Here is a 56,268-nt window from a genome sequence, read left to right as displayed (position 1 = left end):
GCCAGTAGTGCCGGTCGCCGTTGGCGAGCTTTCTGTAGTGGGAGAGGTTGTTGTCGCGCGGGGTGGCGACGTCTCCCGCGATCCGGGTGCGGACGAGGTGCTCGACGAGGGCGGGGCGGCTGAGTATCGGCATGGGGCTCATTCTGTCCGAGCCCCGGGCACGACGGGGACCGGATTCCGCCTCTCGGACGACCGGGGCGCCCCGGCCGCCGGGCGGCGCCGTGTCGTCCTCGCGCCCCGCGCGCGTGCGGTCGCACCCTGCGCGTGCGGTCATGCCCCGGGAGCGGCAGGGAGGAACCGTCCCGCCCGCCGGGCCCGGCGGGGTCGGCGTCCTAACCGGCCGCCAGCGCCCCGAAGGCCCCGTGGGCCAGGCGGCGGAGGAGTTCCTCCATGGGGCGGCGGCCGAGGGCGGCCAGGTGGGGGGTGGAGTTGAGCAGGCCGAAGACCGCGTGGACGGCGGTGCGGGCCTCGCTCTCGGGGGCGTCCGGGTACAGCTCGCGGACCGTCGTCACCCACAGCTCCACGTACTGCCGCTGGAGCTTGCGGACCCGCTTGCGGTCCTCGTCCCTGAGCCGGTCCAGCTCCCGGTCGTGGAGGATGATCAGCGGCCGGTCGTCGAGGGCGAAGTCGATGTGCCCGTCGATGAGGGCGCCGAGCAGGGCCCGGGGATCGCCGCCCGCCTCCCCCGCCCGCAGCCGGCCGCCGTCGAGCAGCCGCTCGCTGATGCCGACGAGCAGCTCGGCGAGCATCGCGTCCTTGCCGGGGAAGTGCCGGTAGAGGCCGGGGCCGCTGATGCCGACGGCGGCCCCTATCTCGTCCACGCCCACGCCGTGGAAACCGCGCTCGGCGAAGAGGCGGGCGGCCTCCTTGAGGATCTGCTCGCGGCGCGTGGGGGCGTCGATCCTGCCGCCGGCGGTGGTAGTCGTGGCCATGCACTTCATCCTAGACAACCCCGTTAGCGCTCGTTAACCTGTCCGCCATACGTTAACGCTCATTAACCGGACAAGGGAGATCGGTCGATGCAGCAGGCACCCGTGCTGTCGAGTGCGGCGGATCCCGCCTCGCCGGCCTGGCAGGCGAACGAGGCCGCGCACCACGAGCTGGCCGCGACCCTGCGCGCCAAGCTGGCGGCGGCCGCGCTGGGCGGGGGCGAGAAGTCCCGGGCGCGGCACACCGCACGCGGCAAGCTGCTCCCCCGGGACCGGGTGGACACCCTCCTCGACCCGGGCTCGCCGTTCCTGGAGCTGGCCCCGCTCGCGGCCGACGGCATGTACGGCGGCCAGGCCCCGGCCGCCGGGGTCGTCGCGGGCATCGGGCGGGTCTCGGGCCGCGAGTGCGTGATCGTCGCGAACGACGCGACCGTCAAGGGCGGCACGTACTACCCGATGACGGTGAAGAAGCACCTGCGGGCCCAGGAGGTGGCCCTGGAGAACCGTCTCCCCTGCCTCTACCTGGTCGACTCCGGCGGCGCCTTCCTGCCGATGCAGGACGAGGTCTTCCCCGACCGGGAGCACTTCGGCCGCATCTTCTACAACCAGGCCCGGATGTCCGGCGCGGGCATCCCGCAGATCGCGGCCGTCCTCGGCTCCTGCACGGCCGGCGGCGCGTACGTCCCCGCGATGAGCGACGAGGCCGTGATCGTGCGGAACCAGGGCACGATCTTCCTCGGCGGCCCGCCGCTGGTGAAGGCCGCGACCGGCGAGGTCGTCACGGCCGAGGAGCTGGGCGGCGGCGAGGTCCACTCCCGGATCTCCGGCGTCACCGACCACCTCGCCGAGGACGACGCCCACGCCCTGCGGATCGTCCGGAACATCGTCGCCACCCTCCCCGGGCGCGGCCCGCTCCCCTGGTCGGTCGAGCCCGCCGAGGAGCCGAAGGCCGACCCGTACGGGCTGTACGGGGCCGTGCCCGTCGACTCCCGCACCCCGTACGACGTGCGCGAGGTCATCGCCCGGGTCGTGGACGGCTCCCGCTTCCAGGAGTTCAAGGCCGAGTACGGGCAGACGCTCGTCACCGGCTTCGCCCGGATCCACGGGCACCCGGTCGGGATCGTCGCCAACAACGGCATCCTGTTCGCCGAGTCCGCGCAGAAGGGCGCGCACTTCATCGAGCTGTGCGACCAGCGCGGCATCCCGCTGGTGTTCCTCCAGAACATCACCGGCTTCATGGTCGGCAAGGCGTACGAGCACGGCGGCATCGCCAAGCACGGCGCGAAGATGGTCACGGCCGTCGCCACCACCCGGGTCCCGAAGCTGACCGTGGTCGTCGGCGGCTCGTACGGCGCGGGCAACTACTCGATGTGCGGCCGGGCCTACTCCCCCCGCTTCCTGTGGATGTGGCCCAACGCCAAGATCTCGGTCATGGGCGGCGAGCAGGCCGCCTCCGTCCTCGCGACCGTCAAGCGCGACCAGCTCGGCGACGGCTGGAGCGCGGAGGAAGAGGAGGCCTTCAAGGCCCCGATCCGCGAGCAGTACGAGACCCAGGGCAGCGCCTACTACGCGACCGCGCGGCTGTGGGACGACGGGGTCATCGACCCGCTGGAGACCCGGCAGGTCCTCGGACTGGCCCTGACCGCCTGTGCCAACGCGCCCCTGGGTGACCCCCAGTTCGGCGTCTTCCGGATGTGAGGGGTTCTCGGAGCATGTTCGACACCGTTCTTGTGGCCAACCGGGGCGAGATCGCGGTCCGGGTCATCCGCACCTTGCGCGAGCTGGGCGTGCGCTCGGTGGCCGTGTACAGCGACGCGGACGCCGACGCCCGGCACGTGCGGGAGGCGGACACGGCGGTGCGGATCGGCCCGCCGCCGGCCGCCGAGTCGTACCTGTCCGTGCCCGCGCTGCTGGACGCGGCCCGCCGCACCGGCGCGCGGGCCGTCCACCCCGGCTACGGCTTCCTCGCCGAGAACGCCGCCTTCGCGCGGGCCTGCGCCGAGGCGGGGCTCGTCTTCATCGGGCCGTCCGCCGAGGCGATCTCCCTCATGGGCGACAAGATCCGGGCGAAGGAGACCGTGAAGGCGGCGGGCGTGCCCGTCGTCCCCGGCGCCGCCGACCCCGAACTGGCCGAGGCGGCCCGCGAGCTGGGTGCCCCCGTGCTGCTCAAGCCCAGCGCGGGCGGCGGCGGCAAGGGCATGAGGCTCGTGCGGGACCTGGCGGTCCTGGACGAGGAGATCGCGGCGGCCCGGCGCGAGGCCCGCGCCTCCTTCGGCGACGACACGCTGCTCGTGGAGCGGTGGATCGACGGGCCCCGGCACATCGAGATCCAGGTCCTCGCCGACACCCACGGGAACGTGGTGCACCTCGGGGAGCGCGAGTGCTCGCTCCAGCGGCGCCACCAGAAGATCGTGGAGGAGGCGCCGAGCGTCCTGCTCACCCCGGAACTCCGGGCGGCGATGGGCGCGGCGGCGGTGGAGGCGGCCCGGTCCTGCGGCTACGTGGGCGCGGGCACGGTCGAGTTCATCGTCCCGGGCGGCGACCCCGCCTCGTACTGCTTCATGGAGATGAACACCCGGCTCCAGGTCGAGCACCCCGTGACCGAGCTGATCACCGGCATCGACCTGGTGGAGTGGCAGCTGCGGGTCGCCGCGGGCGAGCCGCTGCCCTTCGCCCAAGAGGACGTACGGCTGGACGGCTGGGCGGTCGAGGCCCGGATCTGCGCCGAGGACCCGTCCCGGGGCTTCCTGCCCTCGGGCGGCACGGTCCTGGCGCTGAACGAGCCGCAGGGCAACGGCGCGCGTACGGACTCGGGCCTGAGCGAGGGCACGGAGGTCTCGTCCCTCTACGACCCGATGCTGTCGAAGGTCATCGTGCACGCCCCGGACCGCCCCACGGCCCTGCGCCGTCTGCGCGCGGCCCTCGCGGACACGGTCACCCTCGGCGTCCCGACGAACGCGGGCTTCCTGCGCCGTCTCCTCGCCCACCCGGACGTCGTGAAGGGAGACCTGGACACCGGCCTGGTGGAGCGCGAGGCGGAGGGCCTCGTCCCCAAGGACGTACCGGCCGAGGTGTACGCGGCGGCGGCGGCCGTACGGCTCGCGGAGCTGGCCCCGGCGCCCCGGGACGGCTGGACGGACCCCTTCTCGGTGCCGAACGGCTGGCGCCTGGGCGGCGCTCCGGCCCCGCTCGCCTTCCCCGTACGCGTACCGGGACTCGAACCCGTGGCGGTGGAGGCGCCGCCGGGCGCCCGGGTCACCGACACGTCGGTGACGGTCGTCGTGGACGGGGTCACCCACGCCTTCCACCGCGCCGGCGCCTGGCTGGGCCGGGAGGGCGACTCCTGGCACGTGCTCGACCACGACCCGGTCGAGGCCGCGCTCAACGGGGCCGGGCACGGCGGCGCCGACACGCTGGCCGCGCCGATGCCCGGCACCGTGACCGTGGTGAAGGTGGCCGTCGGGGACGAGGTCGAGGCCGGGCAGAGCCTGCTCGTCGTGGAGGCGATGAAGATGGAGCACGTCATCTCCGCCCCGCACGCCGGCACCGTCACCGAGCTGGACGTCACGCCCGGCACCACCGTCGCGATGGACCAGGTCCTGGCCGTCGTCACCCCGCACGAGGCCCCCGGGGAGGAAGCGTGACCACCGGACTGCCCATGACCGTGCCCGGCGCCGGGCTCCCCGCCCGGGTCCGGATCCACGAGGTCGGGGCCCGCGACGGCCTCCAGAACGAGAAGGGGGCCGTCCCGACGGAGGTGAAGGCGGAGTTCATCCGCCGCCTCGCCGCCGCCGGGCTGTCCACCGTCGAGGCGACCAGCTTCGTGCACCCCAAGTGGGTGCCCCAGCTGGCCGACGCCGAGGACCTCTTCCCGCTGGTCCGCGACCTGCCGGTCCGCCTCCCGGTCCTGGTGCCGAACGAGCGGGGCCTCGACCGGGCCCTCGCGCTCGGCGCCCGGGAGGTCGCCGTCTTCGCCTCGGCCACCGAGTCCTTCGCCAAGGCCAACCTCAACCGGACCGTGGACGAGGCCCTCGCCCTCTTCGCGCCGACCGTCATCCGGGCCATAGAGGCCGGGCTGAAGGTCCGCGGCTACCTGTCGATGTGCTTCGGCGACCCCTGGGAGGGCCCGGTCCCGATCGAGCGGGTCGTCCGGGTCACCAAGGCCCTCGCCGACATGGGCTGCGACGAGCTGAGCCTCGGCGACACCATCGGCGTGGCGACCCCGGGGCACGTCGAGGCCCTGCTCACCGCGCTGAACGAGGCCGGCGTCCCCACCTCCCGTATCGCCGTGCACTTCCACGACACCTACGGACAGGCCCTGTCCAACACCCTGGCCGCGCTGCGGCACGGGGTGACCACGGTCGACGCCTCCGCGGGCGGCCTCGGCGGCTGCCCGTACGCGAAGAGCGCGACCGGCAACCTCGCCACCGAGGACCTCGTGTGGATGCTCGACGGCCTCGGCATCGAGACCGGGGTCGATCTGGCCGCCCTCACCGCCACGAGCGTGTGGATGGCCGAACAGCTGGGCCGGCCCAGCCCGTCCCGTACCGTCCGCGCCCTCTCCCACAAGGAGTGAACAGCCCCATGTCCCTCGACCACCGGCTCTCCGCCGAGCACCAGGAACTCCGCCGCACCGTCGAGGCGTTCGCCCACGACGTGATCGCCCCGAAGATCGGGGACTACTACGAGCGGCACGAGTTCCCGTACGAGATCGTCCGCGAGATGGGCCGCATGGGCCTGTTCGGACTGCCGTTCCCCGAGGAGTACGGCGGCATGGGCGGCGACTACCTGGCCCTCGGGATCGCCCTGGAGGAGCTGGCCCGGGTCGACTCCTCGGTGGCCATCACCCTGGAGGCGGGCGTCTCGCTCGGCGCGATGCCGCTGCACCTCTTCGGCACCGAGGAGCAGAAGCGGGAGTGGCTGCCGAGGCTGTGCGCGGGCGAGGTCCTGGGCGCGTTCGGCCTGACCGAGCCCGGCGCGGGCTCGGACGCGGGCGGCACCCGCACGACGGCCGTCCGCGACGGCGACGAGTGGGTGATCAACGGCTCGAAGTGCTTCATCACCAACTCCGGTACGGACATCACGGGCCTGGTGACGGTCACGGCGGTCACCGGCCGCAAGCCCGACGGCCGCCCGCTGATCTCCTCGATCATCGTCCCCTCCGGCACCCCGGGCTTCACGGTCGCGGCCCCGTACTCGAAGGTCGGCTGGAACGCCTCGGACACCCGGGAACTCTCCTTCGACGACGTCCGGGTCCCGGTCGGCAACCTCCTCGGCGAGGAGGGCCGCGGCTACGCGCAGTTCCTCCGCATCCTGGACGAGGGCCGGGTCGCCATCGCGGCGCTCGCGACGGGCCTGGCGCAGGGCTGTGTGGACGAGTCCGTGAAGTACGCGAAGGAACGTCACGCCTTCGGCCGCCCGATCGGCGACAACCAGGCCATCCAGTTCAAGATCGCGGACATGGAGACCCGGGCGCACATGGCCCGCATCGGCTGGCGCGACGCCGCCTCCCGCCTGGTCCTGGGCGAGCCCTTCAAGAAGGAGGCGGCCATCGCGAAGCTGTACTCCTCCACGGTGGCCGTGGACAACGCCCGCGAGGCCACCCAGATCCACGGCGGCTACGGCTTCATGAACGAGTACCCGGTGGCCCGCATGTGGCGCGACTCGAAGATCCTGGAAATCGGCGAGGGCACGAGCGAGGTGCAGCGGATGCTGATCGCGCGGGAGTTGGGCCTGACGGGCTGACCGCCCGCACGCGTACGGGCCGGGGCCCGGAGGACACTCGTCCTCCGGGCCCCGGGCCTTTCCCCTCCCCGTATCAGGCGGTCCCGTAGGGGCAGGAGTCGCCCTCCGCGCGGGGGCAGACGATGAGCGCGCGTGACACGTACTGCTGCGCCTTCGAGTAGTAGCCGAGCACCACGTCGTTCCCGGCCGTCAGCCGCAGCGTCTCCCGGACGCGCTGGAGCCGGTCCCAGACCGGGAAGTGTTCCTGGTCCACGGGAGGGTTCCGGGTCAGCTCCCCCTCGACCCAGGAGGCAGCCCCCTCCACGTCGGCGTACGTGGCCACCACCTGGGCGGCGGGCCGCCGCAGCCAGTCCTTGATCTCGATCGGCGGGTGGTCGGCCGGTACTTCACCGCGCCTGATCGCCGAATCCGGATAGGACCGGCCGGTGTACGCGTACGCGTGCCAGTGCTGTCGTAGGCCCTCCCTATCCCCCGGCACGGGCGGCGGCCTTCCGCGCGACCTCGGCCACGTGCCCGGGCTCCAGGAGCAGGAGCGCGCCGATCAGGTACTCGCGGGTCCACCGGACGGCCGCGTCCGGCGCGGACAGCAGGGAGGCGGGCGGGATCTCCGCTCGCAGCGCGGGATCCACCAAGGCCTGGGAGAGGACCTCGCGCGCCATCTCGGACGCCAGCCAGTGGAACGTGCGCTCCTTGAGCGCGAACGTCAGGTGCAGCGAGGGATCCCCGCCCACGGTGTACGGGGAGTGGACGTAGCCGCGCGGCAGCCAGAAGACGTCACCGGGCTCCAGGGCGAACGACTGGACGGGAGCCGTACGGGCGAGATGGAGCCGTTCCTCGGGAGTGAAGCCCCGTTCCAGGAAGTTCCCGTGTTCCGTGGTTGGGTTCTCCACGAACGGCGGGTGCAGCGGCCACGCCTTCCGCCCGGAGAGCTGGACGATCAGGGTGACGTAGGGGTCGTAGTGGTACTTGAGTCCCTGCGCGCCCGGCGGGGTGAGGTACGCGTTCACGTGCACCAGGCAACCGGTCTCGTCCTGGATCTCGCGGCGCAGGACGCTCAGGGACGGTTTGACGGTCTGGAGTTGTCGGACGGAGACCGTGCCGCCGTCGTCCAGGTGTGCGCGGACGGCACCCGGCCGGGGCATGTCGCCGTCGATGTAGGCGTGCCGTTCCAGGATCTTCCCGTCCTTGAGCAGGACGACGTTGCGGGCGGGGAGGCATTCGGCGTCCACGAGGGCGTCGCATTCGGCGAGGGACCACAGGTGGGCCAGGTCGGTGGGGCTGCGGCGAAAGAGCGTCGGCAGGGTGGGCCACTTCGTCAGGATTCCCGGGACGTCGTCCACGAGATCGGCCAGCGGCATGGCTGACTCCTTACGGGATGTACGGAAGAGGGAGAAGACGGGCGGGGCCCTCGCACGCGGCGCGGGCCCCGCTCCGGGTCAGGCGTTCGCGTCGGCCCTGGCGATCCAGCCCCGGGCGAACGCGGTGATCTCCTCCGCGCTCATCCGCAGTTCCCGGCCGGCTCCCCCGGGCTTGCTGTCACCGAGCGCGTATCCGCCGCCGTGCAGCTCGGCGAGCGTGATGCAGCTCTCCATGTTCCCGTCGTTGTCCGTTCCGCCGCCGCAGAGCGCGGCGAAGTCGCCGGACACTTCCCGCTCGTACAGATCACTCATTACCGTGGGTCTCCTGTCTCTGTCTTCGATGTCTTCGATGGGGACTGGGTCCCGCCCCCGGACGGTCTTGCCGGACATCACCGGGGGCGGGACGCGACCGCCGCCTCTGGAACGAGGGAGCGGAGTCATGGGGGTTCACCCGGGAGGGCGGAGAACCTCGACCGGGGCCGTTTACGCAGGTCAGCGCCGCTCTTCCGGTGGGGCGTCCCTCTTCAGGGTCATCTTCGGCGGGTCGTGCGGGTGGTTGCGGATCTCCACCGCGCAGTCCACGGCGGCGGACTCGTCGTGCTGCGGGCCCCGGCGCATGTAGTGGTCGAACCACCGGGCCAGGTGCGCGCACGGCGTGCAGTCGGCGACCGGTTCGGGCCGGGGCCGGAGCCCGTGGTCGGCGGAGAGGACGAGCACGGGGGTGGTGAGGACGCGGATGCGCGTCCACTCCTCCTCGGTCGGCGCCCGCAGGTCCCCGGGCGAGACGACCCACTCGGCGCCGCCGCCCGGAGGCCGTACGTACACGCTCCCGCTCTGCGTACGGGAGACCTGACCGAGCCGGACCGTCTCCCCACCGGTGTCGGCGACGAAGACGCCGGCGGCGGGGAGGGACGAGGGGTTGTTGCACACGGGCACAGCCGCTCCTCTCTGTAGCGAATCCACTACCAGGGGTGCCCAGCGTGAACTACAGTCGGCTTCCCTTCAACTAATCCGGCACGAAGGACAAGTCATGGTCAACCGCAAAGAGTTACGTCCGGAATCCAGCCCTCAGGCGGCTTACGGGGCGCATCTGCGCAGGATGCGAGAGGAGCGGAGCTGGACCCAGGAGGACCTGGCCGACCCCATGGGCTGCTCCAGTCAGCACATCTCAGCGCTCGAAACCGGTCGCAAATCTCCAACCCTGCCGTTCTCGCGCAGAGCCGATCAGGTCTTCGGCCTCACCGGATCCAAGGAGTCGTTCGAGCGCGAGTGGCGGGACATGCGGCACGGCGTCCTACTGGAAGGTTTCCCGGAGTACGTGGGATACGAGGGCCGGGCAGTGGAGATCCGCCTCTTCGAGATCGGGATCGTCCCGGGCCTGCTGCAGACCCCGGAGTACGCGCGCGTACTGGCGAACAGCGCCGTGAAGCGCGGAACCATCACCCCGGAGCAGGCCGACGAGCGGGTGGCATTCCTGGCGGCGCGCCAGGCGACGGTGGAGCGGGAGCAGCCACCCATGATCTTCGTGGTGATGGACGAGAGCTGTATTCGCCGCCCCATCGGTGGCACCCAGGTGATGAACGCCCAGTTGGAACGGCTCGTCGAGTTCACGGACCGCCCCAACGTCCTGCTTCAGATCGCCCCGTACGCCATAGGAGAGCGCCGCACGTTCGATCTGCCAGTCAACCTGCTCACTCTCGCCGACCGGTCCGTGGTGGGCTACGCCGAGTCGCAGACGCAGGGACACTTCGACCGGCAAATGACCTCTGTGCTGCCAATTTTGACGGCCTACCATCAGCTTCAGGCCGCGTCGCTCTCCCAGGCGGAATCCGTGGCCGCGATCCAAGAAGCGCGAAAGGGCACCTCGTGACGACCGAAACCCCCCGCTGGTTCACGTCCTCCTACAGCAACAACGGCGGCAACTGCGTCGAGGTCGCCACCAACCTCGCCCCCTCCCACGGCACCGTCCCCGTCCGTGACTCCAAGCGTCCCACCGGCCCCGTGCTCGACCTCCCCGTCCCCGCCTTCGCCGCCTTCGTGGCAGGTCTCAAGGGTGGTGGGTTCGAGGGCGTCTGACGCGCGCCCCGTACGTAAGGAACGCCCGGCCAGGGGCTCCCGGCCGGGCGTTCCGTCCCAGTGGGCGGCTACTCCGCCGGCCAGGGCACCTCCGGCGAGCGGTACCAGTCGATGCCGAGGGCCTCGAAGCGCGGGGCCTGTTCGGCGAGGCGGACCTTGTAGGTGTCCCAGTCGTGGGTGGCGGCCGGGGACCAGCCCAGTTCGGCCACGCCCGGCAGGCGGGGGAAGGCCATGACGTCGAGGTCGTCGGTGGTGGCGAGGGTCTCGGTCCAGAGGGGGGACTCGACGCCCCGGACGGCGCTCTCGGGGACGCCGGGGAGGTAGGCCGCCGGGTCCCAGTCGTAGGACCGCCGCACCTCGACGTATCCGGCCCAGGAGAGGCCGAGCGGGGTGTCCTTCGTGTACTTCATGTCGAGGTAGGTGCGGTCGGCGGGCGAGAGGATCAGGCCGGTGCCGGCGCGCGCGGCGGCGGCGACCCGTTCCTTCTCGGCGGCGGGGGTGCGGTCCAGGCCCCAGTACTGGACGAGGGCGCCGGGGGCGGGGGTGGTGCCGGTCAGTTGGTGCCAGCCGACGACGGTCTTGCCGTACTTGGCGACGACCGGCTGCACCTTGTCCATGAAGGCCACGTAGTCGGCGTGGCTGGTGGAGTGGGCCTCGTCGCCGCCGATGTGGAGGTAGCGGCCGGGGGTGAGGGCGGCGATCTCCCGGATGACGTCGTCCACGAAGTCGTACGTGACCGGCTTGGGCACGCACAGGGAGCTGAAGCCGACCTTGGTGCCGGTGTAGAGCGGCGGGGCGACGCCGTCGCAGTTGAGCTCGGGGTAGGAGGCGAGGGCCGCGTTGGTGTGGCCCGGCACGTCGATCTCCGGGATCACCTCCTGGTAGCGGGAGGCGGCGTACCGGACGATCTCCTTGTACTCCTCCTTGGTGTAGAAGCCGCCGGGGCCGCCGCCGACCTCGGTGGAGCCGCCGTACGTGGTGAGGCGTGGCCAGGAGTCGACGGCGATGCGCCAGCCCTGGTCGTCGGAGAGGTGCAGGTGGAGGGTGTTCACCTTGTAGAGGGCGAGCTGGTCGATGTACCGCTTCACCTCGTCGACGGTGAAGAAGTGGCGGGCGACGTCGAGCATGGCGCCCCGGTAGGCGTAGCGCGGGGTGTCGGTGATCGTGCCGCCCGCGACCTTCCAGGGGCCCGGCTGGACGGTTCCGCGCTCGACGGCGGCGGGGAGTTGCTGGCGGAGGGTCTGGACCCCGCGGAAGAGTCCGGCGGGGCGGTGGGCCGTCAGGGTGATGCCGTCCGGTCCGGAGCGGAGCCGGTAGCCCTCGTCGCCGAGGGCGGTGTCGCGGGGGCTGATCCTGAGCCGGATGCCGCCTCGGGCCGCCTGCTCGTCGACGACGGGCAGCGGGAAGCCGGTGGCGGGCCGGAGCAGTCCGGCGAGGTAGGCGCCGAGGGCCTTGGTCTCGGCGGAGCGGGTGTCCACTCCGATGCGGGTGGCGGTGGTGAGGGCGTAGGGCTCGCCCCCGGGGGCGACGGCGGCGGGTACGGGGACGATCCGGCCGAGCGGGCGGACCTCGGGCTCGGCGGCGGCCCGGTGGCCGGCGGCGGTGTCGGCGGCGGCCTCGCCGCAGCCGACACCGGCGGCCGCGACCAGGAGCAGGGATCCGATCAGGCGCGGAATCCTTCGGCGCTGTCTCACAGGCGGGCTCCCCTTCGGGTGATCGACGCGTCTGTCGATGTCTATATCCGAAGGATGCCCCTGTGTACCGCTCTCCTCACCGACGGTCAAGGTCTAGTCCAATCGCCCGAATCAGGGGCCGAGTCGCCGTTCCCTGCCCGATTTCGGGCAGGATTCTTGCGTGGGGGCGGGAGTACCCCTCAGTATTCACGGGTGCTCGAACGCCGTCCGTCGCACGACGACCTCATCGACCACCTGGTCCGCAGCACCGCGCTCCAGCGCGGTGAGGCCGCCCGGGTGGTGCTCGACGTGCTGGCGTACTTCGACGAGACGACCGAGGAGTTCGTCCGCCGCCGCCACCGCGAACTGCAGTCCGGCGGGGCCGTGAACGCCGAGATCTTCGAACGGATCGCGGCGGAACTGCCGCACCGGGCCGTGGCACCGCCGGAGCTCTCGCTCCGGCAGCTGCGCCGGATCGTGTACGGCTGAGCCTCCCCGGCTCCCGAAGAACGGCTCGAACGGCCCGAACGGCCCGAACGGCCGAGTACATCCACTGACCTGGAGGGGTTTCACCTTTATGTGCGGAATTGTCGGTTACATCGGTAAGCGCGACGTGGCACCGCTGCTGCTCGAAGGCCTGCAGCGCCTGGAGTACCGCGGATACGACTCCGCCGGCATGGTCGTCACCAGCCCGAAGGCCTCCGGCCTGAAGATGGTGAAGGCCAAGGGTCGCGTCCGCGACCTGGAGGCCCGCGTCCCCAAGCGCTTCACCGGCACCACCGGCATCGCCCACACCCGCTGGGCCACCCACGGCGCGCCGAGCGACGTCAACTCGCACCCGCACCTGGACCCCGAGAACAAGGTCGCCGTCGTCCACAACGGCATCGTGGACAACGCCCAGGAGCTCCGCGCCAAGCTGGAGGCCGACGGCGTCGTCTTCGCCTCCGAGACGGACACCGAGGTCATCACCCACCTCATCGCCCGCTCCCGGGCGGAGACCCTGGAGGAGAAGGTCCGCGAGGCCCTGAAGGTCATCGAGGGCACCTACGGCATCGCCGTGATGCACGCCGACTTCAACGACCGCATCGTGGTCGCCCGCAACGGCTCCCCGGTCATCCTCGGCATCGGCGAGAAGGAGATGCTCGTCGCCTCCGACGTCGCCGCCCTGATCGCCCACACCCGCCAGGTCGTCACCCTCGACGACGGCGAGATGGCCACCCTCAAGGCCGACGACTTCCGCACCTACACGACCTCCGGCGCGACCACCACCGCCACCCCGGAGACCGTCGAGTGGGAGGCCGCCTCCTACGACATGGGCGGCCACGACACCTTCATGCACAAGGAGATCTCCGAGCAGCCCGACGCGGTCGACCGCGTCCTGCGCGGCCGGATCGACGACCGCTTCTCCACCGTGCACCTGGGCGGCCTGAACCTGGACCCGCGCGAGGCCCGCACCATCCGCCGCATCAAGATCCTCGGCTGCGGCACCTCGTACCACGCCGGTCTCATCGGCGCCGGGCTCATCGAGTCCATGGCCCGCATCCCCGCCGACGCCGAGCCGGCCTCGGAGTTCCGCTACCGCAACCCGGTCGTGGACCCCGACACCCTCTACATCGCCGTCTCCCAGTCCGGCGAGACCTACGACGTGCTCGCCGCCGTCCAGGAGCTCAAGCGGAAGGGCGCCCGCGTCCTCGGCGTCGTCAACGTGGTCGGCTCCGCCATCGCCCGCGAGGCCGACGGCGGCGTGTACGTCCACGCGGGCCCCGAGGTCTGCGTCGTCTCGACCAAGTGCTTCACCAACACGGTGACCGCCTTCGCGCTGCTCGCCCTGCACCTCGGCCGCATCCGCGACCTGTCCGTCACCGACGGCAAGCGGATCATCGAGGGCCTGCGCAAGCTGCCTGCCCAGATCGAGGAGATCCTCAAGGGCGAGGACGAGATCAAGCGCCTCGCCGAGGAGTACGCGGGCGCCCAGTCGATGATGTTCATCGGGCGCGTGCGCGGCTACCCGGTCGCCCTGGAGGCCTCCCTCAAGCTCAAGGAGATCTCCTACATCCACGCCGAGGCCTACCCGGCCTCCGAGCTGAAGCACGGCCCGCTGGCCCTCATCGAGCCGGCCCTGCCGACGGTCGCGATCGTCCCCGACGACGACCTCCTGGAGAAGAACCGCGCTGCCCTGGAGGAGATCAAGGCCCGCAGCGGCCGCATCCTCGCGGTCGCGCACCAGCCGCAGGAGAAGGCCGACCACACCCTCGTGGTCCCGAAGAACGAGGACGAGCTGGACCCGATCCTCATGGGCATCCCGCTCCAGCTCTTCGCGTACCACACCGCCCTCGCCATGGGCCGCGACATCGACAAGCCGCGCAACCTGGCCAAGTCCGTCACGGTCGAGTAGCAGCGGGGTCCGGGCCTGTCCCCCGGACCCGCCGCCGGGCCTGTCCCCCGGCGCCGCCCGACCTGACACGCGACGGTCCCCGTGCACACACCTCCCGCGCACGGGGACCGTCGCACTTTCCGGACTAGCCCGCGGCCGGGGCGCTCTCCGCCGTCCGGCGCCGGAGCGCCGTCGGCCAGCCCGCGACGGCGGCCGTGGCGCCGTACCAGGCGAGCAGTCCGGCGACGGCGGCGACCCAGCCGCCCGCCTTCCCGAGGCCGTCGTTGCCGGCCAGGGCGCCGATGCCGAGCAGCAGCAGCGCGACGAACAGCAGCCCGTACACGCCCTGTCCGAAGAGTCCGCCGCCCGAGGCCGCCAGGGTCAGCGTGAGCGCGAGGAGCGCCCACAGGAGCAGGAAGACGCCCACGGCGTCGGCCGAGGCGCCGCCGCCGACGGCGGTCCCCCAGGTGAACCAGAAGGCGCCGAGCGCCGTGTACGCCGTGCCCTCCCGGGTGTCGCCCGCGCGCAGCGCGAGCAGGCCGACGAGGAAGAGCGTCACCCCGCCGACCCAGGTGGCGAGGCCCGCGGCGTCCGTCGCCGCGACGTTGTCGATGACACCGGTGCCGCCCAGGCCGAAGGCCAGGAGGGTCAGTCCGAGTGCGAGGTGGCCGAGCGTGGAGCTGGTGTTTCCCGCGGCGACGTCGTTGTCCACGGCGGGCTCCCTTCAGATGCGCAGTCGTGCTGCGTGAGCTGCTGTGTTCCGTGGCCTTTATCTACCCTTCACAAGTACACAATTCACCTGAGGAAGGCCGAAATTATGGCCGGATGACGGCAGTTGAGGGAGGTGAAGGAGGAGCGAGCGGTACGGGGTTACGGGATGACGACGACGGGCCGCTGGGCGCGGCGCGCGAGGCGGCCGGCCACCGAGCCGAAGATCCGCCCGACGATCCCGTGCGTGGAGCCGACCACGATCGCGTCGGCCGAGTACTCCCGGCCGACCTCCTCCAGCTCGTGGCAGATGTCGCCGCCGCGCTCGACCAGGATCCAGGGGACCTCGGAGAGGTGCTCGGCGCAGGCCAGCTCCAGGCCGAGGACCTCGGTGCGGTGGTCGGGGACGTCCACGAAGACGGGGGGCTCGCAGCCGGCCCACACCGTGGTGGGCAGCCGGTTGGCCACGTGCACGATGATCAGGCCGGAGCCGGAGCGGCGGGCCATGCCGATGGCGTACGCGAGGGCGCGCTCACTGGACATGGAGCCGTCGAAGCCGACGACCACCCCGTGCCGGAAGGCCGGGTCGCAGGCATGACGTGGCTGTTCGACCGCGAGGGGGTCGACCGTGGAGTCGGCGACGCGCTTGCGGTCCGCGGGTTCGGAGAATTCGTGACCGGCCATCGGTGTCTCGGCGAAGAGGGTCCTCGTGGGAAGGGACGGGAGAAGGAGGAGAGGAACGACGGGAGGCGGCGGAGCTGTGTCCGGGAATCATCTTCCCAAGCCCATACCCCCAAGGGTACGGCGGCACTCCTCTCCTGCCCAGGCCCCACCGCTCCGGACCCGGCGGGCACACCGCTCGTGCGCGGCGTTCCAGGGAGGATGCACGAGCGGTTCGCGATCTGGCAATGCCGGTTGTGCCCTACAGGCGTCTGGTCCGGGGCGGAATCGGCGCTCCGCGCGGGGGCGGGACGGGCACCCGGGGAGGCGGTCCGCCCGGAGCCGGGCCAGGGGACGCACGGGGCCGGACCAGGGGTCCGGGCGGGGTCGGGCCTGGTGCCCGGCGCGGGGCGGGGCGGGGCACGCCGAGCCGGGGTCCGGGTGCGCGCGGGGCCGAACGGGCGGTGGCGGGAGTGACCGGAGCGTTCCGTACCTCGTTGCCACAGGTCCGTACCACCGTCGCAGGGAGAGCGCCCGTGCCCGTACCGCCAACCGTCGCCGTCCGGTCCTCCGTCACCCCCACCCCGACGCTCACCCCCACCCCGACGCTCGCCGCGCCCCGCGCCGAGCCCGCCCCGGCGGAACCGGGGGGCGGGAGGGGCGAGCAGGCCGCCGGTGACGTCGTCCGCTGGGCGGTCTTCTGCTGCGTCCTGGTCCCGGTGGTGCTCGTCGTCTACGGCACCTCGCTCGGCGGGGCTGCCGGGGCCGCCCTCGGGCTCCTCTCGGTGACGGCGGCCTGCCGGCTGCTGCTGCGGCGCTCGGAGCGGGGTCTCCGCGCGGAGACCGCCCGCGGCGGACGCCGGCGCTAGTTCCGGAGGGCCCCCGAACCCCCTTCGAGTTGACAGGCTCGCACACCCGAGCCCATACGTTTTCAGCCAACTTCCCATGACCGGCGAGTCCTTGGCGTAACGATTGGCCAACCCCGGCGCCGACACCCCCGAAAGCCCTGTCCCAGGGGGTCACACCCCCCGTGTACCGGGGCGTTCACCACCCCGGCGCGCCCCTCGGGGGCCTCCGGACGCGCCTCCCCGTCATCGATCGCTTCACGCCAAGTTGCCTTGTCGACAATCCACCGGTTGGAGAACTTGTCACCCCGGCGCCACGGGACGCAGTAGATTCGATCATGGGTACCGAAGACTGGGGTCTCGTGCAAAACCGAGGGGAAACGTGCAGCAGCGACACGACCAGGGAGACGCGAACACCGAGGGGGGCTTAGCGTCATGAGCCAGGACTCCACCGCACCGGAGGCCGGACGGAAACTGTCCGGGCGCCGCCGTCGCGAAGTCGTCGCGGTGCTGCTGTTCAGCGGCGGCCCCATCTTCGAGAGCTCCATCCCGCTCTCCGTGTTCGGCATCGACCGGCAGGACGCCGGAGTGCCACGTTACCGGCTGCTCGTCTGCGCCGGCGAGGAAGGACCGCTGCGGACCACCGGCGGGCTCGAACTCACCGCGCCGTACGGCCTGGAGGCCATCGGCCGGGCGGGCACCGTCGTCGTCCCGGCCTGGCGGTCGATCACCTCGCCGCCGCCGCCGGAGGCGCTCGACGCGCTGCGCCGCGCACACGAGGAGGGGGCCAGGATCGTCGGGCTGTGCACCGGGGCGTTCGTCCTGGCCGCGGCCGGACTGCTCGACGGCCGCCCGGCGACCACGCACTGGATGTACGCGCCGACGCTCGCCAAGCGCTATCCGTCGGTCCACGTGGACCCGCGGGAGCTCTTCGTCGACGACGGGGACGTGCTGACCTCCGCCGGCACCGCGGCCGGAATCGATCTGTGTCTGCACATCGTGCGGACCGACCACGGCACGGAGGCCGCGGGCGCCCTGGCGCGCCGGCTGGTCGTCCCGCCGCGGCGCAGCGGCGGTCAGGAGCGCTACCTCGACAGGTCTTTACCAGAGGAGATCGGCGCCGACCCGCTGGCCGAGGTCGTCGCCTGGGCGCTCGAACACCTCCACGAGCAGTTCGACGTGGAGACGCTCGCGGCGCGCGCGTACATGTCACGGCGGACCTTCGACCGCCGGTTCCGCTCCCTCACGGGCTCGGCACCGCTCCAGTGGCTGATCACCCAGCGGGTGCTCCAGGCACAGCGGCTGCTCGAAACCTCCGACTACTCGGTCGACGAGGTGGCGGGCCGGTGCGGCTTCCGCTCCCCCGTGGCGCTGCGCGGCCACTTCCGGCGCCAGCTCGGCTCCTCGCCGGCGGCCTACCGGGCGGCGTACCGCGCCCGGCGTCCGCAGGGCGAGACCGGTACGGCGGTGCTCGACCCGGTCGTGCCCGCCCAGGTCACGGCCGGCGTACGGCGGCCGGGCCCCCCGCTGGAGCCGGGGAAGCCGCAGTCCGACGCCTACGCTCCCGGGCGCCCCTCCCTCCCGGGCCAGCGCAGCGCGCCGTAGGCGCTCACAGAGACCCGCGGCCACAAGCCGCGCACCGCAGGAACGACGGGCGTCCGGGGACACCTCCCCCGGGCGCCCGTCGGGCTGCCGGGCCAGATCCCGCACACCCGGAAGGCCCTAAGGTGGACGCATGAACGATCGCATGGTGTGGATCGACTGCGAGATGACCGGGCTCTCGCTGACGGACGACGCACTCATCGAGGTGGCCGCGCTGGTCACCGACTCGGAACTGAACGTGCTCGGCGACGGGGTGGACATCGTGATCCGCCCGCCGGACGCGGCCCTGGAGACCATGCCGGAGATCGTGCGCCAGATGCACACGGCCTCGGGACTGCTCGACGAGCTGGCGGGCGGCACCACGCTCGCCGACGCCGAGGCCCAGGTCCTCGCCTACATCCGCGAGCACGTCAAGGAGCCCGGCAAGGCGCCGCTGTGCGGGAACTCGGTCTCCACCGACCGCGGCTTCCTCGCGCGCGACATGCCCGCCCTGGAGGGCCACCTGCACTACCGGATCGTCGATGTCTCCTCGGTCAAGGAGCTGGCCCGCCGCTGGTACCCGAGGGCGTACTTCAACAGTCCGGAGAAGAACGGCAACCACCGGGCGCTCGCCGACATCCGCGAGTCCATCGCCGAGCTGCGCTACTACCGCGAGGCGGTCTTCGTCCCGCAGCCCGGCCCCGACTCGGAGACCGCGAAGCGGATCGCGGCGCGCCACGTCCTCCCCGCGGAGTGATCCCGGAGTGACCCCCGGCTGACCGCTCGCTCGCGCCCTCGAACGCCCCTCCGGGAAACGCGGGCGCGAGCACCCTCCCGGACCCTGTAGACTTCTTCTCGGCCGGTCGGGGAAACCTTCGGGAAACCGCCGGTCATGGTGGGTATAGCTCAGATGGTAGAGCACCTGGTTGTGGTCCAGGATGTCGCGGGTTCGAGTCCCGTTACTCACCCTTTGCGCTGAGGCCCCGGTTCATGAGAACCGGGGCCTCGGTCGTTTCCGTGCGTCCGCGCTCGACGCCTCCCACCCGCTCATCCGTTCGGATCAAGCGGCGTCCCTTGCGTCCGGCCCCCCTGTTAGCTTCCCTTTATGTCCTCTATCGTCAGGTTTTCTCCGGCCGCCGGGGGCGGGGTGAGAGCGGATGGGAATCCTGCGTGACCATCCCGAACTCGTCCTCTTCCTCTCCCTCGCGGCCGGCTACCTCGTCGGCAAGGTGCGCGTCGGCCCCATCACCCTCGGCGGCATCTGCGGCACCCTGATCGTCTCGCTGCTCCTCGGTGCCTGGACGAAGGCCACCGTCTCCGACGACGTGAAGACGATCTTCTTCGCGCTCTTCATCTTCTCGCTCGGCTACATGGCGGGGCCGCAGTTCTTCGCCAACCTCAACCGGAAGAGCCTGCGCTTCTTCACCCTCTGCCTCATCGAGGTCGTCTGCGTCGTCGGGATCGCCCTCGGCCTCGCGGAGGCCTTCGACCTGGACGTCGGCACCGCCGCGGGCATCCTCGCCGGCGCGGCCACCGAGTCGGCGGTCGTCGGCACGGCCACCGAGTCCATCGCCAAGCTGAGCGACCTGACCCAGGAGCAGATCACCCAGTACCAGGGCCACGTGGCCACCGCGTACACCGTCTGCTACCTGTTCGGCCTCGTCACCGTCGTCATCTACACCAGCCAGATCATGCCGATGCTGATGCGGATCAACCTCCGCGACGCCTCGCGCGAGCTCTGGGAGCGGATGCGCGGCGAGGGCGGCGGCCTGGAGTCCGACGAGCGCGAGGCGCTCCCGGGCCTGGTCGGCCGGACGTTCCTGGTGACGCACGCGGACGGGACCGGGGTCGGCGACCTGGAGCGCTCGCTCGGCGGCCGGGTCACCGTCGAGGCGGTGAAACGCGGCAGCAAGGTGCTCACCCCTCCCCCGCCCGGCTTCGTGCTCACCCTCTCCGACCTGGTGCTCGCCGTCGGCCGGCGGGCCAACATCATCGAGGCGGGCCGGATCATCGGCCCCGAGACCCCGGCCGTCCCCGGCCTGGACACCCCGCTCGCCACCACCCAGGTCTCCCTGACCGACAAGGGCGTCTCCGGCAAGTCCCTGGACACCCTCTCCAAGGAGCACCCGGAGTTCTCCTCCGGCGGGGTGTACGTGACGGACGTGCTGCGCAACGACCAGCACCTGCCCGCCACCCCCGAGACCGTCGTCGACCGCGGTGACGTGCTCACCCTGGTCGGCGCCCGCTCGGGCCTGGGCAAGCTGGCGTCCAGGATCGGCGCGACCGTGAAGAACGACGCCACGGACTTCATCTACCTGGGCCTCGGCATCGTCTGCGGCTCGCTGCTCGGCCAGGTCGTGATCGAGTTCGGCGACGTCCCCATGTCGCTCGGCACCGGCGGCGGCTGTCTGATCTCCGGCCTGCTCTTCGGCTGGTTCCGGTCCCGCACCCAGACCTTCGGCGCCTTCCCGCCGCAGGCCGCCTCCACCCTCAAGGACATGGGCCTGGCGATCTTCATCGCCTGCACGGGCCTGGTGTCGGGCCCGCAGGCCTGGCCGCTGCTCAAGGAGTACGGGGCGCTGCTGCCGTTCGCGGGGATCGCGATGGTCCTGGTGCCCGCGACGATCTCGCTGATCGTCGGCCGCAAGCTGCTGAAGATCGAGAAACCGCTGCTCATCGGCGCCATCGCGGGCCAGCAGTGCTCGACTCCGGCCATCACCTCGATCACCCAGGTGGCCCAGAGCTCGGTCCCGATGCTCGGCTACACGATCACGTACACCCTCTCCAACTTCCTGCTCCCCCTGACCGGCCCGCTGCTCGTCGGCATCCTCGGGGCGTGAGGCGGCGCGATGATCGACTTCCTGAACCGGAACGTCTTCCAGCCCCACCCCGAACTCCTCGTCTTCGTCACCGTCGCCCTCGGCTTCCTCTTCGGGAAGCTCCGCTACCGGACCCTCGCGCTCGGCGCCGTCACCGGCTGCCTGGTGGCCGGACTGCTGCTCGGCGCGCAGTTCGAGGTGACGATCGACGCCACGGTGAAGAACCTCTTCTTCACCATGTTCCTCTTCGCCCTCGGCTACAAGGTCGGCCCGCAGTTCTTCCGGGGCCTGCGCAAGGACGGCCTGCCGCAGGTCGTCAACGCCGTCGTCGTCTGCGTGACGGGCCTCCTCGTCTCCTGGGGCTTCGCCGCGATGCTCGGCTACGGCCCCGGCCTCTCCGCGGGGCTCCTCGGCGGCGCGCTCACCCAGTCCGCCGTCATCGGCGTCGCCCAGGACGCCATCGGCAACCTGCCGGGGCTCTCCGCCGCGCAGACGAAGACCGAGGAGAACCTGGTCGCGATCGGCTACGCCGTCACGTACCCGCTCGGCACGATCCTCTGCGCGCTGCTCCTCGCCAACGTCCTGCCCAAGCTGTACAAGCGGGACCTGGCCGCCGAGTCGGCGCGGCTCGCCGAGGAGCTGGACGCCCCCGGCGACGACCCCGACCTGGCCGAGGGCTACTACGAGGTCGTGCTCCGCGCGTACCGCGTCGAGCGTCCCGACCTCGTCGGCCGCACCATCGACGACTTCGAGCAGCAGCAGAAGGCGCTCGGCCGCCGCGTCTACCTCACCCGGGTGCGACGGGACGGGAAGGTCCTGGACCACGACCAGCGGACGGTGCTCCACGAGGGCGACACGGTGGCGATCAGCGCGCTGCGCGGCTCGCTCGTGGAGTTCGACCCGCTGACCCACGTCGGGCCCGAGGCGGACGACGTGGAACTGCTCGGGTACCGGACGGAGACCCTGCACGTGGTCGCCTCGGAGAAGGCCCAGCTCGGCAAGAGCGTCGCCGACCTGCGCCGGGAGCCCTTCATGGTGGGCGTGTACGTCGACAAGGTCTACCGGGCGGGCGCCGAGTACCCGTACCGCCTCTCGACCGTCCTGGAACGCGGCGACACGCTGGTCCTGACCGGGCCGAAGCGGCTCGTGGACCCGGCGGGGAAGGCGATCGGCAAGCCCGTGCCGACCTCCTTCGCCACCGACATGCTCTGGGTGGGCCTCGGCATCTTCCTCGGCGGCTGCGTCGGCATCCCGGCCCTGACCGTGTCCGGCGTGCCGATCTCGCTCTCCACCTCCGGCGGCGCGCTGATCATGGGCCTGGTCTTCGGCTGGATCCGCGGCAAGTACCCGACGTACGGCAACGTCCCGCCCGGCGCCCAGTGGTTCATGGACACCCTGGGCCTGTGCCTGTTCGTCGCGGTCGTCGGCATCAACGCCGGGCCGGGCTTCACCGGCGGCCTGGCCTCGGCCGGCTGGGGGCTGCTGCTCTGGGGCGCGGTGGCGACCGTGATCCCGCTGCTCGTCGGCTTCCTCGTCGGCCACTACGTCCAGAAGATCCGCTTCCCGATCCTGATGGGCGTCCTGGCCGGCGGCCAGACCACGACCGCGGCGATCGGCGCGATCAACGAACAGTCCCGGTCGCAGATCCCGACCCTCGGCTACACGATCCCCTACGCGGTGGGCAACGTCCTGCTGACCATCTGGGGCGCCGTGATCGTCATCCTCCACCACTGACGCGAACCCTCCCGTACGGAAGGACATGCCGTGCCCAAGCCCACGTTCACCCGCGAGGAGATCAGGTCCTACGCGCAGCTCTCGCCGTTCGAACTCAAGGACACCTTCATCTCGCTCGCCGAGAAGGCGCAGGAGGACCAGCCCGGACAGAAGGACAAGTCGCAGGTGCAGATGCTCAACGCGGGCCGCGGCAACCCGAACTGGGTGGCCACCGGACCCCGCGAGGCCTTCTACGCCCTCGGCTACTTCTCCCTGGCGGAGTCCCGCCGCGTGTGGACCGCCGACGACCTGGGCGGTATGCCCGAGGCGAAGGGGGTCGGCGGGCGCTTCGACGCCTTCGTCCGGCAGCACCCCGACCTGCCGGGGATCGAGCTCCTGGAGAAGAGCGTGGCGTACGCGGTGGAGCGCTTCGGCTTCGACCGGGACTCGTTCCTGCACGAGCTGACGGACAGTTCGGTCGGCGACAACTACCCGGTGCCGGACCGGATGCTGCCGCACGCCGAGCGGATCGTACGCGGCTACCTCGACGACGAGATGTTCGACGGGAAGCCGCCGGCCGGGAACACCTCGCTGTTCGCGACCGAGGGCGGCACGGCCGCCATGTGCTACATCTTCGACTCCCTGATGAAGAACGGGCTGTTGAGGAAGGGCGACCGCATCGCGCTGATGGTCCCGGTCTTCACGCCGTACATCGAGATCCCCGAGCTGGACACCTACGACTTCGACGTGGTGACGGTCGAGGCGAGCCTCTTCACCGAGACCGGGGTGCGGCAGTGGCGCTACCCGACCGAGGAGGTCGCCAAGCTGGAGGACCCCTCCGTCAAGCTGGTCTGCCTGGTGAACCCGTCCAACCCGCCGTCCCTCGCGCTGAGCCGCCGGGTCGCCGACCAGATCAAGGAGATCGTGGCCTCGAAGAACCCGAACCTGCTGATCGTCACGGACGACGTGTACGGGACGTTCGTGCCGGGCTTCCGCTCGATCGCCGCCGACCTGCCGCGCAACACGCTGCTCGTGTACTCGTACTCCAAGCACTACGGCGCCACGGGCTGGCGGCTCGGCGTCATCGGCCTGAACGACGACAACGTGATCGACGCGATGCTGGCCGGGCTGCCGGAGGAGGAGAAGGAGCGGCTCGCCAAGCGGTACGGGACGCTGACCCTCGAACCGGGGAAGATGCGGTTCATCGACCGGATGGTGGCGGACTCGCGCCAGGTGGCGCTCAACCACACGGCCGGGCTCTCGCTGCCGCAGCAGGTGATGATGGTGCTCTTCTCCCTCTTCGACATGCTGGAGGAGGGGCGGGCGTACAAGGAGCGGATCCGCGGGATCGTCGGCCGGCGGCTCGACCTGCTCCTGGAGGGCGCCCGCATGAAGGTCTCGGAGGATCCGCAGCGGGCCGCCTACTACATCGAGCTGGACCTGCTCGCGGAGGCCGAGCGGGTGCACGGCAAGCCGTTCGCGGACTTCCTGGAGAAGAACTACGAGCCGGTGGACCCGCTGTTCCGGCTGGCCCAGCAGACGGGCGTGGTCCTGCTCAACGGCGGCGGCTTCGACGGCCCCGAGTGGTCGGTCCGGGTGTCCCTGGCGAACCTGGACGACCTGGACTACCTGAAGATCGGCCATCAGCTGCGGGCGATCTTCGACGCGTACGCGGAGGAGTGGCGGGCCTCGGGGTCCTGACGCGGGGAGAGGGAGGGAAGGGGGGCGCGCCCCGGCCGGGGGTAGGGGACGGCCGGGGCGCGCGGTGTGGGGGGCACAGTGGTTCTTCGGGGGCCTACCGGTAGGCGGCGAAGGCCTTCGTGAAGGCCAGCGGCTGCTGGAGGATCGAGGAGCAGGTGGCGTCGGCGCGGTTCACGGCGCCGTCCGGGCACTGCTTGTCACGGGTCGAGGACCACATCGACAGCCAGCCGAGCCCCTTGGACTTCGCGAAGTCGACCAGCTGGGTGGCGTCGTCGACCTTGAAGATCTCGCTCAGGACGTCGTTGACGCCGATCATCGGGGTGACGGCGACGGCCTTCCAGGCGGCCGCGTCGGAGAGCCCGAGGACGCCCTTGATCTGGGCCTGGGTCGCGGTCGCGGCCTGGATCGCGTACGTGCCCATGTCGGCGCTGTACGCCGGGCCGTAGTCCATCGCCATGATGTTGACGGCGTCGACCCGGACCCCGTTGCGCTTGGCGTCGGCGAGCAGGTCCACGCCCGGCTGGGTCAGGCCCTCGGGCATGACCGGCAGGGTGAAGGAGACGTTCAGGTCCGGGTGGGACTTCTGGAGCTGGGCGATGGCCTGCGAGCGGCGGGTGTTGGCGGCGGTGTCCGGCAGGGCCGCGCCCTCGACGTCGAAGTCGACCTTGGTCAGCTTGTACTGGTCGACGACCTTGCCGTACGCGGCGGCCAGCGCCGGGGCGGAGGAGCAGTTCAGGGCCAGCTCGTGCCCTGCGGCGCCGCCGAAGGAGACGCGGACGTCACCGCCCTTGGCGCGCAGGGCGCCGATCTGGGCGGCGACCTTGTCGTTCGCCAGGTCGGTGACCCCGCCCCACAGCGGGGCGCAGGCGCCGCCGGAGGTGATGAAGGCGAGGTTGAACTCCTTCACTCCGGTGGCGTCGGCGGTCGCGAGCAGGTCGTACGCCGGGTAGAGCGAGGTGTCGACGTACGGGGCGAACTTCGCGCCGGTGACGGGGGCCGGCGCGGAGGTCGTCGGGGTGGGCGTCCGCGTGGGGGTCGGCGTGGGGGCCGTGGTGGCGGGCGCGGTCGGGGTCGAAGTCGGGGTCGGGGTCGGGGTCGGCTTGGCCGTCGCCGTGGGGGAGGCGGTGGCCGTGGGCTGCTCGGTGGGGCGGCCGCTGGGGGTGGGGGCGGGGCCACCGGCCGAGCAGGACACCTTGTTGATCAGGCAGTCGGCGGGGTCGCCGGCCTCGCCCGCGGCGGAGGTCACGAAGCCGACGGTGACGGACTGCCCGGGTGCCAGCTGCCGGTTCCAGCTCGCGGGCTTCACGGTGACGTGCCGGCCGGAGACGGTGTGCTCGCCGTTCCAGAGGGAGCCGATGGCGGTGCCGGCCGGCAGGTCGAACTCCAGGGTCCAGTCGGACTGGGCGGCGGACGTCTCGTTGGTGACGACGTACTGGCCGGTGTAGCCGCCGGTCCAGGAGCTGGTCCGGGTGTAGGCGGCGCCGACGGAGGCGGCCTGGGCGGTGCCGGTGAGCGCGAAGGCCGCGCCGCCGACGACGGCCGCCGCGACGACCGCTCCGACGACCTTGGTCCTCGTACTCGCCCTGCGCCGGTGCGAACGGGTGCCCATGGCGTGCCTGCCTCTGTGTACGGGGGTGGGGGGTGGTGCGGCAGCACGCTAGCGACCGGGAAACGGACAAACGGGCTTCCGTGGACAGGGCCGGGGATCCTTAGGGTCCGCTTAAGGAACCCATCGGGGCCAGCAAAGGTACGACCCGGATTCCGGACCGGGGGGCGGGGGCCGCGCCGGATTCCGGACCGGGGGCGCCCCCATGGGCCGGACCTGGCCCCGGAGGGGCGGGAGACCCCGTGGCCGGGTCCGGGGGCGGGGCAGAGGCTGCCCGGCAACCGGACCCGGTGGGTCGGGCGCCCCGGATCGCCTGCCCGCCGGCGACCGGGGGCCGCTCCGGAAACCGTCCCTGGCGCCGGAGTTGGCCGGGCATCGGCCCGACTCCGGGCCCGGCGGCCGGGGTCGCCCCGGGCGCCTGCCTGGGGAGGGCGGGGGTCAGCCCGGGTGCCTGCTCCGGGAGGACGGGGCCAGCCCGGGTACCTGCTCCGGAAGGGCGGGGGTCAGCCCGGGTGTCTGGTCGGTGGGCCCGGTGGAGGCGTCACGTTTCGCGGGCCCGGCGCGTCCCCGTCCCCCCGTGTCTGCGGCGGGGCGGGCGGTGGCCGCGGTGGCCGGGGGCGGCGGCCGCGCCGGCGCGGCCGCCGAGGCCGATCCAGACGCGGACCTCCGTACCGCCGAGGACCGAGCGGCCGATGCGGACGTCGCCGCCGGTGCCCTCCGCGACGCGCCGCACGATGTCGAGGCCGAGGCCCGTGGAGCCGTCCCGGCCGCCGCTGTTGCCCCGGGCCAGGGCGGCGGCCGGGTCGGCGATGCCGGAGCCCGCGTCGGAGACCAGGACGATGACGGCGTCCTCCCCGTTGTGGACGTCGATGGAGAAGGCCGTGCCCTCGGGGGTGTGCCGGAAGACGTTGCCGAGGAGCGCGTCGAGCGCGGCGACGAGTTCGGGCCGGGCGACCGGGATGCGGACCGGGCGCTCGACGCCCGCGACCCGCACCCGGCGCCCCTCGTCCTCGGCGAGCGCCGACCAGAAGTCCATGCGCTCGCGCACCACTTCGGCGGCGTCGCAGCCCGCGCCGGGTCCGGTCGCCTGGGTCTGCGGCTTCGCCTCCCGGGCCGTACGGATGATGATGTCGACCTCGCGCTCCAGCTGTTCGACGGCCGCGCGGGTCTGCTCGGCGGCCGGACCGGAGCCGAGCGAGGCCGCGTTGAGCCGCAGGACGGTCAGCGGGGTGCGCAGCCGGTGGGAGAGGTCGGCGGCCAGTTCCCGCTCGTTGGCGAGGAGTTGGATCACCTGGTCGGCCATCGAGTTGAAGGCGACGGCGGCGGACTTGAGCTCCGGCGGCCCCTCCTCGGGGACCCGGGCGCCGAGCCGCCCCTCGCCCAGGTCGTGGGCGGCGCCCGCGAGCCGCTGGGCGGGCTGGACCATGCGGACGCCGAGGCGGTCGGCGACGGCGACGGAGCCGACGATCAGGGCGGCGCCGACCCCGGCGAGGACCAGCCAGGCGGTGCCGACGCCGTTGGACACGTCCCCCTCGGGGACGAAGAGTTCGACGACCGCGACCTGGCCGCTGCTGAGCGCGGTGGGCTGGAGCAGCGCGAAGCCGCCGGGCACCTCCGTGATGGAGGCCCGGCCGAGTTCGCGGGTGGCCGTGAGCTGCTCCTCCCCGGCCCGGCGGGTGCCGATCTCCAGCGGCGGGCCGCCCGGCGTCGCGGCGGGGACGTGGACGGCGAGCCGGCCGGCGGCCCCGTCCTCGGTGGTGGCGACGGCCTTGTCGAGCTCGTCGCGGTCGGTGGTGATGGCGAGGACGGGGGCGAGCCCGGCGGCCCGCCGTTCGGCGTTGGAGAAGGCCCGGTCGCGGGCCATCTCCTTGACGACGAGGCCGAGGGGGACGGCGAAGGCGACCACGACCATGGCGGTGACGGCCAGGCACACCTTGACGAGCGCCCATCTCACGGCCGCGGCTCCCCGGGCGGCTCCAGCTTCACGCCCACCCCGCGCAGGGTGTGCAGGTAGCGGGGCCGGGCGGCCGTCTCGCCGAGCTTGCGCCGCAGCCACGACAGGTGGACGTCGATGGTCTGGTCGTCGCCGTAGGACTGCTGCCACACCTCGGCGAGCAGCTCCTTGCGGGGGACGACCACGCCGGGCCGCCCGGCGAGGAAGGCCAGCAGGTCGAACTCGCGCCGGGTCAGGTCCAGGGGCGTGCCGTCCAGCTCCGCCTGGCGGCGCAGCGGGTCGACGGTGAGCCCGCCGACCCGGATGACCCGGGAGGGCGGGGCCTCTCCGGCGCCGGACCGGGCGCGGCGCAGGACGGCGGCCATCCGGGCCGAGAGGTGGTCGACCGAGAAGGGCTTCACGAGGTAGTCGTCGGCCCCCGCGTGGAGGAGCCGTACGATCTCGGCCTCGTCGTCCCGGGCGGTCGCGATGATCACCGGCACGTCGGTGATGCCGCGCAGCATCTTGAGCGCCTCGGACCCGTCCAGATCGGGCAGTCCGAGGTCGAGGATGACCACGTCGAAACGGAAATGGGCGACCTCGCGCAACGCCTCAAGTGCCGTGCCGACGCTCCGTACGGTGTGGGACGCCTCGGAGAGCTGCCGGATGAGGGCGGAGCGCACGAACTGGTCGTCCTCGACCACGAGCACACTTGCCATGGGCGGCACCGTACGCCATCCGGGTGGATCATCGGACCATGTGCACCCCCTGATCCGGAACGACCGGGGGTGGTGCAGTATGGGCCGGTGCGAAGAGGACTGGTTCACGCCCTGGCCTGGTCGCTCGCCACCGGCGCGGCGGTCACCCTGTCCTGGTGGGGAGTGCACACGGTGCTGTCCGGAACCGTGTACGACCCGCCGCGCGCGCTGCCCCTGCCGGCCGGGTCCTTCGACGGTTCGTACGGCTCCGGCGGCGGGCCGCTGACCTCCTCGACCCGGTATCCCGGGACCGACGGGCCGTCCGCGTCCACCGCGCCGGGCACCGGGCCGAGCGACGGCCCGACCCCCTCGGCCACCCCGTCCACCACTCCGCCGCGGCCGGATCCGACGACGGAGGCCCCGGCGAAGTCCCCTCCGGCCACGACGCCGCCGAAGTCGGGACCGGGATCCGGTTCCGGCGACGGCCCGGGCTCCGGCACCGGTTCCGGCGCGAACGTGAAGAGCTACGCCGTGGACGGCGGCCGGGTCGCCTTCGACCTCGGCGAGACCTCGGCCGAACTGGTCTCCGCGACGCCCGCCCCCGGCTGGCAGATGCAGGTGTGGAAGCAGACGACCTGGATCCGGGTGACCTTCACCCGGGACGGCCGCGAGCTGTCGGTCTTCTGCGTGTGGCACGACACCGCGCCCCGCGTGGAGATCGAGGACCGGGCGATCTGAGCCCTCCCCGTCCGGTTCCCTAGCGGAAGACGGACGCGGGCGGGGCCGGTGACGGTTTGGCGTTCGCGTCGGTGACCGGGGCCGCTCCCCCGGCGAAGTCGGCGAGGGCCCGCCCGTGTTCGACCCGGCCCGGGTGCGGGTCGGTGGCGACCCTGCGGGTCAGTTCGGCCACCGGGAGTTCACGGTCGGAGGCGAGCAGGACGGCGTTGCCGAAGCGGCGGCCGCGCAGGACGGTCGGGTCGGCGGTCAGGGCCAGTTCGGGGAAGACGGCGGCGGCCGTGGCGATCTGGCCGCGCAGATGGGCCAGCGGCGGGCCGTCGGCCAGGTTCGCCGCGTAGAGGCCGCCGGGCCGCAGCGCCCGCCGCACTTCGGCGAGGAACTCGGTGCTGGTCAGATGGGCGGGGGTACGGGCTCCGCCGAAGACGTCCGCGATGATCAGGTCCGCCCAGCCGTCCTGGACCTTGGCGAGGCCGGCGCGGGCGTCGGTGGACCGGACCCGCACGCGGGCGGCGGGGTCGAGCGGCAGCTCCCGGCGGACGAACTGGACCAGGCGCCCGTCGAGCTCCACGACCTGCTGGGTGGAGCGGGGCCGGGTCGCGGCGACGTACCGGGCGAGGGTGAGGGCGCCGCCGCCGAGGTGCACGGCTTGGAGCGGGCGGTTCGGCGGGGCGGCGAGGTCCACGACGTGGCCGAGGCGCCGCTGGTACTCGAAGGAGAGGTGGGCCGGGTCGTCCAGGTCGACGTGCGACTGCGGGGCGCCGTCGACGAGCAGCGTCCAGGCGCGCGGGCGCTCCCGGTCGGGTACGAGTTCGGCGAGGCCGCCGTCGACGGTCTCGGCGAGGGGGGCTGCCGCCCGGTCGCGCTGCTTGTTCCTGGCCATCGGTCCATTATCGGACGATCGGACCGCGACCGGCGTCCCCGGGGCCGCCGACGGCTGCCGCCGGACAGGGCCGGGGGCTCAGCGGCAGCCGTCGGCGGCCTCGATGAGCCGGGCCGCCTCGCCGAGCGCCCGGCGCAGGACGGCGGGGTCGGTGACCGGGTCGGTGTCGCCGGGGGGCAGCAGCCAGCCGGCCGGACGGGGGGCGCCACCGTCCGGCTCCGGCAGGTCCGGCAGCTCGGGGAGGCGGAGGCCGCGCCCCGAGGTGCGCGTACACGCGCTGCCCGGCACGTCCCAGGCGGCGGCGGTGCCGGGCGGGACCAGGAAGCCCAGGGTGTCGCAGGTGCCGTCGTGCACCACGGGGCCCACGGCGGGGGCGCCGGCGCGGCGCAGGATGTCGACGGCCTCCAGGCCCTGGCGGACCGGCACGGTGACCAGGTCCCAGGCCTCGGCGGCGGACTCGGCCCCGGCGGCGCCCGGGGCGGGCACGGGCCGGGCGGCCGACTGTGAACCGATCTCCGACATGGGACCCCTCCTCGCTCCATGAGGAGACACGTTCCGTCTCTCCTTAGGGTTCAACGCCCGTGCGCGTCAACGGCTACGGCGTTTTCCCGCCGCAAAGGATGGCAGTTCATGGCAGATCGCAGGCGAGATATCCGATTTGTAGCCAAACTCTGCGTAGGCATTCGGTCACAGCGGGTACGTTTCTGCCGCCGGACCACCCGGCAGCACCAGGAGAGGGCTCGGCCATGGCGATGTCACGGGCAGTTCCCAACCTCGCCTTCCGCAGGCTCCGCGGGCAGCAGTCGCCGGCGGAGTTCGCCGCGGCCGTCCGCCGGGCGGCGCGGGAGATCGGCGAACAGGTCGCGTGCGACGCCCGCTACATCGGGCGCGTGGAGGCGGGCGAGATCCGCTGCCCGAACTACGCGTACGAGCGGGTCTTCCTGCACATGTTCCCCGGACTCGGCCTCTCCGACCTGGGCTTCTCCGCGCGGGAGACGGTGCGCGGCCGGCGGCAGACCGTCCCGGCCGGGACCTCGCCCCCCGGCGCCTCCACGACCCGGAACGATGAGGAGAGCGACGTGCTGCGTCGCGCATTCATGACGAGCGGATCCGCCACCCTGGCGGCCGCCTCGCTGGGACTCGGCGGCCCCGCCGTCGCGATCCCCAGCCCCCGCGGGACCCACCGGATCGGCGAGAGCGAGGTGCGGGCCGTCGAGGACGCCGTGCGGCGGATCCGGCTGCTCGACGACCGGCACGGCGCCGACGGGCTGTACAAGGTCGCCGCCCAGCCGCTCCGTACCGCGTACGCGCTGCTCGACGCCGGCACCGCCGCCCGCCGTTCCACCGAGGACCGGCTGCACGCGGGCGCGGGCGAGCTCTCCCTCTCCGTCGGCTGGCTGGCCCACGACTCGGGGCGGCACGAGGACGCCCGCTCGCACTACGCCGAGGCCCTGGCCGTCGCGCGCGTGGCGGGGAGCTCCGGAAACGCGGCCCTGGAGGCGCACGCCTTCTGCAACACCTCTTTCCTGGCCCGGGACACCGGCCGGTACCGGGAGGCGGTGCGGGCCGCGCAGGCCGGTCTGCGGGCCGCGCGGCCCCTGGAGTCGGCCCGGCTGCTGTCGCTGCTGTCGCTGCGGGAGGCGTGCGGGTGGGCGGGGCTGGGCGACCGGTCCGCCTGCGAGCAGGCCCTCGGCCGCGCCCACGCGTTCTTCGACCGGGGCCCGGCCGACGGCGACCCGGAGTGGATGTCGTTCTTCGGGGAGCCGGAGCGGGAGGCGCAGGAGGCCCAGTGCTGGTCGGTGCTCGGCGAGTGGGGCCGGGCCGCCCGCCACGCCCACCGGGCCACGGTCCTGCAGAACCCGCACTTCGCCCGGAACCTCGCGCTCTACCGCGCCCAGCTCGCCAAGGACCTGGCGCACGCGGGCCGTCCGGACGAGGCGGAGGCGGAGGCGCGGCGGGTGGTGGACTCCCTGGACGGCATCGCCTCGGCCCGCATCCGCGCACTCCTCGCGGAGACGGGCCGGGTGCTGGCGGCCACCCACTGACGTACGGGCTGGAGTACGGACCGAGGCACGGGCCGGAGTACGGAGGGCCTACTGCTCCAGGTGCCCGGTGTCGTTCCAGCGTTCGAGCGCCGGGTCGCCGTACGCCCAGCCCAGGACCGACAGGCTGGTCGGGTCGAGGCGGATGCGGGCGGCGAAGGAGACGTCCTCGCCGAGCCAGCGGGCGCCGATGGAGCGCAGGATGTGCCCGTGGGCGAAGACCAGGACGTCGCGGTCGGCGGAGCGGGCCCACTCCACGACCTCGTCGGCGCGGTCCGACAGCTGCGCCAGGGTCTCGCCGCCCGGGACGCCGTCGCGCCAGATGAACCAGTCCGGCCGCCGCTCCTTGATCTGGGGCGGGGTGAGGCCCTCGTACGCCCCGTAGTCCCACTCCATCAGCGCGTCCCAGGGCTCGGCCCGGTCACCGAAGCCGGCGAGGGCGCAGGTCTCGCTCGCCCGGACCAGGGGGCTGGTGCGCACCTCCACTCCGGGCAGGCCCTGCCAGGGGCCGCGGTGCAGGCGCTCGCCGAGCAGCTTCGCGCCGCGCCGCCCCTCTTCGAGCAGCGGTATGTCGGTCCTGCCGGTGTGCCGGCCGAGGAGCGACCACTCGGTCTGGCCGTGCCGGGCGAGCAGGATGCGCGGTGCCATGGGAAGGCTCTCCAGAGGTTCGCGGTGCGGACGTGCTCCTTCCATCATCGCCCAACCGAATTCGGGGCGACACGCGGGCAACCACCGGGTGCCGCCCGGCGTCCCCTCCCCCGGGCCGTACGCCATACGGGAGGGGACCTTGTCCATGCGCAAGCCACGCTGGTGGGCCGAGCTGTCGCTGATCGGCGTCGTGTACGCGGCCTACACCGGCGGGCGGCTGCTCGTGCGGGGCGACGAGGCCTCGGCCGTCGACCACGGCCTCGCGATCCTGCGCCTGGAGGGGCTGCTCGGGATCGACGCGGAGCGCCCCCTGAACCGGCTGTTCACGGACGTCCCCGCGCTGGGGATCCCGGCGGACTTCGCGTACGCCACGCTGCACTACCTGGTCACCCCGGCGGTCCTGGTGTGGCTGTTCCGGCGGCGGCCCGCGCACTACCGGGCGGCCCGCGCCTGGCTGATGGCCGCCACCCTGCTAGGGCTCGTCGGCTTCACGCTGCTGCCGACCTGCCCGCCCCGGCTGCTCGACGCGGCACACGGATTCACCGACACGATGGCGCACTTCAGCGCGTACGGCTGGTGGGGCGGCGAGGCGAGCGCGCCGCGCGGCCTGGGCGGGATGACCAACCAGTACGCGGCGATGCCCAGTCTGCACGTGGGGTGGGCGCTGTGGTGCGGGGTGATGCTGTGGCGGTACGGGCGGACTCCGCTCCTGAGGGCGCTCGGGGTGGCGTATCCGCTGCTCACGACGGTGGTGGTGATGGGCACGGCCAACCACTACCTGCTCGACGCGGTCGCGGGGGCGGCCGTGATGGGGGCCGGATACCTGCTCGCGCCGCACGCGCTGCGGGCGGTCGACCGGCTGCGCGGGACGACGGAAGGAACGGCGGGCGGAACGGCGGGAACGGGGGAAGCCCCTCCGGTTGTCAGTGGGGGATGCGAGACTTCGGCGGGTGAGCACATCCCCGGACAACGGTCTGCCGCCACTGCCACAGACGACACGTCGGCAGCGGCTCGCTGAGCTGCGCGGACCGGCCAACGCGCCGCGTCCGCTGGACGCGCGGGCGCTCGCGGCGCTCGCCGCGAACCCCGGCTGCCGGCGGCGGGCCCTGCTCGACGGCGCGGGGGTCGACAAGTCCGCCCTCGCCGCGAAGCTCGGCTCCCCGGCCCCGTTCGGGCAGTCGCAGTTCGCGATCGTGCGGGGCAACTCCTTCGAGGCGAAGGTGAAGGCGGACGGCGGCCGCGAACTGCTGCGGCTGCTCGGGGTGGAGGAGCCCGGCGAGGTGGCCCTGCCCGACCTGACGGCGGCCGGACCCGACGGCCGGGTGGCCCGTACGGCGCTCGCGCTGCGGGAGGCGACCGGGTCCGGCGGGTGGACGCTGCTGGACCATCCGCTGCTCGCCCTGGAGGTGGCGGGCTCGCCCGTCCACCTGGAGCCGGACGCGGTGGTGGTGCGTCCGGACGGCGGGTGGACGGTGGTCGAGATCAAGTCCTTCCCGACGATCGACGGTTCGGCCGACGCGGCGAAGGTGGGGGCGGCGGCCCGTCAGGCCGCCGTGTACGTGCTCGCGCTGGAGCGGGTGGCGGCGGTCACGGAGGGCGCGCGGGTGGCGCACTCGGTGCTCCTGGTCTGCCCGAAGGACTTCTCGAACGTGCCGACGGCCTCGGTCGTCGACGTGCGCAAGCAGCGGTCGGTGACCCGGCGCCAGCTGGACCGGCTCACCCGGATCGACGAGATCGCGGACGCCCTGCCGGAGGGCGTCTGCTTCGACGTGGCCGAGCGCTCGCCGGAGGAGCTGACGGCGGCGGTGGAGTCCGTGCCCCACCAGTACGCGCCGGAGTGCCTGGCCGCCTGCGAGCTGGCCTTCCACTGCCGGTCGCGGTCGCGGGAGGCGGGCGCGGTGGAGACCCTGGGCCGTGCGGTACGGGGCGAGCTGGGCGACCTGACGACGGTCGGCGCGGTCCTGGCGGCGGCGCGCGGCGAGGCGGGCGACCCGGACGACCCGGCGGTGGCGGCCCTGCGCCGGGCGCGGGCGCTGCGCGAGGAGGCGCTGGCGGCGGCGCCCGCCCGCACGCCCCGGGAGCACGTCGAATGCCCCCGCTGACGCGCTTTTCCCGCACCACGCCCCGGGAGGGCTCCGCATGTCGCTGATCTCCACGCTGGCCCGGATGGAGGCCGTCGAGTCGGGCCGGGCGCAGCCGCTCGCCACCGTGCGGCACCGGCGCGTCTCCGAACGGCCGCTCGTCCTGGTGCCGTTGACCACCGCCGGTGAGGCGGGTGCCCCGCTGGGCGCGCTCGTCGGCACCGACCGCGAGGAGCCGAGGCTCCTGGTGGTGCCCCAGCCCCGCGACCGCGACCTGCGGTTCGCGTTCCTCGCGGACCTGGCCGAGGAGGTCCTGCCGTACGTCGACGCGTTCGCGGACGTGGTCGAGCTGGTGGAGCGCAACGAGACGGACGCCGAGACCGGCAAGAAGGTGCGGGTCGAGGTCGAACTGTGCGCGGACGCGCCGCAGTTGATCGTGCCGAGCCGGGCGGGCATCGAGTACGTACGGCTCCTCGGGCGCTCCACGCGGTTCCGGCGGACGGCCGAGCAGGACCCGGAGACGCCGTTCCCGGCGCCGCCCCGGGTGCCACTGCTCGGGCGCTGGCTGACGCACTTCGGGGAGCGGGCCCGGGTGCCGGGCTCGTCGCTGCTGCTCGCGGCGACCGACCTGCTCAACCGGCACTGGGCGACCGGCCAGTCCTCCCTGGAGGACCAGCACCTGGGCGCACTGCTCGCCTGGATCGACCCGGAGGACGGGGTGTCCGGCCGGGAGGGGGCGCTGCGCGCGGAGGCGGGCCGGGACGAGCGGGGGCAGCTGCTCTGCCCGCCCGCCGGGCCCGCCACGGACCCGGCCTTCGACAACCGGCTGCTCGCGCCCGCGATCGAGCGGTACGACCGGGCCCGGCAGGCGTCCGGCGCCGCCGAGGAGGCCGGGGCGGCCGAGCGGGCCCTGGGCGAACTCCTCACGGCCGAGCGGGAGGTGCGCCGGCTCGTCGTCTCGCAGCTGAAGCCGACGTGGGACGCGGTGTGGCGGGCGCTCGACCTGCTGCGGGAGCTGCCGGAGGGGGCCAGGGTCGGGGACCGCTGGACCCGGGACCGCTGGTCCTTCACCGCCCACCGGGACCGGGTCGCGGCCGGCGAGCCGCCGCAGCCGCGCCGGGACGACGCGGTGACGGCGGCGCGGAAGCTCGCGGCCCGCGAGCAGGCGCAGGGCCAGCTGGAGGCGCAGGAGGCCCTGGACGATCCGCTGGTCCTGGCGGGGCGGCGGCTCGCGGGCGAGGCGTTCGCGGCGGAGGTGGTGGAGGTGACGATGGCGTGGACGGAGTCGAAGCGGCCCGCGCCCCGGCCGCTCCTGACGGTCCGCACGGACGACCGGCCGCACCTGGCCGAACGGGTGAAGGTGTACCGCTCGCTCGACGGGAAGCCGCAGACGGCGGAGTTCGTGCGGTACGAGGAGGACGGCTCGCTGCTGCTGCGGGTCCTGGACCGGATGGGCCGGTCGAAGGAGCCGGCGGAGGGGTCGGTGCCGGAGAAGGGCGAGCGGATCGCCTGGACGCTCTTCGAGCACGACCAGCGGACCGGGCCGAAGCTGCCGGACCCGGAGGAGACGCCCTGGACGCACGGCGGCCCGCCCCGTACGGACGCCGTGGAACTGCCGGACCCCGTGACCCCGGAGGACGTGCTGTGACCGTGTTCGGCCCGGCTGATCCCCGAGGACGCCCTGTGACCGTGTTCGACCCCGTGATCCCCGAGGACGTGCCGTGACCGTGTTCGATCCCTCCGCCGAGGCCGGGCGGGCGACGGCCGCCATCCTGGCGGACACCCTGCACGGCACCGCGCGGGGCGTGGTCGTGGACTCCCCGCCGGGTGCGGGCAAGTCGACGCTCGTCGTGCGGGCCGCCCTGGAACTGGCCGCCGCCGGCCGCCCCCTGATGGTGGTCGCGCAGACGAACGCGCAGGTGGACGACCTGGTGCTGCGGCTGGCCGAGAAGGAGCCGGAGCTGGAGGTGGGCCGGCTGCACTCCAGCGACTCCGACCCGTACGACAAGGCGCTCGACGACCTGGAGAACGTGCGGAAGTCGGCGAAGGCGGGCGATCTGGCCGGGCTTCCGGTGGTGATCTCGACGGCCGCCAAGTGGGGGCACGTGAAGAACGTGGAGCCGTGGGCGCACGCGATCGTGGACGAGGCGTACCAGATGCGCTCGGACGCGCTGCTCGCGGTGGCGGGGCTCTTCGAGCGGGCGCTGTTCGTGGGCGACCCGGGGCAGCTGGACCCGTTCTCGGTGGTGGGGGCGGAGCAGTGGGCGGGGCTGACGTACGACCCGTCGGCGAGCGCGGTCTCGACCCTGCTCGCGCACAATCCGGAGCTGCCGCAGCACCGGCTGCCGGTCTCCTGGCGGCTGCCCGCGTCGGCGGCGCCGCTGGTGTCGGACGCGTTCTACCCGTACACCCCGTTCCGCAGCGGCACCGGGCACGGGGACCGGAAGCTGTCCTTCGGGGTGCCGTCGGACGGCTCGGGCCCGGACCGGGTCCTGGACGAGGCGGCCGAGTCGGGCTGGGGCCTGCTCGAACTCCCGGCCCGGCACACCCCGCGCACCGACCCGGAGGCGGTGGGCGCGATCGCCCTGGTGGTGCGGCGGCTCCTGGACCGGGGCGGCGCGGCGGTCTCGGAGCGCGCGGAGGCGCCGGTGCCCCTGACGCCCGACCGGATCGCGGTCGGCACCGCCCACCGCGACCAGGCGGCGGCGGTCCGGGCGGCGCTCGCGGACCTGGGCGTGTCCGGGGTGACGGTGGACACCGCGAACCGGCTCCAGGGGCGCGAGTACGACGTGACGGTGGTCCTCCACCCGCTGTCCGGGCGTCCGGACGCGACCGCCTTCCACCTGGAGACGGGCCGGCTGTGCGTGCTGGCCTCCCGGCACCGGCACGCGTGCGTGGTGGTGTGCCGGGCGGGCGTGGCGGAGCTCCTGGACGAGCACCCGTCGACGGAGCCGGTCCGGCTGGGGGCGGCGGTGTCGTTCCCGGACGGCTGGGAGGCGAACCACGCGGTCCTCTCCCACCTGGGGGAACACCGGGTGGTCTGGGCGCCGTGAGCCCCCGGGGAGCGCGGCCGGACGTTCGCGCCCTTGCGGGGCGCGGGACAATGGATGACGGCCCGGGCTTCCGGGCCGTGTCCGTGCGCGGCTCCGGCCGTACGCGGGCGCGTCCGTGCGAGACCGGTGCGAGACCCGTGCGAAGAGGAGAACGATGATGGCGGAATCCGCGGAGCGGAGCGGGCAGCGGCGGCTTCGGCCGGCGCCGCTGATCTTCGAGCCTGCCGAGGCGTCCGCCGATCCGGAGCACTTCTTCGACCTGGAGTCGCTGGAGGACCCGAGGGAGCTGCTGGCCCGGGCGACGGAGCTGACGCTGGCGTTCCGGGCGGCGACGGACCGGGCGACCGAGTTCCAGGCGATCGCGGCGGCCCAGCTCGCGGACCCGCGCCGGTTCGACCGGCTGACGGTGGCCGACGTCGCCGAGCGGGCGCAGTGGACCGAGGACTACGCCCGCAAGATGATCGAGTTCGGCCGCGACCTCATCCGGACGAACGGACGGCCGGCGGAGGACTGAGGGGGCCTCGGTGCCTCCGGGCGGGGCGCGCGGCCGGTGTCCTGGAGCGCGGGGGCGCGATACGGGGGCGCATATGGCCGGAGACCCGCGTGATGACCGAAAAACCACCCCTGGCATATGCCGAGGGCGCACGATACTCCCCGCCCTCACCTCCTGTCAGGGTTTTCGGGAACCCTCGGAAACCGGTTCGTCACTCCCGGTACACCTGAACGCATGACGACGTGGCTGCGCGAAGAGACCCCGCACGACATGTTCCGGTTCCTCCGGGAGGGCGACGAGGGGCGGCACCAGACCGCCCGGGTGACCGCCGACGGGGCCTCCTGGCTGGCCTCGGCCGTCGGCGGGCGGGGCACCGCGCTCACCCGCTGGGAGTCCCGGCCCGACTCGCCCGCCGCGCTGCCCTGCGGGACGGTCTTCGACGTCGTCAACGTGGACCCGGTCTTCGGGCGCCGGATGCTGGACAAGCTGTGGACGGAGGGCCCGGGGTCGGGGCCCGTCGCGGTCCACCGGGGCCGGATGATGCTGTTCGCCGCGCCCGGCACGGCCCAGCGGCTGCCCGCCCTGCTCGACTGGGAGGAGTGGGGGGACGCGGTGCCCCGGCCGCTCTGTCACGGCCTCGGGGACGCGGTGACCGTGCCGCCGCTCGTGCCCTCCGGCTCCGCCGGACCCCGCTGGCTGGTGGCCCCCGACACCCGCCATCCGTGGCTGCCCGGCCCCGAGGTCGTGCTGTGGGCCTGTGTGCGGGCCGTCCGGGCGGTCTCCGCCGCCGACGTGCGGGTATCGATTTTTCCTCCCGCCGATCCGGGTGCTAATGTCTACGACGTCAGCAGGCGCCGCTAGCTCAGTTGGTTAGAGCAGCTGACTCTTAATCAGCGGGTCCGGGGTTCGAGTCCCTGGCGGCGCACCGACGGAAGAAGCCCCTCGCGGAAGCGGGGGGCTTCTTCGTGTGCGAAAAGGGCGGAGAACGCGGGGGGGGGCGGGGCCTCAGCCCCGGTCCGCCGGGGTGATCCTGACCGTCCAGACGTCCGACCCCGAGCGGTCCATGACCTCGACCCGGACGCCCGAATCGGGCACGGTGAAGGTCTCGCCCTCCTCCAGCGGGGCGTCCGCGAGCGGCGGGTACACCGAGCGCTCCCAGCAGGCCTCGGTGCGGGGGTGCGCGTCCACGACCTCGACCGGGCCGTCCCCGGAGGCCGTAGCACCGCGCACCCGGTAGACGAGAACGCCCTCCGTGCAGGTGTCGGCGTTGTTCCCGGTGTCGCTCCTGGCCTCGATCGCGAGCACGCTGTCGGGGCCGGTGCGGACGACCGCGAGGCGGGTGCCGAGCGCGCCGCCGTCCCCGGTCGGGGCGTCGGTCGGCTCCAGGGCGACCACCCGGGACTCCGGCCCCTGGACGCAGGTGACCTGCGCGCGGGAGAGCCAGCCGAGCTTCCACTTGTGCCAGCCGAAGAGGTCCGGGGAGAGCCCGAACTGGCTGCCCATGACGTCCCAGTCGCCCACGTGGGTGTCCCAGTCGCCCTTGCCGTCCTCCGGCCGGTGGTAGAGGTCCGGCAGGTCGAAGACGTGGCCGGTCTCGTGGGCCAGGACGTTGCGGTCGGGCGGATGCCGCTCGAAGACCGTGACGACCCGCCGGATCTCGGCGCCGTCGGCCTCCAGCGGACGGTCCAGGTTGACGACCTTCGTCGCGTCGGAGTCCACGCCCGGCGCGTCCGGGTCCGCGACCAGGTAGACGATGTCGTACGCGGAGAAGTCGACGTCCGCGTCGGCGGCGGCGACCGCGTCGCGGAGGTACTCGGCCCGCTTCCCGGCGTCCCAGTCCCGCCGTATGTCGTACGCGCCCGACTCGCGCGGCATCGGGGTCCACGTCGTGCGGGGGTGCGGGGTCAGGGTGAAGCGCCCGTAGGAGGCGCGCTCGAAGAACTCGCTCGTCCCGGGGAAGTGGTCGGCGTTGAGCTCGGCCGGGGTGGTGAGCGGCTCGGAGTCCGGGAAGGACAGGAAGACGACGACCGCGTCAAGGTCCCGGTCCGGGCGGGGGTACGAGCCGTTCCAGGTGTCGAGCCCGAGCGAGTGGTGGGCCTGGGTGCGGGGCAGGACGCAGGGGTTCGCCGCGGGGACGCCGACGGCGGGACCCGCGACGAGCCCGGTGGCGGCCAGGGCGGCGAGCGAGGTGAAGGCGGCCGCGCCGGCGCGCAGCCGGGGACGCCGCTCCACTCCCCCGGGTGGCTGCTGACCCCTCACGTCGACCTCCGGATCACGAATGCGGGACACCCAACCCACCTTGTGATGATTTGCTTAATTTCGCACGTTTCCACTGCCCCGGTCGGGTGAGTGCGCAACGCCGTGTCGACGCGACACGAACGGAAACAAGCTCACGGAAAGTCACAATCGGTCACCCCGTCATCGACCCGTGTCAGAGCCGGGCAGAAACGATCGGGCAGGGTGCTCCGGTGGGGATCCTCACAGCGCCGGGCGGCCCCCGGGCGCGCCCCGGAGCTGGAACGGCCGCCCGGCCTGGCCCTATGATCGGCTCACTCTTCCTCGGCCGACCGTCCCGTCCCCGTACGACCGGCCCGACTGCACTACGGGAGCGAGCGGTGAGCGGAACCCCCGAAGGACCGGTGCACCCGGAGCCGGCGGAGGCACACACGGCCGAGTCCGCCCTCACGGAGCGTCACGACGGACGCCGGGAGGCCGAACTCCGCGACTACCGCGCCGCCTTCCGGGTCTCCCGGCTCGCCATGGCCCTCGTCGACCAGGACGGCGTGGTCGTCGCGGCCAACGACTCCCTCGGTGCCCTCCTCGGCGCCGAGGCCGGGACGCTCCGCGAACAGGCCGCCGCCGACCTCGTCGACCTCGCCTCCGACGGGCGCACCTGGCACGCCTACCGCGAGGTGCTCGGCGGCCGCCGCTCCCGCTTCCGCTGCACCCGCCGCCTCAAGCACGCCGACGGGCGCTCGCTGTGGGCCGAGGTCACCGTCGCCCCGGTGCCCGACAGCCGGCGGGTCCTGCTGTCGATCGCGGACATCAGCGACCGGCGCGAGCTCCAGGCGCGCCTGCGCCACCTCCAGATGCACGACCCGGTGACCCGGCTGCCCAACCGCGCGCTCTTCTTCGAGCGCCTCTCGGCCGCCCTGGATGCCGCCCAGCAGGAGACCGCCGCGCCCCGGGAGCCGCACGAGGCCCACCGGTCACACGAGTCACACGATTCACACGAGTCGTATGAATCGCACGGGTATGGCAGAACAGGGCGGATCGGCCTCTGCTACCTCGACCTCGACGGCTTCAAGGCGGTCAACGACACCCTGGGCCACCGGGTCGGGGACCGGCTCCTGGCCGCCGTCGCCGGGCGGTTGACCGAGTGCGCGGACAGCGACGGCTACACCCGCAGCGGCGGGCACCTGGTGGCCCGGCTCGGCGGGGACGAGTTCGCGATCCTGGTCGAGGAGTCCACCGGCACCGAGCAGGTCGCGGACCTGGCGCGCTCGGTGCTCGACGCGCTCCAGGACCCCTTCGACCTGGCCGGGCAGCGGCTCTCGGTCTCCGCCTCCATCGGCGTGGTCGAGCGCTCCGGGCGGGGGACGACGGCGACCGCCCTGATGCAGGCCGCCGACACCACGCTGTACTGGGCGAAGGCGGACGGCAAGGCCCGCTGGACCCTCTTCGACCCCGAGCGCAACGCCCACCGGATGACCCGGCAGGCGCTCTCCTCCACGCTGCGGCCGGCCGTGGAGGACGGGGAGTTCGCCCTGGAGTACCAGCCGCTCGTGGACCTGGCCGACGGGGCCGTGCGCGGGGTGGAGGCGCTGGTGCGCTGGCACCACCCGCAGTTCGGCCCGCTGCCGCCGAATCGGTTCATCGGGATCGCCGAGGAGGACGGCTCCATCGTGGAGCTGGGCCGCTGGATCCTGCGCACCGCCTGCCGCCAGGCCCGGCAGTGGCAGAAGGACCATCCGCGCGAGCGCCCGCTCTTCGTGAGCGTGAACGTGGCGGTCCGTCAGGTCTGGGACTCCGACCTGGTCGCGGACGTGGCCGGGATCCTCGCGGAGACCGGGCTCGCCCCGCACCTGCTCCAGCTGGAGCTGACCGAGTCCGCCGTGATGGGCTCGGCGGGCCGGCCGCTCCAGGCGCTCCAGGCGCTGAGCGACATGGGGGTGCGGATCGCGATCGACGACTTCGGCACCGGCTACTCGAACCTCGCCTATCTGAGCCGGCTCCCGGTCTCCGTGCTCAAGCTGGACGGCTCCTTCGTCCGCGGCTTCCAGGACGAGGAGCACGCCAACCCGGCCGACGAGCTGATCGTGGAGGCGCTCGTCCAGCTCGCGCACCGGCTCGGGCTCACGGTCACCGCCGAGTGCGTCGAGACCGCGGGGCAGGCCAGCCGGCTGCGGCGGATCGGCTGCGACACGGGGCAGGGCTGGCTGTACTCGCGGGCGGTGACCCCGGACCGGATCGCGGAGCTGATCGGCACGGAGCCCCTGCCGGCCTGACCGGCGTGCCCCGGGGCGCCGCCCCCGGGCATGGAACTGCCCCCGGCCGGAGGGACATTCCGGGCGGGGGCAGCGGTCATGAGGGGTTCAGCGGGGGCCGGTCGCTCAGCAGGCGCCGAGGTCCTGCCAGACGCCCCACTCGCCGGTGGTGCCGGGCACCTCGTTCTGGGTCCACCACTTGGCCTTGTACTTGCGGCCGTTGTGGGAGACCTCGTTGCCCGCGTTGTAGACCGTGCCGGCCACGTACGCCTGGACCGAGCCGCAGCCGGTGACCGGCGGGGTGGTCGGAGGCGTGGTGGGCGGGGTGGTCGGCGGCGTCGTGGGAGGCGTCGTCGGCGGGGTGGTCGGGTTGGTCGGCTCGGTGGTGGTGCCGCCGAGCGCGGTGTTGATCTGCTTCAGGAGCGTGGCGTTGTTGTCCAGGCCGAGCAGGGAGTACATCATCGCGCCGGCCAGGCCGCGCTGCTTGCCGTAGTCCACCCGGGCCTGGATGGACTTCTGGTTGAGGCCGGTGAAGAACTCGCCGTCCTTGTAGAAGTACGAGGACTTCGACTGGTCGTCCCAGAAGGTGGTCGACGCGTTGTCGACGATGCCGCCGAGCTCCTTGTAGTGCGCGATGCCGGCCTGCTGGCTGAGCGGGCGGGCGCCGGAGCCGCCGGTGGCGGTCTGCGCGAGGCCGTTGGTGGTCCCGGCCGGGACGCCCTTCCAGCCGCGGTAGTAGAACTCGTAGCCCAGGGTCAGCTTGTTGGCGGGGAAGCCGCCCGCGATGCCGTAGGCCTGGTTGCCGTCGATCCAGGAGTCGATGGCGGCGTCAATGCTGTACTTCTCGGTGCCCGGCGCGATCACGTCGGTCGGGTCGTTCGGGGAGGGGTACAGCGGGGACTGGTGGTACGTCGGCCCGTCGCCGTCCCAGGCGCCGTGCATGTCGTACGTCATGATGTTCGCGTAGTCGAGGTACGCGCCGATCTTGTCCGTCTCGATGTACTTGATCTTGTCCTGGCCGGCCGGGAGGGCCGCGGTCAGGAGGTACTTCTTGCCGCCGTTGGCCGCGCCGTACTCGTCGAGCTGCTTGCGGAACTCGGCGAGCAGGAGGGTGAAGTTCTGCTTGTCCTCGGGGCCGTAGTGGTTGCCCAGGTGGCCGCCGGAGGAGCCGGGGTACTCCCAGTCGACGTCGATGCCGTCGAAGATGCCGGCCGCCGTGCCCGGACCGCCGTAGCCGCCCTCGACCGGCAGGTTGCCCTTGAGGTACTGGTCGATGCAGGAGGAGACGAGCTTCTTGCGGCTCGCGTCCGTCTTCGCCGCGTCGTGGAAGTACTTGGAGTAGGTCCAGCCGCCCAGGGAGATGTTGATCTTCAGGTGGGGGTACTTCGCCTTCAGCTCCTTGAACTGGTTGAAGACGCCCACGATCGGCTGGTCCCACTTGTCGGCGACGCCGTCGACGCTGTCCGCCGCGCTGAAGGACTTCTGGTAGTCGGCGTACGAGTCGCCCGCACCGTCACCCGCGTTGGGGTTGTTGTCGTCGCCCGCGGCCTTGTTGGCCTGGAAACAGGTGAGGTTGGTGGGGTGGATGTTGCCGAACGAGTAGTTGATGACGTCCAGCTGGCTCGCGATGCCCCGGGTGTCGAGGTGCTTGGGGTAGAACGCGTTGCCGTAGACGCTCCACTGGTCGTAGTACGCGATGCGCACGTTGCCCGCAGAGGCGGTGGTCGAGGTGGGGGCCGCCTGGGCGGAGCCGAGTCCGGCGGTCGCCGCGAGCGCGCCGGCGGCGAGGGCCGAGCTCAGGAGCGCGGCGATCAATGACTTACGGGGGTGCACGTGCGGCCTCCGGATGGGGGTACTGGGTGGTGCCGTACAGGAGCTGGAGCAGTGATAACCGGCGCGTGAACGGCGAGTCAATGGTCTGAACCAGATTGAGGACTAGACCAATTGACGGGAGAAAGCCCTTGTCAGAGACGTGCAGCACAAAACGGAACCGCCCGCCACCATCGGTGACGAGCGGTTTAAGGTTCCTTTAGGGAAGGCCCGGGGTTCGTTCGACACTGAACCAACCGGCCTCGGAAATCCGGGTTTTACCCGGCGGTCTCCGGCCCGGAACGGGAGGACCGGACGAGCGGACGGCCCGGACTACTCGGAGAGTTCGGGCATTTCGTACGCGTCCGCGATGAGCGCGTAGCTCCGCAGCCGCGCCTCCCCGCCGTGCGCGTTGGCCGTGATCATCAGCTCGTCGGCGCCCGTGCGCTTGCGCAGGTCGTCCAGGCCCGTGCGGACCTCGTCCGGGGTTCCGTGCACCACGTTCGCGAGCCAGCCGTCCACGAACTCCCGCTCGGCCGGACCGAAGGAGTACGCCTCCGCCTCCTCCGGCGTCGGCACCAGACCGGGCCGGCCGGTGCGCAGCCGCAGCATCGCGAGGGCCCCGGAGAGCACCTGGCGGCGGGCCTCCGCGGCCTCGTCGGCGGCGAGCGCCGAGACGCCGATCAGCGCGTACGGGGCGTCGAGCACCTCCGAGGGGCGGAAGGAGTCCCGGTAGAGGTCGAGCGCCGGGATCGTGTTCCTGGCCGAGAAGTGGTGGGCGAAGGCGAAGGGCAGCCCGAGCACGCCGGCCAGCCGGGCGCTGAAGCCGGAGGAGCCGAGCAGCCAGATCGGCGGGCGCCCCTTCGGGCCCTGCACCGGGCCGGGCACGGCGTGGATCCGGGCGTACGGGTGCCCGTCCGGGAAGTCGTCGTCCAGGAACCGGGTCAGCTCCGCGAGCTGCTCGGGGAAGTCGTCCGCGCCCTCGTTCAGCCGGTCGGTGCGGCGCAGGGCGGCGGCCGTGGCGCCGTCGGTGCCGGGGGCGCGGCCGAGGCCGAGGTCGACCCGGCCCGGGGCGAGGGCCTCCAGGGTGCCGAACTGCTCGGCGACGACGAGCGGGGCGTGGTTGGGCAGCATGACGCCGCCCGAGCCGAGCCGGACGCGCCGGGTGTGGGCGGCGAGGTGGGCGAGGATGACCGCCGGGGAGGAGGAGGCGACCCCGGGCATGGAGTGGTGCTCGGCCACCCAGTGCCGGTGGAAGCCGCGCCGCTCCGCGAGCCGGGACAGCTCGACGCTGGTGGCGAGGGCCTGGGACGCGGTCCGCCCGCTGCCGACGGTCACCAGGTCCAGTACGGACAGGGGTACGGGTGCGGAGCCCCGCGCCTCTCCTCGAATGGTGTCGGTCACCGTCGGGATCCTCCTCGGCACGCGTGCGAATACATGGGCAGAAGAACAGGAGGGTGTCTCCGTTTATTCCGCCCGCTTCTTCGCGCGCCCTCCGGCCGCACCTCCACCCCTCCCCGAGCGCCCCCGCGTGCGCCCCCGCGCACGCCCCTCGGGAGCCGCGACGGGTTCCCGCCACCCCGCTCCCGTGCGTTATCGGCCACCGGGAGGGGGTCCGCGGGGTCCGTTTCCGCGCGAGAAATCTTCCGCTCCCACCGGTCCGAACGTACGCGCGAGCACGGGGGCGCACGCCCCTGACCTGAGGATCTGCGGAGAAGCCATGACGGGGGCATATGCCAGAGTGGCGCGTCCCAGATGAGGGCCGGGGCCCTCCGCATCATTCTCGCCAACAGCCGCCCCGTGAGCGGCCCTTGGCGGTTATCGTGGTACGAAAGCTTGCGGTCACAACCTGGTAGGGGGAAACCGTGGCGCTGAAGCCCGAGCCCACCGCGCCGTTCCACTCGGTGCAGTACGCCCTTCGCGTCCTGGAGACGGTCTCACGGCACGGTGGCGGAGTGACCGACGCCCAGATCGCCCGCGAGACCGGGCTCCCCGTCGCCCACCTCTCCTCGCTGCTCCTGATGCTCCGCCGCGAGGGCTACGTCGAGCAGGTCGCCGACGGCGCCTACGTGGTCGGGGACTCCCTGGTCCTCATCGGCTCCGGCATGACCCGCCGCGAGGCCCTGGAGGCCAAGCTCCAGGAGACCCTGACCGAGCTGCGCGACTCCGTCGGCGCGGCCGTCTACATCAGCCGGTACATCGACGGCGAGGTGAAGATCACCCAGTTCGCCGACGGCCCGCGCACGCCCAAGGTCAACGAGTGGGTGGACTTCCGCTCGGCGGCGCACGCCAGCGCGGTCGGCAAGTGCCTGCTCACCCAGCTCGACCAGAACGGGCGGCGCGACCACCTCTCCCGCCACAAGATCGCCCGGCTGACCTCGCGGACCATCACCAGCGAGCGGATCCTCTTCTCCAAGCTCGACAGCCAGCCGGCCACCGTCCCCGTGCTCGACCTCCAGGAGTACGCGGTGGGCACGGTCTGCGCCGCCGTGCCGCTGACGGCGGGCGCGTCCGTGGGCTGTCTGGCGCTCTCCCTGCCGATCGAGCACGCCCACCGGCTGCGCGCGGCGGCCGACACGCTCAACCGCAGGGCCGCCCCGGTGGTCCTCTCGCTGGCCATCTGACCGCCCCTCCCGCGGGGCGGTCCGGAGCACCCCGCGGGACCGGGTAGTATTTTCTCTGTCAGCAGGCGCCGCTAGCTCAGTTGGTTAGAGCAGCTGACTCTTAATCAGCGGGTCCGGGGTTCGAGTCCCTGGCGGCGCACAGACGGAGAAGGCCCCTCGCGGAAGCGGGGGGCCTTCTTGCTGCCCTCCGTCACGCCTTCAGGTAGGTCAGGACGGCGAGGACGCGCCGGTGGGTGTCCTCGGCCGGGGGCAGGTCCAGCTTCGCGAGGATGTTGCCGATGTGCTTGCCGACGGCGGCCTCGGTCACCACGAGGCGGCGGGCGACCGCCCCGTTCGAGTGGCCCTCCGCGACCAGGCCCAGGACCTCGCGCTCGCGCGGGGTCAGCGCCGCGAGCGGGTCCCGGTGGCGGCGCAGCAGCTGCCGTACGACCTCGGGGTCGACGACCGTGCCGCCGTCCGCGACCCGGACCAGCGCGTCCAGGAACTCCTCGACCTGCCCGACCCGGTCCTTCAGGAGGTAGCCGACGCCGGTGCCGTCGCCCGCGTCGAGGAGGTCGGCGGCGTAGCTGCGCTGCACGTACTGGCTGAGGACGAGGACCGGCAGGCCGGGCCGCTCGGCGCGGAGCGCGACGGCGGCGCGCAGCCCCTCGTCCTGGAAGCCGGGCGGCATCCGCACGTCGGTCACGACGACGTCCGGGTCGTGGGCGGCGACCGCCTCGCGCAGGGCGTCGGCGTCCCCGACGGCGGCGACGACCTCGTGGCCGAAGCGGGCCAGGAGGCCGATCAGGCCCTCGCGGAGGAGGACGCCGTCCTCGGCGAGGACGACGCGGAGTCGGCGGCCCGCGCCGGACCGCTCGGTACGGGACAAGGGATCTCCACTCGGAGGAGGGTCGGCCCGCCCGGCGGGCTGGTGATCGTCAGTGTGCCATCGAGGACGGCGATGCGGTCGGCGAGCCCGGTGAGGCCGCTCCCCCGGGCCGGGTCCGCGCCGCCGCGCCCGTCGTCCTCGACGTCGAGCCGCAGGACGCCGTGCGCGTGCCGGGCGGTGATCCGGGCCCGGCGGGCGCCGCTGTGCCGGCCGACGTTGGCCAGCGCCTCGCAGCCCGCGAAGTAGCCGGCGCTCTCCACGGCCCGGGGCAGCCGGGGCAGCTCGACGTCGGTGTCGACGGGGACGGCCGAGCGGTCGGCGGCGTCGGTGAGGGCGGGGCCGAGGCCGTAGTCGGCGAGGACCTGCGGGTGGATGCCGTGGATCAGCTCGCGCAGCTCGGTCAGGACCCGCCCGGCCTCCGCGTGGGCCTTCGCGAGCTGGTCGGCGAGCGGCCCCGGCGGGGCGTCGAAGCGGGCCAGGCCCAGGGTCATGGTGAGGGCGACCAGGCGCTGCTGGGCGCCGTCGTGGAGGTCGCGCTCGATGCGGCGGCGCTCGGCCTCGAAGGCGTCGACGAGCCGGGCCCGGGAGGCGATGACCTCCCCGATCCCGCCCGCCGGGGCGTCGCGCGGGGCGAGCAGGGCGCGGGCGAGGGCGGCGCGGGCCCCGGCGACGGCGGCGAGCGGATACGCGAGGGCGACGAGGAGGACGACGCCGAGGAGGGCGGCGGCGAAGGCGCCGGGCCAGGTGGTGACCAGGTAGGCCTTGACGACCTTGGCCTCGTGGCCGTCGACGGCCAGCTGGACGGGGGCGCCCATCAGGGCCAGGGGCAGACCGGCGCCGACGGCGAGGACGGCCAGGTCGAGCGGCCACAGGACGGTGGCGAGCAGCAGCGCGTACGCGAGCTCCCGCCAGGTCGCCTGCTCCCCCGCCCGCAGCCGGAGCCAGGCGGCGAGGCCGGGGGCGGCGGGGACGCGGTGCGGATCGGGGGCCGGGTCCCGGTCCACGAGCCGGAGGCGGCGGCGTTCGAGCGCGCCGAGGGCCGGGCCGGAGAGCAGCAGCGGCGGCAGCCCGACGAGGAACAGCGAGAAGACGCCGAGGACCAGGAGGACGAGCCCGGCGGCGGCCCCGGCGAACACGCCGGTGGCCAGGTACGCGACGGCCCGCCACGGCCAGGGGCCGAGCAGGAAGCGGGACCGGGTGAGCGCCTGCCAGGGCGTACGGGGGTCCGGTGCGCGGGGTTCCGCTGTCCGGGGGTCCCGTGCGCGGGGCTCTGCTGTCCGGGGGTCCGGCGTACGGGGTTCCATGGGCGCCCACGGTAGGCCGGGCTCCGGGGGCCGGGCCATGGGGCTGAAGGGTGGAGAGGGGGTGGGGCTGGGCCTACCCCGGGGCGGGCGGGCGTGGGTGCCCCCGGGGGCGGGGCGTGGCTCGCGCCCCGGCCCCGGGGGTCGTGCGGGGTCCCCGGGGAGCGCGGTTCGTGCGGGATCGCGCTCCCCGGGGCCGGACTACGTCCGCCGGTCCGTCAGAACTTCACGTCCGAGCAGGCGTAGAAGGCGTTCGCGGTGTCCGCGACCGTCCACACCGCCAGGATCAGGTGACGGCCCGTCTTGCCCGCCGGGAGGTTCCCGGAGTGCGAGAGGGTCGCCGGCGGCTGCTGGTTGTTGTAAGGAACGGTCAGGAACGGCTGGGGGTCGAGGGCGGCCCGGGTGAGCGGCTGGCTCGGGTTCCATCCGTTCTTGGTGATGTAGTACTTGAAGTCGGTGGTGCGGTGGCGGGCCGTGAACTGCCAGCGGAAGTTGTAGCTCTGCCCCGCCGTGACGCTGGTCGCCGGCCAGGTGCCGCCCCGGGGGTCGTCGAGCTGGGCGAACGGGGCGTTGCCGCCGGCACAGATCTTTCCGTCGGCGGGCCCGGCGGCCGGGAAGCCCTTGAGCCCCTCGACCGACTGCGGCTCCCACTGGATGTTGCCGCAGTTGGACACGGTGCCGTTGGCACAGAGCTTCTGACGGCTGATCGGCGAGTCGGTGTAGCCGTGGCTTCCGGCGCTGCCGGTGCCGAGGAGGGTGACGCCGGCGACGCCGAGCGCCACCGCCGTCGCACCTATCGATTTCTTGCGCATCGTGTCGCTCCTGAGAACGTGGGGGAGTTCCGTCGGGTCGTGCTGCACGCGTGCGGGTGGTGCCGGTGTTTCGCTGTTCTTCGCCTTACCGCGGTGACGCATTTTGGTCTGGACCAACTACCAAGGTATGGACCTAAGTTGGCCCTGTCCATCCCTTCAGGCCCCCTCGGCGGAAGACGTCCTTCCCGTGTAGAACGCCACCGTCAGGTCCTTGACCAGCGCCTTGCGCTCGTAGTCGTCCAGCTCGACCAGACCACGACTGGTCAGCCGGTGGACCACGTCGTCCACCGCGTCCACGACCGACGTCAGGACGCTGTCCCGGTGCTTCGCGTCGAGCGCCGCGATCCGGCTGCGCCGCATCGCCGTCGCGACCTCGGGGGCGTACTCGATCCGCGTCGGCTGCGCCGAGAAGACGTCCAGACCGACCGGCGCGCACTCCGCCGACAGCATCCGCGTCAGGGCCTCGCCGACCGCCTCCGCGTCCCGGAGCGTGGGGGCGTCCTCGTGGAACGCGTCCGCCGGGAGCTGCGAGAGCACCCGGGCCATCGCCGCCTCCACCTGCTCCCGCAGGTAGTCCTCGTGGCCGTCGACCCCGAGCGACGCGCGGACCGTGTCCCGCACCCGCCAGACCACCAGGACGACCACGTCGAGCGCCGTGCCCCGCGCGTCCACGGCCGGCAGCGGCTCGCTGCGCCAGTGCCGGAGCCGTACGTCCACCCGGCGGCGCAGCAGCAGCGGGCTGACCCAGATCAGACCGGTGCGGCGGACCGTGCCGCGGTAGTCCCCGAAGAGGGTCAGGACCCAGGCGGAGCCGACCCGGCCCCGGCCGAGGCCGCCGAGCGCGAAGAGGACGGCCACGACGCCGAGGGCGAGCAGGGCCCACTGGCCGAGGTGGACGCCGTGGTACGGACGGACCGGGAGCCGCAGCATCCGCGCCGCCTCCTCGGGCACCGCGCCCGTCCACCACACGATCGCCGCGCACCAGGCGATCGCCAGGGCCCCGGCGACCACCCCGACCCATCCGGGCAGCACGGAGCCGGGGCGTTCGACGAGGGCGGGGTCGGCGGTGGGGGCCGGGCGGGAGGACGGCGGCGGGGCCGCGTGCCGGGCCCTGCTCTTAACCGCCGTACGGGGCGCGGGCGCCTGCTCGGCCGGGGCCAGGAGCTTCACCGGGCCCGGGGCGCCGGGCTTGCGGACCTTCCCCGGGGCGGCGGGCGCGGCCATGGCGACGGTGTCGGGTCCCCCGTCGTCGTCCTTCGCGCCAGGGGCGGCGGTCTCCGGCTGGTCCCGGAAGAGCAGGTGCACGGGGATGGAGCCGGTGGTCTCGGTCCCGATCACGTTCTTCCGCCGCGCCACCCGCACGACCCCGGCGACGGGCAGGGCGACGACGGCGACGCGGGCGCCCTTGATCCGCCCGAAGTCGGGAACGGGGGTCTTGCCGGGGGGCGCGGTGGGGGCGGGCGCCTTCGCCTGCGCCTGCGGCTGGGACTGGGGCTGGGGCTTTGCCGGGGCGGGTGCGGGTGCGGGTGCCTCCGGCTGCGGCTCCGGCTTTGCGGGGGCGGGAGCGGGGGCGGGTGCCGTTGCCGTTGCCGTTGCCTGCGGCTTTTCCGTCGCCGCTGCCGGCGCGGGCGCCTTTACCGGTGCAGGCGCCTGCGCCTTTGCCAGGTCCGGGGCCTTCACCTGCACCTTCACCGTCGTCGCTGCCGCCGGTGCGGGCTCCGGCTTGTCGTCCGTGGCGGGGGCCTCCGGCGCGGCGGGGGCCGGGGCCGGCTCCGGGGCCACCGGCTTACTGGCCTCCGGAACCGCAGGGGTCTCCGGAACCGCAGGGGTCTCCGGATCGGCCGGAGCCACCGGAACCGCCGGAGCCACCGGGGCCTCCGCGACCGCCAGGGCCGTCTGCGTACCCGTAGATGCTACGGACGGTGGGGCCGTCGGGGGTGGGGACGTGCGGGGAAGGGTGCCGTCCGTCAGGCGTCTCGCCGTGCGGGCCGCGTCACGTGAGGCCGCCGCGCCGGAGTCCGCGGGGTTCGGGGTCGATGCCGTCATTCGGGTCCACCTCATGCTCTCGGGGTCATCGGAACAAGCGCCGCCAGGTCTCCGGGCCCGGGTAGCCGTCGGCCGCTCCGCCGCGCCAGCCCTGTGCCCGCTGGAACGCCTCGACGTTGCGGCGGTCCGCCTCCGTCCAGCGCGGACCGGGTCCCGACAGGTAGTGCTTGCCGAAGCCCCGCTTCACCAGTTGTTTGCCCAGCTTCTCCACATATGCGTTGGATTGGCCCGGACGGAAGGAGCCACGCCCGGGAAAGGGCACGGCATTCGCGCTCGACCCGCCCGAACCACTCGAACCGCCGATGCTCCGGCCCTTGCCGGTCACGAGCAGCTCCCAGGTGTGGGGCCCGGGCAGCCCGTCCGCCTCCTTGCCCCGCCACCCCTGCGCCTGCTGGAACGCCCGGGTCGCCCGCCGGTCCGCCCCGGTCCACAGCGGGCCGGGCCCCACCGCGTAGAACTTCTTGCCGCCGCGCGCGACGAGCAGCCGTCCGAGCTGGGTGACGTACGCGTTGCTCCGGCCCGGCCCGAACTTCGCCGCGCCGGGGAACGGCGGCGCCTCGGCCGTCTCCCCGCCCCCGGTGCCGCCCTCCACCACGCCCTTGTAGCGGTAGGCCACGTACCGGTCGGAGTTCTCCCAGTACGCCAGCGGCGTGACCTTCTTCCGCGTGCGCGGCTTGGTCTGCTCGTACGCGACGTAGGAGGTGTGCGTGGCGTCGGCCCAGCCGCCGAAGATCGTGACGTGCGAGCCCCGGTTCGGGTCGGCCGGGTTGTGGAAGAGCAGGATGTCGCCGGCCTTGAGGTCGGCGCGGGCGATCTTCTCGCCGAAGCGGTCGAGGCTGCCGGTCCACTCGTTGCCGCGCAGGTTCCAGGCCATGGAGATGTAGCCGGAGCAGTCCTGGCGGTATCCGTCGGTCCAGTACTTCTCCATGGAGTACGGGACCCCCGCGGCGACCCACAGCTTGGCCCGCTCGATGATCTCGGTACGGGTCGTCGGCCGCGGCGCGTCGGTCGCGGGCTGGGCGGGCGCGGGCTGGGCGGTGGCGGGCTGCCCCGTGGCCGGGGTGGCGGTCGGCGCGGGTTCGGGTCCTGGGCCCGGCGCGCCGTGCAGCGGTCCCCGCCCGCCCTGCGGCGTGTCGGGGCCGACGGCGGGGGCGGGATCCGGATCCGTCACCTCCCCCGTCTCCCCCGGCTCCTCCTCCCCCGGCGCGTCCGGCGCGTCCGGCGGCGCGTCCGTCGCGCGGGAGAGGGCCGTGGCGGCGTCGGCCCCGCCGCCGCCCAGGACCACGCCCGCCGCCGTCATCAGGACCAGGGCGCGGCGGGCGCCGTGGGCCGCCGGGTGGCCGCCCGCCCGGACCGGCAGGCCGAGGGCGAGGTCGCGCCGCTGCCGGGCGCAGCCCGGGCAGGCGCAGTCGGCCGCTGGTTCGATCTCCTCGAAGACCGGCACGCTCATGCGATTCCCCTCCACACTCGTCAAAGATCTTTTCGACCGTCGTTTGGGGCGCCTTCACGACAACTGTGGCGATAAATCACATTTTGACGGATCGAAGGACTGATACGACCGTCCGACAGGCCGGGGACGACCGTTATTGGTCAGGAGCACGTCTTCGCGTCGGGTAGAGTTCTCTCTGTCAGCAGGCGCCGCTAGCTCAGTTGGTTAGAGCAGCTGACTCTTAATCAGCGGGTCCGGGGTTCGAGTCCCTGGCGGCGCACGCAAGGTCAAGGCCCCCTCACCGATGGTGAGGGGGCCTTGATCGTTCTCGGGGTGGTTCAGGCTCCCGTCAGGTACGCCGACACCACCACGTTCGCCGTGTACGCGCCCGTCGCGCGGTCGAAGGTGCCGCCGCAGGTGATCAGGCGGAGCTCGGCGCGGCCGGGTTCGCGGGGTCCGTAGACCTTCGCGGCGTCGAACTCCTCGCGGGGGAAGACCTGGACGTCGTCGACGGTGAACTCGGCGACCGAGCCGTCCGTCCGGGTGACGAGGACCTTCGCTCCGGGGCGGGCCGCGCTCAGGCCGTAGAAGACGGCCGGGCGGGTCTCGGTGTCGACGTGGCCGACGAAGAGGGCCGCCCCGGCCGCGCCCGGCTCGGTGCCGGAGCCGAACCAGCCCACCGTGTCCGGCGCCTCGAAGGGCGGCGGGTCGATGGCGCCCGTGCCGTCCAGGCCGCGCGCCACGACGGGCGCGTCGACGCCGAGGGAGGGGACCTCGACCCGCCGGGGCGCGACGGGCGCGAGCGGCGCGCGGGCCGGGGGCAGCTCCGCCCCCGGCGGGCGGCCGACGGCGGCGATGTCGCCGGTCGTCGGCGCCGAGCTGCCCAGGGGGCCCTCGTCCGTCCCGGCGCCCCCGAGCCAGAGCCCGAGGAACAGCAGCGCCCAGGCCGTGCCGGTGACGAGTCGCCCGGTGCCCGCCGGGCGGGTGCCGGACGACACCGTCACTCCGTACCCGTGCTCGTGCCCGTACCGGTCCCCGTGCCGGAGGAGCCGTCGGTGCGGCGGCGGGAGCCGCGGAAGGCGACCGCCACGGCGGCGAGGGCGGCCATGCCGAGGCCGAGCACGGTGTACGGGGTGCCGAGGCCGTTCTCTCCGGCGGCCTGGGCGACGCCGGGGGCGGCGGGCGCGGCGAAGGCGGCGGTGCCGCCCCCGCCCGCGCGGACCGGGGCGACCGGGGTCGCGTGGTGGGTCGGCTCGCGGGTCGGTTCGTGGGTGGGCTCGTGGGTGGGCCGGTGGGTCGGCTCGCGGCGCTCGACCCGGACGGTGCCGGCGGCGCGGTGCTCGTGGCCGTCGCAGGCGACGCTCACCTCGTACGTACCGCCGTCGAGTCCGGACCTCAGGGTGGCGTCGCCGTACATCGGGTGCTTCCCGCCGTCCCGGCCGACGAGCTTCGCGTCGGCGGTGAACGCCCGGGACCTCGCGGCGCCGGTCGTGCCCCGGCAGCCCTCGACGCGGACGTCCACGTCGTCGCCGGGCGAGGCGGTGGACGGGGTGACGGTGACCCGCACCCCGTCGTGGGCGTGCGCGGCGCCCGCCGCGGGAGCCAGGACGAGCACGAGAGCCGCTCCCGCGGCACGGAGAGCAAGGGGACCTGAACGCATCGTGACCTCCTGCTAGGAAGGATCACCCGTTCCGGTGGCTTTCGCATCCGGAGAGCAGCCGCCCGGGTCCCCCTTCCGGCCTCAGACGCGGTCGACGATGTCCGCGATCGAGTCGACGATCCGGGACGGGCGGAACGGGTAGCGGTCCACCTCCGCCCTGGTCGTCAGGCCGGTCAGGACGAGGAAGGTCTGCATCCCCGCCTCCAGACCGGCCAGGATGTCGGTGTCCATCCGGTCGCCGATCATGGCGCTGGACTCGGAGTGGGCGCCGATCGCGTTGAGGCCGGTGCGCATCATCAGCGGGTTCGGCTTGCCCGCGAAGTACGGCTCCTTGCCGGTGGCCTTGGTGATGAGCGCGGCGACCGAGCCGGTGGCGGGGAGCGGGCCCTCCAGGGAGGGGCCGGTCTCGTCGGGGTTGGTGCAGATGAAGCGGGCCCCGGCGTTGATGAGCCGGACGGCCTTGGTCATCGCCTCGAAGGAGTACGTGCGGGTCTCGCCGAGCACCACGTAGTCCGGGTCGTGGTCGGTGAGGACGTAGCCGATGTCGTGCAGCGCGGTGGTGAGGCCGGCCTCGCCGATGACGTACGCGGTGCCGCCGGGGCGCTGGTCGTCCAGGAACTTGGCGGTGGCGAGGGCGGAGGTCCAGATGTTCTCGACGGGGACTTCGAGGCCCATCCGGGCGAGGCGGGCGTGCAGGTCGCGCGCGGTGTAGATCGAGTTGTTGGTGAGGACCAGGAAGGGCTTCCCGGTCTCCCGCAGCTTCTTGATGAACGCGTCGGCGCCGGGGATCGGCACGCCCTCGTGGATGAGGACGCCGTCCATGTCGGTGAGCCAGGATTCGATCGGCTTGCGCTCTGCCATGGGTGCGGGACTCCTGC

At 73.2% G+C, this 56,268-nt stretch carries 50 protein-coding genes and 4 tRNA genes (1 of these 54 only partly in view); 28 read left to right on the top strand and 26 right to left on the bottom strand.

Going from position 1 to position 56,268, the window contains the following annotated elements:
• Window positions 1-133, bottom strand: partial view of a phosphatase gene (locus tag ACIQVI_RS08210; RefSeq protein WP_351971184.1) — the 5' portion only. The gene continues 647 nt to the left of window position 1, outside the view; the window shows 133 of its 780 coding nt (coding positions 1-133); its start codon is at window positions 131-133; its stop codon lies beyond the left edge, outside the window.
• 199 nt (window positions 134-332) lie between these two features.
• The gene (locus tag ACIQVI_RS08205) at window positions 333-932 is read right to left on the bottom strand and encodes a TetR/AcrR family transcriptional regulator (protein WP_351971183.1); all 600 of its coding nucleotides are present in this window, start codon (window positions 930-932) and stop codon (window positions 333-335) included.
• 87 nt (window positions 933-1,019) lie between these two features.
• Between ACIQVI_RS08205 and ACIQVI_RS08200 the strand changes: the two genes are divergently transcribed.
• Genes ACIQVI_RS08200 through ACIQVI_RS08185 form a run of 4 tightly spaced genes read left to right on the top strand, consistent with a single transcriptional unit; the run spans window position 1,020 to window position 6,674 of the window.
• On the top strand, window positions 1,020-2,627 hold the full coding sequence (locus tag ACIQVI_RS08200) for a carboxyl transferase domain-containing protein (RefSeq protein ID WP_351971182.1): 1,608 nt from the start codon (window positions 1,020-1,022) through the stop codon (window positions 2,625-2,627).
• 14 nt (window positions 2,628-2,641) lie between these two features.
• Window positions 2,642-4,573 carry an acetyl/propionyl/methylcrotonyl-CoA carboxylase subunit alpha gene (locus tag ACIQVI_RS08195; RefSeq protein WP_403592702.1) on the top strand — a complete coding sequence of 644 codons (1,932 nt, stop codon included), beginning with the start codon at window positions 2,642-2,644 and terminating at the stop codon, window positions 4,571-4,573.
• A 14-nt stretch (window positions 4,574-4,587) separates the two neighbouring features.
• Entirely contained in the window at window positions 4,588-5,505 is a 918-nt protein-coding gene (locus ACIQVI_RS08190; RefSeq protein ID WP_403594473.1) for a hydroxymethylglutaryl-CoA lyase, read from the top strand.
• 8 nt (window positions 5,506-5,513) lie between these two features.
• Window positions 5,514-6,674 carry an acyl-CoA dehydrogenase family protein gene (locus ACIQVI_RS08185; protein WP_403592699.1) on the top strand — a complete coding sequence of 387 codons (1,161 nt, stop codon included), beginning with the start codon at window positions 5,514-5,516 and terminating at the stop codon, window positions 6,672-6,674.
• Between the two features lie 73 nt (window positions 6,675-6,747).
• Here ACIQVI_RS08185 and ACIQVI_RS08180 read toward each other — a convergent pair whose 3' ends face one another.
• From ACIQVI_RS08180 to ACIQVI_RS08165, 4 genes are all read right to left on the bottom strand, one after another.
• Complete coding sequence (locus ACIQVI_RS08180) at window positions 6,748-7,152, bottom strand: hypothetical protein (protein WP_403592696.1); 405 nt, start codon at window positions 7,150-7,152, stop codon at window positions 6,748-6,750.
• Window positions 7,139-8,032, bottom strand: coding sequence for a JmjC domain-containing protein (locus tag ACIQVI_RS08175; protein WP_403592693.1), 894 nt, complete (start codon window positions 8,030-8,032; stop codon window positions 7,139-7,141). The genes ACIQVI_RS08180 and ACIQVI_RS08175 overlap by 14 nt, the downstream gene beginning before the upstream one ends.
• Window positions 8,033-8,110: 78 nt before the next feature.
• A complete protein-coding gene (locus ACIQVI_RS08170; protein WP_053642243.1) occupies window positions 8,111-8,344 on the bottom strand; it encodes a hypothetical protein in 234 nt (77 codons plus the stop codon).
• A 180-nt stretch (window positions 8,345-8,524) separates the two neighbouring features.
• Window positions 8,525-8,968: a hypothetical protein gene (locus ACIQVI_RS08165; RefSeq protein WP_403592689.1), complete on the bottom strand. Its 444-nt coding sequence runs from the start codon at window positions 8,966-8,968 to the stop codon at window positions 8,525-8,527.
• A gap of 94 nt (window positions 8,969-9,062) precedes the next feature.
• Between ACIQVI_RS08165 and ACIQVI_RS08160 the strand changes: the two genes are divergently transcribed.
• A complete protein-coding gene (locus tag ACIQVI_RS08160) occupies window positions 9,063-9,902 on the top strand; it encodes a Scr1 family TA system antitoxin-like transcriptional regulator (protein WP_403592686.1) in 840 nt (279 codons plus the stop codon).
• Complete coding sequence (locus ACIQVI_RS08155) at window positions 9,899-10,108, top strand: DUF397 domain-containing protein (protein WP_403592683.1); 210 nt, start codon at window positions 9,899-9,901, stop codon at window positions 10,106-10,108. The genes ACIQVI_RS08160 and ACIQVI_RS08155 overlap by 4 nt, the downstream gene beginning before the upstream one ends.
• 68 nt (window positions 10,109-10,176) lie before the next feature.
• On the opposite strand, the gene ACIQVI_RS08150 is transcribed toward ACIQVI_RS08155, so the two are convergent.
• A complete protein-coding gene (locus tag ACIQVI_RS08150; protein WP_403592680.1) occupies window positions 10,177-11,802 on the bottom strand; it encodes a beta-N-acetylhexosaminidase in 1,626 nt (541 codons plus the stop codon).
• Between the two features lie 192 nt (window positions 11,803-11,994).
• Here ACIQVI_RS08150 and ACIQVI_RS08145 point away from each other — a divergent pair, with 192 nt between their 5' ends.
• The gene (locus ACIQVI_RS08145; protein WP_030210307.1) at window positions 11,995-12,270 is read left to right on the top strand and encodes a hypothetical protein; all 276 of its coding nucleotides are present in this window, start codon (window positions 11,995-11,997) and stop codon (window positions 12,268-12,270) included.
• An 88-nt stretch (window positions 12,271-12,358) separates the two neighbouring features.
• The gene (glmS, locus tag ACIQVI_RS08140; RefSeq protein ID WP_351974279.1) at window positions 12,359-14,176 is read left to right on the top strand and encodes a glutamine--fructose-6-phosphate transaminase (isomerizing); all 1,818 of its coding nucleotides are present in this window, start codon (window positions 12,359-12,361) and stop codon (window positions 14,174-14,176) included.
• A 124-nt stretch (window positions 14,177-14,300) separates the two neighbouring features.
• Here glmS and ACIQVI_RS08135 read toward each other — a convergent pair whose 3' ends face one another.
• The gene (locus tag ACIQVI_RS08135; RefSeq protein WP_351973232.1) at window positions 14,301-14,867 is read right to left on the bottom strand and encodes a GPR1/FUN34/YaaH family transporter; all 567 of its coding nucleotides are present in this window, start codon (window positions 14,865-14,867) and stop codon (window positions 14,301-14,303) included.
• Between the two features lie 158 nt (window positions 14,868-15,025).
• Window positions 15,026-15,547 carry a universal stress protein gene (locus tag ACIQVI_RS08130; RefSeq protein ID WP_351973231.1) on the bottom strand — a complete coding sequence of 174 codons (522 nt, stop codon included), beginning with the start codon at window positions 15,545-15,547 and terminating at the stop codon, window positions 15,026-15,028.
• Window positions 15,548-16,059: 512 nt separating this feature from the next.
• Between ACIQVI_RS08130 and ACIQVI_RS08125 the strand changes: the two genes are divergently transcribed.
• From ACIQVI_RS08125 to ACIQVI_RS08095, 7 genes are all read left to right on the top strand, one after another.
• On the top strand, window positions 16,060-16,392 hold the full coding sequence (locus ACIQVI_RS08125) for a hypothetical protein (RefSeq protein ID WP_403592676.1): 333 nt from the start codon (window positions 16,060-16,062) through the stop codon (window positions 16,390-16,392).
• A gap of 411 nt (window positions 16,393-16,803) precedes the next feature.
• The gene (locus tag ACIQVI_RS08120; RefSeq protein WP_121831038.1) at window positions 16,804-17,973 is read left to right on the top strand and encodes a helix-turn-helix domain-containing protein; all 1,170 of its coding nucleotides are present in this window, start codon (window positions 16,804-16,806) and stop codon (window positions 17,971-17,973) included.
• Between the two features lie 130 nt (window positions 17,974-18,103).
• Window positions 18,104-18,706 (top strand): oligoribonuclease, encoded by a 603-nt coding sequence (gene orn, locus ACIQVI_RS08115; RefSeq protein ID WP_161372128.1) that lies wholly within the window; start codon window positions 18,104-18,106, stop codon window positions 18,704-18,706.
• Window positions 18,707-18,844: 138 nt separating this feature from the next.
• Window positions 18,845-18,917 (top strand) — tRNA-His (locus tag ACIQVI_RS08110).
• A gap of 189 nt (window positions 18,918-19,106) precedes the next feature.
• The gene (gene aspT / locus ACIQVI_RS08105; RefSeq protein WP_403592672.1) at window positions 19,107-20,789 is read left to right on the top strand and encodes an aspartate-alanine antiporter; all 1,683 of its coding nucleotides are present in this window, start codon (window positions 19,107-19,109) and stop codon (window positions 20,787-20,789) included.
• Between the two features lie 9 nt (window positions 20,790-20,798).
• Entirely contained in the window at window positions 20,799-22,502 is a 1,704-nt protein-coding gene (aspT, locus tag ACIQVI_RS08100) for an aspartate-alanine antiporter (RefSeq protein WP_403592669.1), read from the top strand.
• 30 nt (window positions 22,503-22,532) lie between these two features.
• The gene (locus tag ACIQVI_RS08095; RefSeq protein WP_403592666.1) at window positions 22,533-24,182 is read left to right on the top strand and encodes a bifunctional aspartate transaminase/aspartate 4-decarboxylase; all 1,650 of its coding nucleotides are present in this window, start codon (window positions 22,533-22,535) and stop codon (window positions 24,180-24,182) included.
• A gap of 94 nt (window positions 24,183-24,276) precedes the next feature.
• Here ACIQVI_RS08095 and ACIQVI_RS08090 read toward each other — a convergent pair whose 3' ends face one another.
• The 3 genes from ACIQVI_RS08090 to ACIQVI_RS08080 form a co-directional block, all read right to left on the bottom strand.
• A complete protein-coding gene (locus tag ACIQVI_RS08090) occupies window positions 24,277-25,791 on the bottom strand; it encodes a cellulose binding domain-containing protein (protein ID WP_403592663.1) in 1,515 nt (504 codons plus the stop codon).
• A gap of 538 nt (window positions 25,792-26,329) precedes the next feature.
• Window positions 26,330-27,742, bottom strand: coding sequence for a HAMP domain-containing sensor histidine kinase (locus tag ACIQVI_RS08085; RefSeq protein WP_351974158.1), 1,413 nt, complete (start codon window positions 27,740-27,742; stop codon window positions 26,330-26,332).
• Entirely contained in the window at window positions 27,739-28,440 is a 702-nt protein-coding gene (locus ACIQVI_RS08080) for a response regulator transcription factor (RefSeq protein WP_030210276.1), read from the bottom strand. The genes ACIQVI_RS08085 and ACIQVI_RS08080 overlap by 4 nt, the downstream gene beginning before the upstream one ends.
• A gap of 87 nt (window positions 28,441-28,527) precedes the next feature.
• On the opposite strand from ACIQVI_RS08080, the gene ACIQVI_RS08075 reads away from it, so the two are divergent.
• Entirely contained in the window at window positions 28,528-29,157 is a 630-nt protein-coding gene (locus ACIQVI_RS08075; protein ID WP_403592660.1) for a hypothetical protein, read from the top strand.
• A 19-nt stretch (window positions 29,158-29,176) separates the two neighbouring features.
• On the opposite strand, the gene ACIQVI_RS08070 is transcribed toward ACIQVI_RS08075, so the two are convergent.
• Together ACIQVI_RS08070 and ACIQVI_RS08065 are read right to left on the bottom strand one after the other, a co-directional pair.
• Window positions 29,177-30,037, bottom strand: a complete 861-nt coding sequence (locus ACIQVI_RS08070) for a spermidine synthase (RefSeq protein ID WP_403592657.1) — start codon at window positions 30,035-30,037, stop codon at window positions 29,177-29,179.
• 78 nt (window positions 30,038-30,115) lie between these two features.
• Window positions 30,116-30,559: a hypothetical protein gene (locus ACIQVI_RS08065; protein ID WP_403592654.1), complete on the bottom strand. Its 444-nt coding sequence runs from the start codon at window positions 30,557-30,559 to the stop codon at window positions 30,116-30,118.
• A gap of 224 nt (window positions 30,560-30,783) precedes the next feature.
• On the opposite strand from ACIQVI_RS08065, the gene ACIQVI_RS08060 reads away from it, so the two are divergent.
• Window positions 30,784-32,082 (top strand): tetratricopeptide repeat protein, encoded by a 1,299-nt coding sequence (locus ACIQVI_RS08060; protein WP_403592651.1) that lies wholly within the window; start codon window positions 30,784-30,786, stop codon window positions 32,080-32,082.
• Window positions 32,083-32,130: 48 nt separating this feature from the next.
• On the opposite strand, the gene ACIQVI_RS08055 is transcribed toward ACIQVI_RS08060, so the two are convergent.
• The gene (locus ACIQVI_RS08055; RefSeq protein WP_351972099.1) at window positions 32,131-32,727 is read right to left on the bottom strand and encodes a histidine phosphatase family protein; all 597 of its coding nucleotides are present in this window, start codon (window positions 32,725-32,727) and stop codon (window positions 32,131-32,133) included.
• Between the two features lie 145 nt (window positions 32,728-32,872).
• Between ACIQVI_RS08055 and ACIQVI_RS08050 the strand changes: the two genes are divergently transcribed.
• The 7 genes from ACIQVI_RS08050 to ACIQVI_RS08020 all read left to right on the top strand — a co-directional run bounded on the left by ACIQVI_RS08050 (window position 32,873) and on the right by ACIQVI_RS08020 (window position 39,279).
• Window positions 32,873-33,745 carry a phosphatase PAP2 family protein gene (locus tag ACIQVI_RS08050; protein ID WP_403592647.1) on the top strand — a complete coding sequence of 291 codons (873 nt, stop codon included), beginning with the start codon at window positions 32,873-32,875 and terminating at the stop codon, window positions 33,743-33,745.
• On the top strand, window positions 33,678-34,829 hold the full coding sequence (locus ACIQVI_RS08045) for a hypothetical protein (RefSeq protein WP_403592644.1): 1,152 nt from the start codon (window positions 33,678-33,680) through the stop codon (window positions 34,827-34,829). The genes ACIQVI_RS08050 and ACIQVI_RS08045 overlap by 68 nt, the downstream gene beginning before the upstream one ends.
• Window positions 34,830-34,866: 37 nt before the next feature.
• On the top strand, window positions 34,867-36,456 hold the full coding sequence (locus tag ACIQVI_RS08040; protein WP_403592641.1) for a hypothetical protein: 1,590 nt from the start codon (window positions 34,867-34,869) through the stop codon (window positions 36,454-36,456).
• A 73-nt stretch (window positions 36,457-36,529) separates the two neighbouring features.
• A complete protein-coding gene (locus ACIQVI_RS08035; protein ID WP_403592638.1) occupies window positions 36,530-37,861 on the top strand; it encodes an AAA domain-containing protein in 1,332 nt (443 codons plus the stop codon).
• A 157-nt stretch (window positions 37,862-38,018) separates the two neighbouring features.
• Window positions 38,019-38,375 carry a hypothetical protein gene (locus ACIQVI_RS08030; RefSeq protein ID WP_121831051.1) on the top strand — a complete coding sequence of 119 codons (357 nt, stop codon included), beginning with the start codon at window positions 38,019-38,021 and terminating at the stop codon, window positions 38,373-38,375.
• Window positions 38,376-38,588: 213 nt separating this feature from the next.
• Window positions 38,589-39,215: a hypothetical protein gene (locus ACIQVI_RS08025; RefSeq protein WP_121831052.1), complete on the top strand. Its 627-nt coding sequence runs from the start codon at window positions 38,589-38,591 to the stop codon at window positions 39,213-39,215.
• Window positions 39,206-39,279 (top strand) — tRNA-Lys (locus ACIQVI_RS08020). The genes ACIQVI_RS08025 and ACIQVI_RS08020 overlap by 10 nt, the downstream gene beginning before the upstream one ends.
• A gap of 80 nt (window positions 39,280-39,359) precedes the next feature.
• On the opposite strand, the gene ACIQVI_RS08015 is transcribed toward ACIQVI_RS08020, so the two are convergent.
• A complete protein-coding gene (locus ACIQVI_RS08015) occupies window positions 39,360-40,643 on the bottom strand; it encodes a M6 family metalloprotease domain-containing protein (protein ID WP_403592635.1) in 1,284 nt (427 codons plus the stop codon).
• Window positions 40,644-40,969: 326 nt separating this feature from the next.
• Between ACIQVI_RS08015 and ACIQVI_RS08010 the strand changes: the two genes are divergently transcribed.
• Window positions 40,970-42,862: a putative bifunctional diguanylate cyclase/phosphodiesterase gene (locus ACIQVI_RS08010; protein WP_403592632.1), complete on the top strand. Its 1,893-nt coding sequence runs from the start codon at window positions 40,970-40,972 to the stop codon at window positions 42,860-42,862.
• A 105-nt stretch (window positions 42,863-42,967) separates the two neighbouring features.
• Here the strand turns inward: ACIQVI_RS08010 and ACIQVI_RS08005 are convergent, their stop codons facing one another.
• Together ACIQVI_RS08005 and ACIQVI_RS08000 are read right to left on the bottom strand one after the other, a co-directional pair.
• The gene (locus tag ACIQVI_RS08005; RefSeq protein ID WP_351972093.1) at window positions 42,968-44,674 is read right to left on the bottom strand and encodes a glycosyl hydrolase family 18 protein; all 1,707 of its coding nucleotides are present in this window, start codon (window positions 44,672-44,674) and stop codon (window positions 42,968-42,970) included.
• Between the two features lie 309 nt (window positions 44,675-44,983).
• Window positions 44,984-46,054 carry an LLM class flavin-dependent oxidoreductase gene (locus tag ACIQVI_RS08000; protein ID WP_403592628.1) on the bottom strand — a complete coding sequence of 357 codons (1,071 nt, stop codon included), beginning with the start codon at window positions 46,052-46,054 and terminating at the stop codon, window positions 44,984-44,986.
• A gap of 461 nt (window positions 46,055-46,515) precedes the next feature.
• Between ACIQVI_RS08000 and ACIQVI_RS07995 the strand changes: the two genes are divergently transcribed.
• Window positions 46,516-47,274: an IclR family transcriptional regulator C-terminal domain-containing protein gene (locus tag ACIQVI_RS07995; protein ID WP_351972091.1), complete on the top strand. Its 759-nt coding sequence runs from the start codon at window positions 46,516-46,518 to the stop codon at window positions 47,272-47,274.
• 65 nt (window positions 47,275-47,339) lie between these two features.
• A tRNA-Lys gene (locus tag ACIQVI_RS07990) sits at window positions 47,340-47,413 on the top strand.
• 51 nt (window positions 47,414-47,464) lie between these two features.
• Here ACIQVI_RS07990 and ACIQVI_RS07985 read toward each other — a convergent pair.
• The 5 genes from ACIQVI_RS07985 to ACIQVI_RS07965 all read right to left on the bottom strand — a co-directional run bounded on the left by ACIQVI_RS07985 (window position 47,465) and on the right by ACIQVI_RS07965 (window position 53,751).
• Window positions 47,465-48,142, bottom strand: a complete 678-nt coding sequence (locus tag ACIQVI_RS07985; RefSeq protein WP_403592625.1) for a response regulator — start codon at window positions 48,140-48,142, stop codon at window positions 47,465-47,467.
• On the bottom strand, window positions 48,058-49,446 hold the full coding sequence (locus tag ACIQVI_RS07980; RefSeq protein ID WP_403592622.1) for a sensor domain-containing protein: 1,389 nt from the start codon (window positions 49,444-49,446) through the stop codon (window positions 48,058-48,060). The genes ACIQVI_RS07985 and ACIQVI_RS07980 overlap by 85 nt, the downstream gene beginning before the upstream one ends.
• Window positions 49,447-49,661: 215 nt before the next feature.
• Window positions 49,662-50,255 (bottom strand): lytic polysaccharide monooxygenase, encoded by a 594-nt coding sequence (locus ACIQVI_RS07975; RefSeq protein ID WP_121831060.1) that lies wholly within the window; start codon window positions 50,253-50,255, stop codon window positions 49,662-49,664.
• Window positions 50,256-50,411: 156 nt separating this feature from the next.
• Window positions 50,412-52,037, bottom strand: a complete 1,626-nt coding sequence (locus ACIQVI_RS07970; RefSeq protein WP_403592617.1) for an SPFH domain-containing protein — start codon at window positions 52,035-52,037, stop codon at window positions 50,412-50,414.
• Window positions 52,038-52,326: 289 nt separating this feature from the next.
• A complete protein-coding gene (locus ACIQVI_RS07965; protein ID WP_403592614.1) occupies window positions 52,327-53,751 on the bottom strand; it encodes a peptidoglycan-binding protein in 1,425 nt (474 codons plus the stop codon).
• Between the two features lie 185 nt (window positions 53,752-53,936).
• Here ACIQVI_RS07965 and ACIQVI_RS07960 point away from each other — a divergent pair.
• Window positions 53,937-54,010: transfer RNA gene (locus ACIQVI_RS07960), tRNA-Lys, on the top strand.
• Between the two features lie 58 nt (window positions 54,011-54,068).
• On the opposite strand, the gene ACIQVI_RS07955 is transcribed toward ACIQVI_RS07960, so the two are convergent.
• The 3 genes from ACIQVI_RS07955 to ACIQVI_RS07945 all read right to left on the bottom strand — a co-directional run bounded on the left by ACIQVI_RS07955 (window position 54,069) and on the right by ACIQVI_RS07945 (window position 56,251).
• Entirely contained in the window at window positions 54,069-54,728 is a 660-nt protein-coding gene (locus ACIQVI_RS07955) for a class F sortase (protein ID WP_403592611.1), read from the bottom strand.
• A gap of 2 nt (window positions 54,729-54,730) precedes the next feature.
• A complete protein-coding gene (locus ACIQVI_RS07950) occupies window positions 54,731-55,345 on the bottom strand; it encodes a hypothetical protein (RefSeq protein ID WP_403592608.1) in 615 nt (204 codons plus the stop codon).
• Window positions 55,346-55,471: 126 nt separating this feature from the next.
• Complete coding sequence (locus tag ACIQVI_RS07945) at window positions 55,472-56,251, bottom strand: HAD-IIA family hydrolase (protein WP_121833311.1); 780 nt, start codon at window positions 56,249-56,251, stop codon at window positions 55,472-55,474.
• Window positions 56,252-56,268 lie beyond the last annotated feature (17 nt).

It is taken from the genome of Streptomyces sp. NPDC098101 (genome assembly GCF_044760185.1).
Taxonomy (GTDB): domain Bacteria; phylum Actinomycetota; class Actinomycetes; order Streptomycetales; family Streptomycetaceae; genus Streptomyces.
The sequence above is the reverse complement of the archived record's forward strand: the minus strand, read 5'-3'. Positions and strand labels throughout refer to the sequence as shown.

Excerpts from the sequence above, each read along its gene's own strand:
- ACIQVI_RS08205 (WP_351971183.1), bottom strand. The coding sequence starts at position 932 with ATGGCCACGACTACCACCGCCGGCGGCAGGATCGACGCCCCCACGCGC.
- ACIQVI_RS08200 (WP_351971182.1), top strand. The coding sequence starts at position 1,020 with ATGCAGCAGGCACCCGTGCTGTCGAGTGCGGCGGATCCCGCCTCGCCG.
- ACIQVI_RS08195 (WP_403592702.1), top strand. The coding sequence starts at position 2,642 with ATGTTCGACACCGTTCTTGTGGCCAACCGGGGCGAGATCGCGGTCCGG.
- ACIQVI_RS08190 (WP_403594473.1), top strand. The coding sequence starts at position 4,588 with ATGACCGTGCCCGGCGCCGGGCTCCCCGCCCGGGTCCGGATCCACGAG.
- ACIQVI_RS08185 (WP_403592699.1), top strand. The coding sequence starts at position 5,514 with ATGTCCCTCGACCACCGGCTCTCCGCCGAGCACCAGGAACTCCGCCGC.
- ACIQVI_RS08175 (WP_403592693.1), bottom strand. The coding sequence starts at position 8,032 with ATGCCGCTGGCCGATCTCGTGGACGACGTCCCGGGAATCCTGACGAAG.
- ACIQVI_RS08170 (WP_053642243.1), bottom strand. The coding sequence starts at position 8,344 with ATGAGTGATCTGTACGAGCGGGAAGTGTCCGGCGACTTCGCCGCGCTC.
- ACIQVI_RS08160 (WP_403592686.1), top strand. The coding sequence starts at position 9,063 with ATGGTCAACCGCAAAGAGTTACGTCCGGAATCCAGCCCTCAGGCGGCT.
- glmS (WP_351974279.1), top strand. The coding sequence starts at position 12,359 with ATGTGCGGAATTGTCGGTTACATCGGTAAGCGCGACGTGGCACCGCTG.
- ACIQVI_RS08130 (WP_351973231.1), bottom strand. The coding sequence starts at position 15,547 with ATGGCCGGTCACGAATTCTCCGAACCCGCGGACCGCAAGCGCGTCGCC.
- ACIQVI_RS08120 (WP_121831038.1), top strand. The coding sequence starts at position 16,804 with ATGAGCCAGGACTCCACCGCACCGGAGGCCGGACGGAAACTGTCCGGG.
- orn (WP_161372128.1), top strand. The coding sequence starts at position 18,104 with ATGAACGATCGCATGGTGTGGATCGACTGCGAGATGACCGGGCTCTCG.
- aspT (WP_403592672.1), top strand. The coding sequence starts at position 19,107 with ATGGGAATCCTGCGTGACCATCCCGAACTCGTCCTCTTCCTCTCCCTC.
- aspT (WP_403592669.1), top strand. The coding sequence starts at position 20,799 with ATGATCGACTTCCTGAACCGGAACGTCTTCCAGCCCCACCCCGAACTC.
- ACIQVI_RS08090 (WP_403592663.1), bottom strand. The coding sequence starts at position 25,791 with ATGGGCACCCGTTCGCACCGGCGCAGGGCGAGTACGAGGACCAAGGTC.
- ACIQVI_RS08080 (WP_030210276.1), bottom strand. The coding sequence starts at position 28,440 with ATGGCAAGTGTGCTCGTGGTCGAGGACGACCAGTTCGTGCGCTCCGCC.
- ACIQVI_RS08070 (WP_403592657.1), bottom strand. The coding sequence starts at position 30,037 with ATGGCCAGGAACAAGCAGCGCGACCGGGCGGCAGCCCCCCTCGCCGAG.
- ACIQVI_RS08065 (WP_403592654.1), bottom strand. The coding sequence starts at position 30,559 with ATGTCGGAGATCGGTTCACAGTCGGCCGCCCGGCCCGTGCCCGCCCCG.
- ACIQVI_RS08060 (WP_403592651.1), top strand. The coding sequence starts at position 30,784 with ATGGCGATGTCACGGGCAGTTCCCAACCTCGCCTTCCGCAGGCTCCGC.
- ACIQVI_RS08055 (WP_351972099.1), bottom strand. The coding sequence starts at position 32,727 with ATGGCACCGCGCATCCTGCTCGCCCGGCACGGCCAGACCGAGTGGTCG.
- ACIQVI_RS08050 (WP_403592647.1), top strand. The coding sequence starts at position 32,873 with ATGCGCAAGCCACGCTGGTGGGCCGAGCTGTCGCTGATCGGCGTCGTG.
- ACIQVI_RS08040 (WP_403592641.1), top strand. The coding sequence starts at position 34,867 with ATGTCGCTGATCTCCACGCTGGCCCGGATGGAGGCCGTCGAGTCGGGC.
- ACIQVI_RS08030 (WP_121831051.1), top strand. The coding sequence starts at position 38,019 with ATGGCGGAATCCGCGGAGCGGAGCGGGCAGCGGCGGCTTCGGCCGGCG.
- ACIQVI_RS08025 (WP_121831052.1), top strand. The coding sequence starts at position 38,589 with ATGACGACGTGGCTGCGCGAAGAGACCCCGCACGACATGTTCCGGTTC.
- ACIQVI_RS07980 (WP_403592622.1), bottom strand. The coding sequence starts at position 49,446 with ATGGAACCCCGTACGCCGGACCCCCGGACAGCAGAGCCCCGCGCACGG.
- ACIQVI_RS07975 (WP_121831060.1), bottom strand. The coding sequence starts at position 50,255 with ATGCGCAAGAAATCGATAGGTGCGACGGCGGTGGCGCTCGGCGTCGCC.
- ACIQVI_RS07965 (WP_403592614.1), bottom strand. The coding sequence starts at position 53,751 with ATGAGCGTGCCGGTCTTCGAGGAGATCGAACCAGCGGCCGACTGCGCC.
- ACIQVI_RS07945 (WP_121833311.1), bottom strand. The coding sequence starts at position 56,251 with ATGGCAGAGCGCAAGCCGATCGAATCCTGGCTCACCGACATGGACGGC.